The sequence below is a fragment of the Massilia atriviolacea genome (assembly GCF_003953935.1).
GTDB lineage: Bacteria > Pseudomonadota > Gammaproteobacteria > Burkholderiales > Burkholderiaceae_D > Telluria_A > Telluria_A atriviolacea.
Window position 1 is genome coordinate 1 of record NZ_RXLQ01000024.1, and the last position, 55,368, is coordinate 55,368.

55 protein-coding genes and 2 tRNA genes (1 of these 57 only partly in view) are annotated in these 55,368 nt (G+C 65.7%); 36 read left to right on the forward strand and 21 right to left on the reverse strand.

Annotation, left to right across the window (positions count from 1 at the left end):
• The first annotated feature begins 584 nt into the window (after positions 1 to 584).
• From EJB06_RS28605 to EJB06_RS28630, 6 genes are read left to right on the forward strand one after another with little or no spacing between them, the layout of a single operon-like run.
• The gene (locus EJB06_RS28605; protein WP_126077442.1) at positions 585 to 1,565 is read left to right on the forward strand and encodes a hypothetical protein; all 981 of its coding nucleotides are present in this window, start codon (positions 585 to 587) and stop codon (positions 1,563 to 1,565) included.
• 3 nt (positions 1,566 to 1,568) lie between these two features.
• Complete coding sequence (locus tag EJB06_RS28610) at positions 1,569 to 2,894, forward strand: phytanoyl-CoA dioxygenase family protein (RefSeq protein WP_229427339.1); 1,326 nt, start codon at positions 1,569 to 1,571, stop codon at positions 2,892 to 2,894.
• Entirely contained in the window at positions 2,894 to 3,610 is a 717-nt protein-coding gene (locus tag EJB06_RS28615; protein WP_126077443.1) for an FkbM family methyltransferase, read from the forward strand. The genes EJB06_RS28610 and EJB06_RS28615 overlap by 1 nt, the downstream gene beginning before the upstream one ends.
• A complete protein-coding gene (locus EJB06_RS28620; protein WP_126077444.1) occupies positions 3,607 to 4,176 on the forward strand; it encodes a hypothetical protein in 570 nt (189 codons plus the stop codon). The genes EJB06_RS28615 and EJB06_RS28620 overlap by 4 nt, the downstream gene beginning before the upstream one ends.
• A complete protein-coding gene (locus tag EJB06_RS28625; protein WP_126077445.1) occupies positions 4,173 to 4,868 on the forward strand; it encodes a 2OG-Fe(II) oxygenase in 696 nt (231 codons plus the stop codon). The genes EJB06_RS28620 and EJB06_RS28625 overlap by 4 nt, the downstream gene beginning before the upstream one ends.
• Before the next feature lie 14 nt (positions 4,869 to 4,882).
• The gene (locus EJB06_RS28630) at positions 4,883 to 5,857 is read left to right on the forward strand and encodes an aldo/keto reductase (protein ID WP_126077446.1); all 975 of its coding nucleotides are present in this window, start codon (positions 4,883 to 4,885) and stop codon (positions 5,855 to 5,857) included.
• A gap of 101 nt (positions 5,858 to 5,958) precedes the next feature.
• Here EJB06_RS28630 and EJB06_RS28635 read toward each other — a convergent pair whose 3' ends face one another.
• A complete protein-coding gene (locus EJB06_RS28635; RefSeq protein WP_126077447.1) occupies positions 5,959 to 6,570 on the reverse strand; it encodes a lysophospholipid acyltransferase family protein in 612 nt (203 codons plus the stop codon).
• Positions 6,571 to 6,694: 124 nt separating this feature from the next.
• On the opposite strand from EJB06_RS28635, the gene EJB06_RS28640 reads away from it, so the two are divergent.
• The 3 genes from EJB06_RS28640 to EJB06_RS28650 all read left to right on the forward strand — a co-directional run bounded on the left by EJB06_RS28640 (position 6,695) and on the right by EJB06_RS28650 (position 8,981).
• On the forward strand, positions 6,695 to 7,966 hold the full coding sequence (locus EJB06_RS28640) for an MFS transporter (protein WP_126077448.1): 1,272 nt from the start codon (positions 6,695 to 6,697) through the stop codon (positions 7,964 to 7,966).
• Positions 7,963 to 8,454 carry a GNAT family N-acetyltransferase gene (locus EJB06_RS28645; protein WP_126077449.1) on the forward strand — a complete coding sequence of 164 codons (492 nt, stop codon included), beginning with the start codon at positions 7,963 to 7,965 and terminating at the stop codon, positions 8,452 to 8,454. The genes EJB06_RS28640 and EJB06_RS28645 overlap by 4 nt, the downstream gene beginning before the upstream one ends.
• A 161-nt stretch (positions 8,455 to 8,615) precedes the next feature.
• Positions 8,616 to 8,981, forward strand: a complete 366-nt coding sequence (locus EJB06_RS28650; RefSeq protein WP_126077450.1) for an HPF/RaiA family ribosome-associated protein — start codon at positions 8,616 to 8,618, stop codon at positions 8,979 to 8,981.
• Between the two features lie 100 nt (positions 8,982 to 9,081).
• Here EJB06_RS28650 and EJB06_RS28655 read toward each other — a convergent pair whose 3' ends face one another.
• Entirely contained in the window at positions 9,082 to 9,876 is a 795-nt protein-coding gene (locus EJB06_RS28655; RefSeq protein WP_126077451.1) for a helical backbone metal receptor, read from the reverse strand.
• Positions 9,877 to 9,972: 96 nt separating this feature from the next.
• Between EJB06_RS28655 and EJB06_RS28660 the strand changes: the two genes are divergently transcribed.
• Together EJB06_RS28660 and sbcB are read left to right on the forward strand one after the other, a co-directional pair.
• Positions 9,973 to 10,938 carry a GGDEF domain-containing protein gene (locus EJB06_RS28660; protein WP_126077452.1) on the forward strand — a complete coding sequence of 322 codons (966 nt, stop codon included), beginning with the start codon at positions 9,973 to 9,975 and terminating at the stop codon, positions 10,936 to 10,938.
• A 93-nt stretch (positions 10,939 to 11,031) separates the two neighbouring features.
• On the forward strand, positions 11,032 to 12,480 hold the full coding sequence (gene sbcB / locus EJB06_RS28665) for an exodeoxyribonuclease I (protein WP_126077453.1): 1,449 nt from the start codon (positions 11,032 to 11,034) through the stop codon (positions 12,478 to 12,480).
• Positions 12,481 to 12,553: 73 nt separating this feature from the next.
• Here sbcB and pyrF read toward each other — a convergent pair whose 3' ends face one another.
• Positions 12,554 to 13,372, reverse strand: coding sequence for an orotidine-5'-phosphate decarboxylase (pyrF, locus tag EJB06_RS28670; protein WP_126077454.1), 819 nt, complete (start codon positions 13,370 to 13,372; stop codon positions 12,554 to 12,556).
• Positions 13,373 to 13,520: 148 nt separating this feature from the next.
• Here pyrF and EJB06_RS28675 point away from each other — a divergent pair, with 148 nt between their 5' ends.
• From EJB06_RS28675 to EJB06_RS28715, 9 genes are all read left to right on the forward strand, one after another.
• The gene (locus EJB06_RS28675; protein ID WP_126077455.1) at positions 13,521 to 14,132 is read left to right on the forward strand and encodes a LemA family protein; all 612 of its coding nucleotides are present in this window, start codon (positions 13,521 to 13,523) and stop codon (positions 14,130 to 14,132) included.
• 4 nt (positions 14,133 to 14,136) lie between these two features.
• Positions 14,137 to 14,931 carry a TPM domain-containing protein gene (locus EJB06_RS28680; protein ID WP_126077456.1) on the forward strand — a complete coding sequence of 265 codons (795 nt, stop codon included), beginning with the start codon at positions 14,137 to 14,139 and terminating at the stop codon, positions 14,929 to 14,931.
• On the forward strand, positions 14,931 to 15,455 hold the full coding sequence (locus EJB06_RS28685) for a TPM domain-containing protein (RefSeq protein ID WP_126077457.1): 525 nt from the start codon (positions 14,931 to 14,933) through the stop codon (positions 15,453 to 15,455). The genes EJB06_RS28680 and EJB06_RS28685 overlap by 1 nt, the downstream gene beginning before the upstream one ends.
• 76 nt (positions 15,456 to 15,531) lie before the next feature.
• Positions 15,532 to 16,296 (forward strand): SDR family NAD(P)-dependent oxidoreductase, encoded by a 765-nt coding sequence (locus tag EJB06_RS28690; RefSeq protein WP_126077458.1) that lies wholly within the window; start codon positions 15,532 to 15,534, stop codon positions 16,294 to 16,296.
• Positions 16,293 to 16,769 (forward strand): MarR family winged helix-turn-helix transcriptional regulator, encoded by a 477-nt coding sequence (locus EJB06_RS28695; RefSeq protein WP_126077459.1) that lies wholly within the window; start codon positions 16,293 to 16,295, stop codon positions 16,767 to 16,769. Before EJB06_RS28690 ends, EJB06_RS28695 begins: the two co-directional genes overlap by 4 nt.
• 129 nt (positions 16,770 to 16,898) lie before the next feature.
• Positions 16,899 to 17,321: an organic hydroperoxide resistance protein gene (locus EJB06_RS28700; RefSeq protein ID WP_126077460.1), complete on the forward strand. Its 423-nt coding sequence runs from the start codon at positions 16,899 to 16,901 to the stop codon at positions 17,319 to 17,321.
• Between the two features lie 554 nt (positions 17,322 to 17,875).
• Complete coding sequence (locus tag EJB06_RS28705) at positions 17,876 to 18,202, forward strand: hypothetical protein (protein ID WP_126077461.1); 327 nt, start codon at positions 17,876 to 17,878, stop codon at positions 18,200 to 18,202.
• Between the two features lie 85 nt (positions 18,203 to 18,287).
• On the forward strand, positions 18,288 to 18,683 hold the full coding sequence (locus tag EJB06_RS28710; RefSeq protein ID WP_126077462.1) for a VanZ family protein: 396 nt from the start codon (positions 18,288 to 18,290) through the stop codon (positions 18,681 to 18,683).
• 321 nt (positions 18,684 to 19,004) lie between these two features.
• Complete coding sequence (locus tag EJB06_RS28715) at positions 19,005 to 19,655, forward strand: hypothetical protein (RefSeq protein WP_126077463.1); 651 nt, start codon at positions 19,005 to 19,007, stop codon at positions 19,653 to 19,655.
• Positions 19,656 to 19,964: 309 nt separating this feature from the next.
• Here the strand turns inward: EJB06_RS28715 and EJB06_RS28720 are convergent, their stop codons facing one another.
• The 4 genes from EJB06_RS28720 to EJB06_RS28735 form a co-directional block, all read right to left on the reverse strand.
• Positions 19,965 to 22,613, reverse strand: a complete 2,649-nt coding sequence (locus tag EJB06_RS28720) for an NAD(P)-binding protein (RefSeq protein ID WP_126077464.1) — start codon at positions 22,611 to 22,613, stop codon at positions 19,965 to 19,967.
• 95 nt (positions 22,614 to 22,708) lie between these two features.
• Positions 22,709 to 24,496, reverse strand: coding sequence for a glycoside hydrolase family 2 TIM barrel-domain containing protein (locus EJB06_RS28725; RefSeq protein WP_126077465.1), 1,788 nt, complete (start codon positions 24,494 to 24,496; stop codon positions 22,709 to 22,711).
• A 370-nt stretch (positions 24,497 to 24,866) separates the two neighbouring features.
• Positions 24,867 to 26,372, reverse strand: coding sequence for a dipeptidase (locus EJB06_RS28730; protein ID WP_126077466.1), 1,506 nt, complete (start codon positions 26,370 to 26,372; stop codon positions 24,867 to 24,869).
• Between the two features lie 69 nt (positions 26,373 to 26,441).
• A complete protein-coding gene (locus EJB06_RS28735) occupies positions 26,442 to 26,729 on the reverse strand; it encodes a DUF378 domain-containing protein (protein ID WP_126077467.1) in 288 nt (95 codons plus the stop codon).
• A 149-nt stretch (positions 26,730 to 26,878) separates the two neighbouring features.
• Here EJB06_RS28735 and EJB06_RS28740 point away from each other — a divergent pair, with 149 nt between their 5' ends.
• Entirely contained in the window at positions 26,879 to 27,736 is an 858-nt protein-coding gene (locus EJB06_RS28740; RefSeq protein ID WP_126077468.1) for a pirin family protein, read from the forward strand.
• An 18-nt stretch (positions 27,737 to 27,754) separates the two neighbouring features.
• Here EJB06_RS28740 and EJB06_RS28745 read toward each other — a convergent pair whose 3' ends face one another.
• Positions 27,755 to 28,690, reverse strand: a complete 936-nt coding sequence (locus EJB06_RS28745; protein WP_126077469.1) for a LysR family transcriptional regulator — start codon at positions 28,688 to 28,690, stop codon at positions 27,755 to 27,757.
• Positions 28,691 to 28,840: 150 nt separating this feature from the next.
• Between EJB06_RS28745 and EJB06_RS28750 the strand changes: the two genes are divergently transcribed.
• On the forward strand, positions 28,841 to 29,815 hold the full coding sequence (locus EJB06_RS28750; RefSeq protein WP_126077470.1) for a quinone oxidoreductase family protein: 975 nt from the start codon (positions 28,841 to 28,843) through the stop codon (positions 29,813 to 29,815).
• A gap of 106 nt (positions 29,816 to 29,921) precedes the next feature.
• On the opposite strand, the gene EJB06_RS28755 is transcribed toward EJB06_RS28750, so the two are convergent.
• Complete coding sequence (locus EJB06_RS28755; protein ID WP_126077471.1) at positions 29,922 to 30,425, reverse strand: Lrp/AsnC ligand binding domain-containing protein; 504 nt, start codon at positions 30,423 to 30,425, stop codon at positions 29,922 to 29,924.
• Between the two features lie 103 nt (positions 30,426 to 30,528).
• Here EJB06_RS28755 and EJB06_RS28760 point away from each other — a divergent pair, with 103 nt between their 5' ends.
• Together EJB06_RS28760 and EJB06_RS28765 are read left to right on the forward strand one after the other, a co-directional pair.
• Entirely contained in the window at positions 30,529 to 31,818 is a 1,290-nt protein-coding gene (locus EJB06_RS28760; RefSeq protein ID WP_126077472.1) for a D-amino acid dehydrogenase, read from the forward strand.
• A gap of 534 nt (positions 31,819 to 32,352) precedes the next feature.
• Positions 32,353 to 33,015: a CCXG family PEP-CTERM protein gene (locus EJB06_RS28765; protein ID WP_126077473.1), complete on the forward strand. Its 663-nt coding sequence runs from the start codon at positions 32,353 to 32,355 to the stop codon at positions 33,013 to 33,015.
• Positions 33,016 to 33,047: 32 nt separating this feature from the next.
• Here EJB06_RS28765 and EJB06_RS28770 read toward each other — a convergent pair whose 3' ends face one another.
• Positions 33,048 to 35,231 (reverse strand): NHL repeat-containing protein, encoded by a 2,184-nt coding sequence (locus EJB06_RS28770; protein ID WP_229427340.1) that lies wholly within the window; start codon positions 35,229 to 35,231, stop codon positions 33,048 to 33,050.
• A 91-nt stretch (positions 35,232 to 35,322) separates the two neighbouring features.
• Here EJB06_RS28770 and EJB06_RS28775 point away from each other — a divergent pair, with 91 nt between their 5' ends.
• Positions 35,323 to 36,267 carry an SMP-30/gluconolactonase/LRE family protein gene (locus EJB06_RS28775; protein ID WP_198420943.1) on the forward strand — a complete coding sequence of 315 codons (945 nt, stop codon included), beginning with the start codon at positions 35,323 to 35,325 and terminating at the stop codon, positions 36,265 to 36,267.
• A gap of 62 nt (positions 36,268 to 36,329) precedes the next feature.
• Here EJB06_RS28775 and EJB06_RS28780 read toward each other — a convergent pair whose 3' ends face one another.
• From EJB06_RS28780 to EJB06_RS28790, 3 genes are all read right to left on the reverse strand, one after another.
• Positions 36,330 to 36,965 carry a lysozyme family protein gene (locus EJB06_RS28780; RefSeq protein WP_126077475.1) on the reverse strand — a complete coding sequence of 212 codons (636 nt, stop codon included), beginning with the start codon at positions 36,963 to 36,965 and terminating at the stop codon, positions 36,330 to 36,332.
• Positions 36,966 to 36,974: 9 nt separating this feature from the next.
• Entirely contained in the window at positions 36,975 to 37,508 is a 534-nt protein-coding gene (locus tag EJB06_RS32295) for a PAAR domain-containing protein (protein ID WP_198420944.1), read from the reverse strand.
• Positions 37,509 to 37,731: 223 nt separating this feature from the next.
• Positions 37,732 to 38,187, reverse strand: coding sequence for a winged helix-turn-helix transcriptional regulator (locus EJB06_RS28790; RefSeq protein WP_126077476.1), 456 nt, complete (start codon positions 38,185 to 38,187; stop codon positions 37,732 to 37,734).
• A 94-nt stretch (positions 38,188 to 38,281) separates the two neighbouring features.
• Here EJB06_RS28790 and EJB06_RS28795 point away from each other — a divergent pair, with 94 nt between their 5' ends.
• Positions 38,282 to 39,484, forward strand: coding sequence for an MFS transporter (locus tag EJB06_RS28795; RefSeq protein ID WP_126077477.1), 1,203 nt, complete (start codon positions 38,282 to 38,284; stop codon positions 39,482 to 39,484).
• A gap of 146 nt (positions 39,485 to 39,630) precedes the next feature.
• On the opposite strand, the gene EJB06_RS28800 is transcribed toward EJB06_RS28795, so the two are convergent.
• The 5 genes from EJB06_RS28800 to EJB06_RS28825 form a co-directional block, all read right to left on the reverse strand.
• Positions 39,631 to 40,068, reverse strand: coding sequence for a hypothetical protein (locus EJB06_RS28800; RefSeq protein ID WP_126077478.1), 438 nt, complete (start codon positions 40,066 to 40,068; stop codon positions 39,631 to 39,633).
• A 162-nt stretch (positions 40,069 to 40,230) separates the two neighbouring features.
• On the reverse strand, positions 40,231 to 40,995 hold the full coding sequence (locus EJB06_RS28805; protein ID WP_198420945.1) for an OBAP family protein: 765 nt from the start codon (positions 40,993 to 40,995) through the stop codon (positions 40,231 to 40,233).
• Positions 40,996 to 41,139: 144 nt separating this feature from the next.
• Complete coding sequence (locus tag EJB06_RS28810) at positions 41,140 to 41,421, reverse strand: hypothetical protein (protein ID WP_126077479.1); 282 nt, start codon at positions 41,419 to 41,421, stop codon at positions 41,140 to 41,142.
• 111 nt (positions 41,422 to 41,532) lie between these two features.
• Positions 41,533 to 42,612 carry an OmpA family protein gene (locus EJB06_RS28815; RefSeq protein WP_164558062.1) on the reverse strand — a complete coding sequence of 360 codons (1,080 nt, stop codon included), beginning with the start codon at positions 42,610 to 42,612 and terminating at the stop codon, positions 41,533 to 41,535.
• A gap of 135 nt (positions 42,613 to 42,747) precedes the next feature.
• Positions 42,748 to 43,821 (reverse strand): OmpA family protein, encoded by a 1,074-nt coding sequence (locus EJB06_RS28825; protein WP_164558063.1) that lies wholly within the window; start codon positions 43,819 to 43,821, stop codon positions 42,748 to 42,750.
• Between the two features lie 241 nt (positions 43,822 to 44,062).
• Between EJB06_RS28825 and EJB06_RS32090 the strand changes: the two genes are divergently transcribed.
• The 3 genes from EJB06_RS32090 (at position 44,063) to EJB06_RS28840 (ending at position 46,382) form a co-directional block, all read left to right on the forward strand.
• Positions 44,063 to 44,431, forward strand: coding sequence for a hypothetical protein (locus tag EJB06_RS32090; protein ID WP_164558064.1), 369 nt, complete (start codon positions 44,063 to 44,065; stop codon positions 44,429 to 44,431).
• Positions 44,432 to 44,625: 194 nt separating this feature from the next.
• Positions 44,626 to 45,087: a cupin domain-containing protein gene (locus EJB06_RS28835; protein ID WP_126077484.1), complete on the forward strand. Its 462-nt coding sequence runs from the start codon at positions 44,626 to 44,628 to the stop codon at positions 45,085 to 45,087.
• Positions 45,088 to 45,251: 164 nt separating this feature from the next.
• Entirely contained in the window at positions 45,252 to 46,382 is a 1,131-nt protein-coding gene (locus tag EJB06_RS28840) for an acyltransferase family protein (protein WP_126077485.1), read from the forward strand.
• Positions 46,383 to 46,391: 9 nt separating this feature from the next.
• Here EJB06_RS28840 and EJB06_RS28845 read toward each other — a convergent pair whose 3' ends face one another.
• Positions 46,392 to 46,877, reverse strand: coding sequence for a VOC family protein (locus tag EJB06_RS28845; RefSeq protein WP_126077486.1), 486 nt, complete (start codon positions 46,875 to 46,877; stop codon positions 46,392 to 46,394).
• A gap of 259 nt (positions 46,878 to 47,136) precedes the next feature.
• Between EJB06_RS28845 and EJB06_RS28850 the strand changes: the two genes are divergently transcribed.
• Together EJB06_RS28850 and udk are read left to right on the forward strand one after the other, a co-directional pair.
• On the forward strand, positions 47,137 to 48,078 hold the full coding sequence (locus EJB06_RS28850; RefSeq protein WP_126077487.1) for a hypothetical protein: 942 nt from the start codon (positions 47,137 to 47,139) through the stop codon (positions 48,076 to 48,078).
• A 158-nt stretch (positions 48,079 to 48,236) separates the two neighbouring features.
• Positions 48,237 to 48,878 (forward strand): uridine kinase, encoded by a 642-nt coding sequence (gene udk, locus EJB06_RS28855; protein WP_126077488.1) that lies wholly within the window; start codon positions 48,237 to 48,239, stop codon positions 48,876 to 48,878.
• Between the two features lie 397 nt (positions 48,879 to 49,275).
• Here udk and EJB06_RS28860 read toward each other — a convergent pair.
• Together EJB06_RS28860 and acs are read right to left on the reverse strand one after the other, a co-directional pair.
• Positions 49,276 to 49,366, reverse strand: a tRNA-Ser gene (locus EJB06_RS28860).
• 78 nt (positions 49,367 to 49,444) lie between these two features.
• Entirely contained in the window at positions 49,445 to 51,445 is a 2,001-nt protein-coding gene (acs, locus tag EJB06_RS28865; protein ID WP_126077489.1) for an acetate--CoA ligase, read from the reverse strand.
• Between the two features lie 293 nt (positions 51,446 to 51,738).
• Here acs and EJB06_RS28870 point away from each other — a divergent pair, with 293 nt between their 5' ends.
• The 5 genes from EJB06_RS28870 to EJB06_RS28890 form a co-directional block, all read left to right on the forward strand.
• Positions 51,739 to 52,353, forward strand: coding sequence for a TIGR00645 family protein (locus EJB06_RS28870; RefSeq protein ID WP_126077490.1), 615 nt, complete (start codon positions 51,739 to 51,741; stop codon positions 52,351 to 52,353).
• A gap of 16 nt (positions 52,354 to 52,369) precedes the next feature.
• Positions 52,370 to 53,911, forward strand: a complete 1,542-nt coding sequence (locus tag EJB06_RS28875; RefSeq protein ID WP_126077491.1) for a fumarate hydratase — start codon at positions 52,370 to 52,372, stop codon at positions 53,909 to 53,911.
• A 5-nt stretch (positions 53,912 to 53,916) separates the two neighbouring features.
• Positions 53,917 to 54,771 carry a glutamate racemase gene (murI, locus tag EJB06_RS28880; protein WP_229427341.1) on the forward strand — a complete coding sequence of 285 codons (855 nt, stop codon included), beginning with the start codon at positions 53,917 to 53,919 and terminating at the stop codon, positions 54,769 to 54,771.
• A gap of 101 nt (positions 54,772 to 54,872) precedes the next feature.
• Positions 54,873 to 54,948, forward strand: a tRNA-His gene (locus EJB06_RS28885).
• A 379-nt stretch (positions 54,949 to 55,327) separates the two neighbouring features.
• Positions 55,328 to 55,368, forward strand: the 5' end (the start) of a protein-coding gene (locus EJB06_RS28890) for a tellurite resistance TerB family protein (protein ID WP_126077493.1). The gene runs 370 nt beyond the window's last position; only the first 41 of its 411 coding nucleotides appear in the window; the start codon lies at positions 55,328 to 55,330; its stop codon lies off the right edge, out of view.

Here is a 55,368-nt window from a genome sequence, read left to right on the forward strand (position 1 = left end):
GTCGTGAGTGGCAGTCATGGCGCATCTTAGCCAGCAAGCCTGCCCCGCCTTTGCGCTGGCTCAAAGGTGTGCAAGGGGCCGACGCCACCCCAGGCCCGCGCTTGCCAGGCCGGCCGCCCTGCAATACAGCGTCTCAACACAGCGTCTTAACGCAGCGTCTTGTTTCCTGCGAAAAAAACCGCAAGGCCGCAGTGTGGCTTTTCCGCAGCAGGCAGACGATGGACATTGCGCGCGCACATTCCGCGTACAACAATGTACTGCTACACCTCAATACGCACCCGGTTTCCAGGGAAACGCGCGCTTTCCGGCTGAGCTGCCGGAAGGCGCGCTTCCGGTCTGGCCGTTGTAAACGTCGTCAATTCAACAGTGGAGAGAAATGCGCGCAAGCTTCCACAGATTGCGTGCGCCAGGGCTGACTCGTTCAAAGAATTCGCATGCCAATAACTGAGGAGATGAATATGAAAAATATGAATCAATCTTTGAGTAACGGCAGTTTCCAGGACGATGCCGCGTCCAGGACCGGAAGCCATATGCTTTCCCGGGCTCCCCTTTCCGAGCAGCGAATCAGCCGACGTGCGAATGCCTTGTTTACCGCCCTCTCCACCGATTTCCTGCTGCGCGAACAATTCGTGACCGATCCGGCCCAGATCATGGCCGAATATCTGTACGGCCAGTACCTGCCCGACGACACCGCCGATCTGGTGAACCAGCTGGTGTTTGCGGTCATGTCGAATGCGCGCCTGTACGACTGGATGAGCAACTACGCGCGCCGCCTCGACGGCGCACTGCCGACCAGCCACGCCTTCGTCATCGACTTCGCGCGCGCCGTCGCCGCATCGGGCGACGAGCTTACCGTGCTGGCGCTGATCCGTGGCGGTGCCGCCGGCGGCGGCCAGGGCCCCGGCCCGATCGACTTCCTGCTGCCGATGGTCATCGTCATCGGCGGCCGCGCCGCTGCCGGCACCGAGATGAGTCCCGGCGGCGGCACCGAGATGAGTCCGGGCGCCCTGCGCCCCGGGACCGAGATGAGTCCGGGCGGCGGGACCGAAATGAGCCCCGGCAGCCTGGTCTTCGGCGCTCCCGGCTATTCCGCCTCCTTGCGCGCCGGTACCGAAATGAGTCCCGGCGGCGGTACTGAAATGAGCCCGGGCAGGCTGCGCGCCGGCACCGAAATGAGCCCCGGCGGCGGCACCGAAATGAGCCCCGGCCGGATCCGCGCCGGCACCGAAATGAGCCCCGGCCGGATCCGCGCCGGCACCGAAATGAGCCCCGGCGGCGGTACTGAAATGAGCCCCGGCCGGATCCGCGCCGGCACCGACATGAGCCCCGGTTTCGGCACCGAAATGAGCGGCACGCACATGAGCCCGGGACTGGTCTCCTCGGGCACCGAGATGAGCCCCGGCTATGGCACCGAGCAGAGCGGCACGCACATGAGTCCCGGCAGGTTCGGCGGCATCGGCCAGTTGCCCGGCCACCTGCGCATCTCGATCGATGCGCTGGCGCGCTACGCGAACCAGCTGCGCGTCCAGGGAGCCCTGCAGTCCAGCGGTTTCGAGCATCGGTAGGCGATGCTCACCCTGCGCGAGGATCATGCGCGCGGCGGCATCGCGGACGCAGTGGCAGTTGAGGCGTTCGCGGCGTCGCCGCGCCGCGACACCGGGCCCGACCTGACGCGGCGGCAGCATGCCGTGCAGCTGGCCCGCCTGGGACGCGTGCAAGAAAGCACGCAGCTATGCCGTGCCGAATGCGATTCCAGCGCGGACGGCAGGCAATGGCTGAACACGCTTATCGTCGAGGCGATGGAAGCGCACGACCTGACCCTGGCCGGCACCCTGGCGCGCATCCTCGCCATCCTGGAGCGCGCCAGCGACCGCTATCCGGGCGGCGCGCAGCCGCCTGCCGCCGCGCCGCCGCCGACGACGGTGTCGCTGGCCAAGCTGCAACACGACATCGGCCAGTTCCGCCATCTGCGCGCGCTGGGCGTGCTCGATGCACGCTTCGACCAGCTCATCGCGCGCTACGCCGACGCGCACCGGCGCCTTGCCGAGGGCGGGGCCGATGCCAGGACGCCACTGACGCCGGAACTCGACGCGCAGCTGGGCCGCACCTGCGGGCGCATCGTGCACCTGGCCGACGCGCCACGGCTGCCGGTGGCGCTCTCGCGCGGCTGGGACCGGGCGCGCGCCGAGCGCCTGTACCTGGAACAGCGCCCGGGCGTGGTGGTGATCGACGATTTCCTGTCGCCCCAGGCACTGGACAGCCTGCAACGCTTCTGCACCGAGTCGACCGTCTGGTTCGGCAACCGCTACGCCCACGGCCGCCTGGGCGCCTTGTTCTTCTCCGGTTTCAATTGCCCGCTGCTGCTGCAACTGGCCGAAGAGATCCGCGATGCCTTTCCGGCCCTGATCGGCGCGCGCCATCCGCTGCGCCAGCTATGGGGTTTCAAGAACACCGGCGCGCTGCCGCCGGACAGCACCCTGCACGCCGACTTCGCCGCCGTCAACGTGAATTTCTGGATCACGCCCGAGGCGGCCAACCTGGATCAGGATTCGGGCGGCATGCTGATCTACGACGTCGACGCGCCCGCCTCGTGGGACTTTGCCACCTATAACGAGCGCATCGACCTGATCCGCGAATACCTGGAACGGCGGCAGGCCAGGGTGATCCGCATTCCCTACCGCCAGAACCGCGCCATCATCTTCGATTCCGACCTGTTCCATGCGACCGAAGCGGTGCGTTTCAAGCCCGACTACCTGAGCCACCGGATCAACGTCACCATGCTCTACGGCGAGCGCCAGTTCGACCAGCACCACCGGCCGGCGCCGGCCGCCGAACCCCTCATCGCCAGCGCCGCCAGCTGGCGTTCCGCAGCGCTGTCCCGACGGAGGCCTTGATGAATGCGATTGCACAGACGCGCCGGTCCGGCTACTCCTACCAGGGCCAGGATGCCTTCGTGCTGGAGGTGCTGGGCGGCATGCGCGGCGGTTTCTTCCTCGATTCCGGCGCCTCCGACGGCTTTAACGGCAGCAACTCGCTGCTGCTGGAAACCGGGTACGGCTGGAACGGCATCTGCATCGAACCGAACCAGGCCATGTTCCGCGCCCTGGCCGCGCGCCGCCGCTGCCTGTGCCTGCAATGCTGCCTGTACGACCGCGAGGGCAGTGTTCCCTTCCTCGAATCGGCGGGCGTGTTCGGCGGCATCGTGCAGGAATACGATCCCGGCCAGTTGGCCTACACCGAGCAGATGCTGGCGCGCGAGGGAGCGCCGGGCGCGGTGCTGAAACCCACCCACACCCTGCGCGCGGTGCTGCGCCAGGCCGGCGCGCCGCCCGTGATCGACTACTGGAGCCTGGATACGGAAGGGTCGGAACTGGCGCTGCTCAAGAGTTTTCCATTCGACGAATACCGCTTCCGCGTGCTGACGGTCGAGCACAACGACACCCCGGCGCGCGCGGCCATCCATGACTATCTCGTCACGCGCGGCTACACCATGGTGCGCGCCATGGGCATCGACGACGGCTATGTGTGCAACAGCGAACTGGGCGCGCCGGGCTGGCGCAGCGCGGCCTGGCGCGGCCCGGCCTGGCGCGGCCCCGGAGGCGGGCGATGAGCGCCTCGCTTGCCCATCGGGGCTTCGTGATCGTCGACCGCTTCATCGACCGCCGCCTGGCGCGCATCCTGTACGACATGCTGCTCCTGCGCCAATGGCGCGGCGAGTCCAAGCGCGACGACCAGGTGCCCGCCGCCCACAGCTACTGGGGCGACAGCACGCTCGACGCCGTGCTGCTGGGACTGCAGCCCGACGTCGAGCGCGCGGCCGGCTGCCTGCTGCTGCCCACCTACGCCTACGCCAGGCTGTATCTGCAAGGACAAGCCCTGGCGCGCCACCGCGACCGCGATGCCTGCGAAATCGCGGTCACCATCCACCTCGGCCACAGCGGCGCGGCGCCCTCGCCGATCTGCTTCGCTCCCGACGTGGCCGTTTTCCAGCAGGAGGGCGACGCCGTGGTGTACCTGGGCGACCGCCTGGAGCACTGGCGCGCGCCATGCGAGGGCATCAACTTCGGCCAGGTCTTCCTGAACTATGTGCGGGCCGACGGCGCCCGCCGCGAGCACCTGTTCGACGGCCGCCGCGATGCCTTTCCGCCGGCACTGGCCGGGCTGGCGGCGCCATGAGCCGCGTCGTGCTGCACGAACCCGGCCTGATGGTGGCCGATGCGGTGCTGCCGCCGGAACTGTTCAAGGCACTCGGGCGCGACGTGGCGCACAGCGAGTTTCGCAGCGTCCACGCGCAGAAATGGGACAAGTCCTGGCGCCTGTGGGACGGCAATCCCTTGCGCGGCGAATCGGTCTACTTCGACCCCAGCGGGCTGTTCCGCGGCAACGGCGCGGCCTACCCCACCGGCGGCGTGGTGGACGTGCTGATCGAGCAGCTGCGGGCATGGGCCGGCGTCCATCCGGACCTGGTGGGGCGGGAAGGGAGCGACTGGGTCGCGCTGTACCTGGCGCCCTGGATTTACCCGGTCGGCAGCGCCCTGTCGCTGCACCGCGATGGCGAACAGTACAGCGGCGCCTTCACCTACTTCGTCCATTCCCGCTGGCGCACCCACTGGGGCGGCGAGTTGCTGGTCTCGCAGCAGCAGGCGCTGGAGATCGCACCGGCCGCCCATGAAGGCGACGCCCCCTGGATGTCCGGCGACGGCAACGCCGATGCCGATCCGGGCGGCATCGCCACCTGCATCACGCCGCTGCCGAACCGCCTGGTGCTGCTCGGTCCGGACCGTCCGCACCGGGTGGCGCGGGTCGACCAGAACGCCGGCCTGCACGTGCGCGCCAGCATGGCCGGCTTCTTTCTGCGCGCGCCCTGAGCTGCCGAGGCTACATGGAATACCGACGACTGGGCCAAGCCGGCCTGCGGGTCAGCGTGCTAGCCTACGGGACCTGGGTCAGCTTCTCCGAGCAGGGCGAGCTGTCCACGGCAATGGACATCCTGGAGGTCGCGCGCCAGGCCGGCGTGAACCTGTTCGACACGGCCGACTGCTACGGCCATGGCCAGGCCGAAATACTGCTCGGGCGCGCCCTGCGCGAACTCGGCTGGGACCGCGCCACCTACGTGCTGTCGACCAAACTGTTTTCCGGCCTGCGCGACTGCGTCAATATGTGCCAGACCCTGAACCGCAAATACCTGCTGCAAGCCATCGACGAATCGCTGGAGCGCCTGCGCACGCCCTTCGTCGACCTGCTGTACTGCCACCGCCCCGATCCGGGCACGCCGGTCGAGGAAACGGTGTGGGCCATGTCGGACATCGTTGCCGCAGGCAAGGCGCACTATTGGGGAACCTCCGGCTGGTCCGTGGAGCAGATCCGCCAGGCGTGGGAATGCGCCGAGCGCTACCGCTTGCGAAAACCCAGCATGGAGCAGGTGGAATACAACCTCTTCAAGCGCGCCAGCCTGGACGGCGCGTACGCGGCCCGGCTGGCCGAGATGGGCGTGGGCATCGCCACCTGGAGTCCGCTGGCGGCGGGCCTGCTCAGTGGCAAATACCAGCATGCCATCCCGCGCGGCAGCCGCGCCGCCCTGCCCGGCTACGACTGGCTCAGGACATCGCTGGTGGACGCCGCGCGCAATGGCCGGGTGCGCGAACTGGCGGCGATCGCCCATGCGCTGGGCGCCACCCCGGCCCAACTGGCGATTGCCTGGTGCACCCGGAACCGGGCGCTGTCGTCGGTGATTCTGGGCGCGAGCAACCCCGCCCAGCTACGCGAAAACCTGCGCGCCGTCGCGCTCGCGCCGCTGCTCACGGCCGAGCTGATGCAGCGCATCGAGCACATCTTCCCTTATGGGAACGACAGCTAAGTCAGTGCGCATCCATTCCTGCCATGTCCAGCTTGCATCAGCGGCGCCTTGCAAGGCATCCGCTTCTGTTCGCTGCAAATCAATCATTCCTGCACACCGGCTTAGCGGCGCTTGACCGAGGCGGCGTCGAACTGGTCGCTGTTCTTGCCGGTGACACCGCTGTAGAACTGCTGGATCTCGACCATGTCGTGCGTGATGTCGCCCGTGGTGTGGAACATGCGCCCGATGCCGCCGGTCTTGCGCTTGAAGTCGAGGTAGGCCAGCGCGATCGGCACGTTGGCGCCGTGCGCAATGTGATAAAACCCGGTCTTCCAGTGCGTCACCTTGCCGCGCGTGCCTTCGGGCGCGACGATCACCGCCAGCCGCTCGCGCTTGGCGAACGCATCGATGGTGTTCTGCACGGTGTTGTTGGAGGCGCTGCGGTCGATCGCGATCCCGCCCAGCCAGCGCGAGAGCCAGCCGATCGGCCACTTGAACAGGCTCGCCTTGGCCATCCAGTAGACCCGCAGGCGCAGGGCGAAACACACCATCAGGGTGATCGGAAAATCCCAGTTGCTGGTATGGGGCGCGGCAATGAGCACGTATTTGGAATAGCCGGCGATCTGCTCCGGCGTCAATCCTTCGGTACGCCAGCCCATCAAACGCAGGGTCAGGAGCGAAAAACCTCTCATCAGGGTGTTGACGACAGGGGTATCAAATATGGTCTTCTGCATAAAACGGTAACGGCAAGGAGCGGGCGCAGCCAGCAGGGTCCGGAAACATCGGGCACAATAGCATGTTGGTGATTCCAGAAAGAATCATTTTACCCTACCTGCTTAGCCGGGCCAGAAAGTTCCTATGTCTTTGATGTCGCCGTCCAACGGTTTCAACGTTTTGCGCAACCGAAATTTCTCGTTTTACCTGGCGGCGCGTGTCCTGGGCACCCTGGCGGTACAGATGCAGAGCGTGGCGATCGGCTGGCAGGTGTACCAGATGACGGGCAGCCTGTTCGACCTGGGGCTGATCGGCCTGGCCCAGTTCGCGCCCTTCCTGGTGCTGATCCTGCTGGCAGGCCATACCGCCGACCGCTACAACCGGCGCCTGATCATCATCGTGTGCCTGCTTACGCAGCTGTTGTGCGGCTCCCTGCTGCTGGCGTTCACCTTGAGCGCGATGGCGGTGGTCTGGCCGGTGTTCGCGATCCTGGTGCTGTTCGGCAGCGCGCGCGCCTTCATGATGCCGGCCACCCAGGCGGTCTTGCGCAATATGGTGCCGAACGAGAGTTTCAGCCAGGCGGTCGCGCTCAGCTCGTCGGCCTTTCACGTGGCCGTGATCGTCGGCCCGGTGCTCGGCGGCCTGCTGTACATTGCCGGGCCATCGACCGTGTATCTGGCGGCCGCCGCGCTGCTGGTGCTGTCGGTGATCCTGATGACGCTGACCACCAGCGCGCCGCAGGCGGTCAACAAGGAGCCGGCCACCTGGCACACGGTGCTGGAAGGCTTGCGCTTCGTGTGGTCGCGTCCGATCATGCTGGGAGCCATTTCGCTCGATCTGTTCGCGGTGCTGTTCGGCGGCGCCACGGCGCTGTTGCCGGCCTACGCGCACGATGTGCTGCAGGTCGATTCGGCCGGCCTCGGCCTGCTGCGCACCGCGCCCGGCGTCGGCGCCGCGCTGTGCTCGGTGCTGCTGGCGTTTTATCCGATCCGCCGCCGCGTGGGCGCGTGGATGTTCGGCGGCGTGGCGGTGTTCGGCCTGGCCACGCTGGTGCTGGGCTGGAGCGCCAGTTTTCCGGTCGCGCTGGCGGCCCTGTTCCTGCTCGGCGCGGGCGATATGGTGAGCGTGTATGTGCGCCATCTGCTGGTGCAGTTCGAAACGCCGGACGAGATCCGCGGCCGCGTGAGCGCGGTCAATGCCGTCTTCATCGGGGCCTCCAACGAACTCGGCGAATTCGAATCGGGCCTGACCGCCGGCTGGTTCGGGCTGACCCGCGCCATCCTGTTCGGCGGCGCCGCCACGCTGGCGGTCACGGCGATCTGGATCTTCAAGTTCCCGGTCCTGTCGCGCATGGACCGCTTTCCCCATCACGAAAAAGAAGAAGATGCCGCGCGCGAGGGCAAGTCCGCCGCATGAGCCTGGCCGACCATCTGCGCGCCTTCGGGGCGCGCGCGCCCCTGCCGGACGACGCGCCCTTCCTGGCGCGCCTGTACGCGTCCACCCGCCCGGACCTGCTCGGCAGCGGGCGCGCCGATCCGGCCCTGGCGGCCGCGATCGTCGCGATGCAGCAGCGCCTGCAGGTGGCCGATTACCGCGAGCGCTTTCCCGCTGCGCTCTACCTGATCCTGCAGGACGGCGGCGCGCCGGTGGCGCGCATCGTGGTCGAGCACGGGCCGCTGGCCGTGCGCCTGGTCGATATCGCCCTGCTGCCGCCAGCGCGCGGGCGCGGCATCGGCAGCGCCGTGCTGCGCGCGCTGCAGCAGTGGGCGGCTGCGCATCGCCTGCCGCTGACCTTGTCGGTGCATCGCAGCAACCCGCAGGCGCGCCGCCTGTACCTGGGCCTGGGCTTTCGCATCGAGCGCGCCGACCAGCACGCCGACGCCCTGCTGTGGCAGCCCGCATGAGGCGGTTTCGTTTGCCCTGAGCAATATCAACGAAAGGTGTAAGATAAGCCGTGTGCTTAACGAATTGCCAACCCTGGCGTGGCGCAGCAATGCCCGCAAGCCGAATACACAGCATGACAAGGGTTGAGCGAGTACCTTTATGAACAGCCGGGAGTGAGCTTATGCAAATCAACATCAATACCGATAAAACGATCGAACGTCATCAAGGTCTGGACGATCATGTGCAATCCGTGGTCTCGGCCGCCGTGTCGCGTTTTAGCGAACACATCACCCGTGTTGAAGTCCACCTCAGCGACGAAAACAGCCAGAAATCGGCCGACGGCGGCAATCGCTGCCTGCTCGAAGCGCGCGTGACCGGCTACCAGCCGATCGCCGTCAGCGACCACGCGGTCACCCTGCACCAGGCCATCAGCGGCGCGGCCGACAAACTCAAGCGCGCGATCGACAGCGCCCTGGGCCGCCTGCACGACAAGCAGCTGCACGCCACGCCGAAACTGGTGACCGAGCCGGACGAAGTCAACGAGTAATCGCCCGGCTTTCGCCAGCCGACAGGCCAGCGCCTGCCCCGCGGCAGGCTGGCCCGAGGCGGCGCAAGGCACCACTGGCATGGCACATCCGCTGCCCAGCTCACCCCATCGGCGCCGACTGCGCCAGCGCGCCCAGGTAGCGCAAACCGGCCAGCGAACGGCTGCCGTACCACGACATCATTTCCCCATCGACCAGACAGACCGGCTTGCCGATCCGCTTTTCCAGCGCATCGGCGTGCACTTGCGTGAAACGGTAGGGCTCGGTGGACAGCAGCACGCCGTCGATGCGCGCCAGCAGTTCGTCGGACCACGCAAAGCGCGGGTAGCGCGCCGGGTCGTCCAGTTGCGGCACGCGCCAGCCGATTTCGGCCATCATGCGGGCGATGTAGGTATCGGCCGAAATGCTCATCCACGGATCTTGCCAGATGCAGTACAGGACCGTCGCCGGCCGTCCCTTGGGCATGGCCTGCAAGGCCGCGTACTGCGCTTCGAAGGCGGCGCACCAGGTTTCAGCCTGTTCCTCCGCACAAAAAATTCCGCCCATCAGGCGCGCCAGCGCCAGGTTGTCGCGCGGCGCCACCGGATGGGTGACCACGATGTGCGGCACGTATTGCGCCAGCGCGTCCACGGTCGGCTTTTCGTTCTCGTCGATATTGACGACCAGATGGGTCGGCGCGAGCTTGCGGATCTTTTCCAGGTTGACATCCTTGGTGCCGCCGATCTTGGCGATCGATGCAACCTGGCCGGCCGGATGGATGCAAAAGCCGGTGCGCCCGACCAGTTGCCCGGCCAGGCCCAGGTCGCACAGCAATTCGGTAATCGAGGGCACCAGCGACACGATGCGTGCCGCCGGGTCCGGCTGAAACTGGGTGCCGAGGGCGTCGGTAAAAGGCATGGAATGAAGGATCGGATTCGAATGACGCTATTGGAACACTGATATGATGCGAACGCCAATGGTAATGGCGGCGCACACCTGACCGGAGAGATTATTTTGGAACAGATCGGCACTTTCGCAGCATCCGCTTACACCATCCGCGACCTGCATTTGTTCCGCGACATCGACGACGAGCAGATCGCGCAGGCGCTGGCCGAGTGCGCCGTGGTGCGGCTCGACACCGGCGCCACGGTCGAAGACAGCAACCGCGCGCGCCTGTACATCGTGCTGCGCGGCGCGCTGGCGGTCGAGGCCGACACCCGCAACGGCATGGCCGACGGCACCGTCAGCAAGATCTTGCCAGGCGAAAGCGTGGGCGAGCAATCGGTGCTGGACGAGGCGGCCAACCTGGCCTCGATCAGCGCGCTGGAAGAATCGGAGCTGCTCGTCATCGAAGGCGAACTGGTGTGGAAGCTGATCGACCAGTCGAACGGCCTCGCGCGCAACCTGCTGCGCCTGCTCTCCTTCCGCATCCGGGCCGCCAATGCGCTGTTGCGGCGGCGCCAGAAGCTCGGCGAATTCTACCGCCAGCTGTCGATGAACGATGGCCTGACAGGGCTGTACAACCGCGCCTGGATGAACGACATGCTGCCCAAGCTGATCGCCACCGCGCAGCGCGCCGGCACGCCGCTGGCGCTGGTGATGCTCGACCTCGACCACTTCAAGCGCTTCAACGACACCCACGGCCACCTGGCCGGCGACGACGCCCTGCGCGCGGCGGCCGACGTCATTTCGACGGCGCTGCGGCCATCCGATTTTGCGCTGCGCTACGGCGGCGAGGAATTGATGGTGATCCTGCCGGAAACCCCGGAACCGCTGGCGCTGATGGTGGCCGACCGCCTGTGCGCGCGCATGCGCGAAGCGCCGATTTTCCGCGACATGCGCATTCCCCTGCCGCACATCACGGCGTCGTTCGGGGTCGCCCTGCTGGCGCCGGGCATGGACGACAGCGCCCTGATCGCGGCGGCCGACGCCGCCTTGTACCGCGCCAAGGATGGCGGGCGCAACCGCGTCTCGCGCTGAAACCGCCCCCCGGGCCGCGACAATCTGTGTACCATATGGGTCCGTCCCGGCGTGCCTGCGCCCGCCGGGCTGCAACCTATTGATCGACGTTCCATGACCACCCACACTTTTCTCTGGCACGACTACGAAACCTTCGGCGCCCAGCCGCGCCGCGACCGTCCGGCGCAGTTCGCCGCGATCCGCACCGATGCCGACCTGAACGAAATCGGCGAGCCGATCATGCTGTACTGCCAGCCGGCGCCGGATTTCCTGCCCGACCCGCAATCCTGCCTGATCACCGGCATCACGCCGCAGCAATGCCTGGAGATGGGCGTGCCGGAACACCAGTTCGCGGCCACCATCGAAGCGGCCTTCAGCCAGGCCGGCACCATCGGCGTGGGCTACAACACGATCCGCTTCGACGATGAGATCACCCGTTTCCTGTTCTGGCGCAACCTGATCGATCCCTACGCGCGCGAGTGGCAGCACAATTGCGGGCGCTGGGACTTGCTCGACGTGGTGCGCATGACCTACGCGCTGCGGCCGGAAGGCATCGAGTGGCCGATGCGCGAGGACGGCAAGCCGAGTTTCAGGCTGGAAGACCTGGCCAAGGCCAACGGCCTGCTGCACGAGGCCGCGCACGATGCGCTGTCGGACGTGCGCGCCACCATCGCGCTGGCGCGCCTGGTCCGCGACAGGCAGCCCAAGCTGTTCGACTTTTGCCTGGCCCTGCACAAGAAGGACAAGGTCGCCTCGGAAATGGGCATGCACCTGGCGGCGGCGCAGCGCCAGCCCTTCCTGCACGTCTCGGGCATGTTCCCGACCGAGCGCGGCTGCATCGGCGTGGTGTGGCCGCTGGCGACCCATCCGACCAACAAGAATGAAGTGCTGGTGTGGGATTGCAGCCATGACCCCGCGCAACTGTTCGGGCTCGATGCCGACACCATCCGGCTGCGCATGTTCGCCCGCTCGGCCGATCTGCCGGAAGGCGTGACGCGCTTGCCGATCAAGAGCATTCACCTGAACAAGTCGCCCATGCTGGTGGGGAACCTGAAGACCCTGAGCCCCGCCATGGCCGGCAAATGGGGCATCGATGTCGCGCAGGCACGCGCGTTCGCCGCTGCTGCGGCGGCGGGGCCGGACATGGGGGCCGTGTGGGCCCAGGTGTACCAGCGGCCGGCGGCGCAGGAACTGGTGGATGTGGACGAGGATCTGTATGGCGGCTTCATCGGCAATGGCGACCGCCGCAAGCTCGAATCCCTGCGCGCCGACACGCCGGAAAAGCTGGCCAAAGCCCGGCCCTCGTTCGAGGATCAGCGCCTGGTGGAACTGGTGTTCCGCTACCGCGCGCGCAACTTCCCGGAGTCGCTGAACGAAGCGGAAGCGCAGCAGTGGGAAGAACACCGCGCCGCCAGGCTGTTCGACGGGCAAGGCGGGGCCAGGACCATCGAGCAGTTGTTCGCGCAGATCGATGCCTTGTCGGAAGATGCCGACGAACGCGCCGAACAGATCCTGGGCACCTTGTACGACTATGCCGAGGCGATTGCGCCGAGCCGCTACTGATCGCCGCGCCGTTCGCGCGGATGCGGGAACGGCGGCTCAGGCATCAGCGGGCATCGGCGGGCATCAGCGGACATCAGCGATACAGATTGATCGCGTCGCGCGTTTCCAGCGCGACCCGGCGCGCCGCCGCGGCGAAGTCTTCGCCGCCCTGCGGCGCCGCATACAGGATCGCGCGCGAGGAATTGATCATCATGCCGGCGCCGCTCGCCGTGCGGCCCGACGTGACGGTCGCTTCCACATCCCCGCCCTGGGCGCCGACACCGGGCACCAGCAGCGGCATCTCGCCCACGATTGCCCGCACCTGCGCCAGCTCTTCCGGAAAGGTCGCCCCCACCACCAGCGCGCACTGGCCGTTGCTGTTCCACTTTTCGGCCACCAGGCGCGCCACATGCTGGTAAAGCGGCTTGCCGTCGGCCATCAGGAACTGCAGATCGGAGCCGCCCGGATTCGACGTACGGCACAGCACGATGGCGCCGCGGTCGGTCCATTCCATGTACGGCTCGACCGAATCGAAACCCATGTAGGGATTGACCGTCACCGCATCGGCGCCATAGCGGTCGAAGGCTTCGCGCGCGTACTGGCGCGCGGTGGCGCCGATGTCGCCGCGCTTGGCGTCGAGAATCAGGGGAATGTGCGGATAGTGCTGGCGCGCATAGGCGCAGATGCGTTCGAGCTGCCCCTCGGCGCCGAGCGCGGCGAAGTAAGCGATCTGCGGCTTGAAGGAACAGGCCAGGTCCGCCGTGGCGTCGATGATTTCCTTGCAAAACAGGAAGATCGCGTCAGGCTCGGTCGCCAGTTGCGCCGGAAAACGGGCCAGGTCGGGGTCCAGGCCCACGCACAGCAGGGAGTTGTTGGTGGTCCAGGCGGCGGACAGCTTGTTGATAAAGTTCACAGGACAGCCTCGTAGTCGATTACAAACCCGTCATTGTAACCTTCCCGTCCCCCGGCCCGCCCAGCGCCACGCACGGTTGAAAAGCCATCTTGTTGGCATTTAGGGTATATTTTTGACCATTCGACAACTTGCTACGGACGGAAATACCATGACAAACACTGCATTCGCACGCTGCGCACGGGTGCTGCTGACCCTGGCGCTGACAGGGTCGCTCCTGTCCGGCTGCGGCTACAACGAGTTCCAGACCAAGGATGAGGCCACCAAGGCCGCCTGGGGCGAAGTCGTCAACCAGTACCAGCGCCGCGCCGACCTGATTCCGAACCTGGTCAACACCGTCAAGGGCTACGCCAGCCACGAGAAAGACACGCTGGAATCGGTCACGCGCGCGCGCGCCGCCGCCACCAGCATCCAGGTCACGCCCGAGGTGCTGAGCAATCCCGACGCATTCAAGAAATTCCAGCAAGCCCAGGGCGAGCTGTCGGGCGCCCTGTCGCGCCTGATGGTCGTTGCCGAAAAATATCCGGACCTGAAAGCCGACGCCAGCTTCCGCGACCTGCAGTCGCAGCTGGAAGGCACCGAGAACCGCATCACGGTGGCGCGCCAGCGTTACATCGTCACGGTGCAGGATTACAACGTTCAGGTGCGCAAGTTCCCGACCAACCTGACGGCGATGATGTTCGGCTATGAAACCAAGCCCTCGTTCACTGTCGAGAACGAAAAAGCGATTTCGACCGCCCCGGCCGTCAACTTCGGCAAGTAAGCAGATGAAGCTTCTGCGTTACCTGTGGCTGCTGGCGCTGGCCTTCGGCATGGGCCTGGGTGCGGGCGCGCATGCCCAGCTGGCGCCGGTCCCGGCCCTGAGCAGCCATGTCACCGACCAGGCCGGCATGCTGAGCGAAGAACAGCGCGCCAAGCTCGAAGCGGTGCTGACCGAGTACGAAAGCAAGACCGGCAGCCAGATCGCGGTGTTGCTGGTCAAGAGCACGGCGCCCGAGCAGATCGAGCAGTACAGCATCCGCGTGAGCGACGCCTGGAAGCTGGGCCGCAAGGGCGTCGACGATGGCGTGCTGCTGGTGGTGGCGCCCGACAACCCGCCGGCCCTGCGCCGCTTGCGCATCGAAGCCGGGCGCGGCGTGCAGGGCGTGCTGACCGATGCGCAATCGAAGCGCATCCTGCAGGATGTGATCGCACCGCATTTCCAGCAGAAACAGTTCTACGACGGCCTGGTGGCCGGCGTGGGGGCGATCGCCACCTTGCTCAACGCGGAACAGTTCCCCGCCCCGCCGCCGCAGCAGCAACGCCAGGCGCAGGAATCGGGCGGCGGCATGCTGGTGCCCTTGCTCCTGCTCGGCGCCTTCGTGCTGGCCTCGCTGTTCCGGCCGCGCCGTGCGCGCCTGGGCAGCGGCGGCTGGAGCAGCGGCGCGACCGGTTTCATCATCGGCAGTGCGCTTGGCAGCCTCGGCCGTGGAGGCGGCGGTGGCGGTGGCGGTTTTTCCGGCGGCGGGTTTTCCGGCGGCGGCGGCAGTTTTGACGGCGGCGGCGCCTCGGGAGATTGGTAATGAGTCAGTCCGCCACACACAGCGGTTCGCGCTGGGCGCGCATCTGGCGCCACTGGCGCAGCACGGCGGCGCAAGGCCGGCGCGCGTTTCCGCCGCAGACCCTGGACGCGATCGGCAAGGCCATCACGGCCGGCGAGCAACAGCACCGCAGCGAGCTGCGCCTCATCGTCGAGAACGGCATGCCCTTCGACGCCCTGTGGGCCGGCATGGGCATGCGCGAACGCGCGATTGCCCTGTTTGCGGAATATGGCATCTGGGATACGGAAGACAATTGCGGCGTGCTGGTGTACGTGAACCTGGCCGAGCACAAAGTCGAAATCGTGACCGACCGCAACGTCGGGCGCAAGATCGACAATATCGTCTGGAAACGCGTGTGCGCCACGATGACCGAGGGTTTTGCGCGCGGCGAATTCCACGCAGCCACCCTCGCTGCATTGGATCAAGTCAACACCTTGCTTGCCCAGCACTTCCCCGCCAACGGCGCGCGCGCCAATGAGTTGCCGGACCGCCCCATCGTGTTGTGACGCTGCGCAAAAAACCCGACGCCGGGCGCGCTGTGTGGTTAAAATTCGCTATTCCGTACCACATTGAAAGCACTACATGAGACTTGAGCAAAAAGTAGCGATCGTCACCGGCGCCACGCAAGGCATCGGCCTGGCCTGCGCCCAGCGCCTGGTGAAGGAAGGCGCGCGCGTGATGCTGGTCGATATCAGGGCCGACGGCGCCGCCGCGGCCGCGGCGCTCGGCGAGAACGCGCGCTTCTTCGCTGCCGACGTCAGCCAGAAGGCCGATGTCGACGCCATGATCGCCGCCACCGTGGCCGCCTTCGGCCGCATCGATGTGCTGGTCAACAACGCGGGCGTGACGCACGCCGCCGATTTCCTCGACCTCAGCGAAGACGATTTCGACCGCGTGATGCGCATCAACCTCAAATCCATGTTCCTGTGCGGCCAGGCCGCGGCGCGCCACATGGTGAGCCAGCAGCAAGGCTGCATCATCAATATGTCGAGCGTCAATTCAGAAGTGGCGATCGCCAACCAGGTGCCGTACGTGGTCTCCAAGGGCGGCATCAACCAGCTGACCAAGGTGATGGCGCTGAACCTGGCCGCCCATGGCATCCGCGTCAACGGCATCGGCCCCGGCACGATCCTGACCGAGCTGGCCAAGAAAGCCGTGCTGGGCAGCCCGGAAGCGCGCAACACGATCCTCTCGCGCACCCCGCTGGGGCGCTGCGGCGAGCCGGACGAGATCGCCTCCGTGGTGGTGTTCCTGGCCAGCGACGACGCCTCGTATATGACCGGCCAGACCATGTATGTCGACGGTGGCCGCCTTGCCCTCAACTACACGGTCCCGGTGAAGGAATGAGCCAAACCAAACAGACGCTGCCGGCAGGAATCAACATGCTGGCGCTGGAAAACCAGTTTTGCTTCGCGCTGTATTCGGCCTCGCACGCGATGACCAAGACCTACAAGCCGATGCTCGACCGGCTCGGCCTGACCTATCCGCAATACCTGGTGATGCTGGTGCTGTGGGAGCAGGACGCGATCCTGGTCAAGGATATCGGGGCGCGCCTGTTTCTCGATTCGGGCACGCTCACGCCGCTGCTCAAGCGCCTGGAAGCGAACGGCCTGCTCTCGCGCAACCGCGATCCGCATGACGAGCGCCAGGTGCGCATCGTCCTGACCGCGCAGGGCAAGGCGCTGCGCGTGCAGGCCGAGGCGATTCCGGAACAGGTGCTGTGCGCCAGCGGGCAGGAGCTGGCGGCGCTGGGACGCATGCGCAACGAACTGTCGGGCGTGCGCGACGACCTGTTCAAGGCGATGGAAGACCACGACTGAGCGGACGGCGGGGTCCTTCCCCGCCTCGCTAAAAAGATTTTGCATAAAACGATTGCGCACAATTGAATTGTTCGCTATAGTTCTTCCATCGGCACAGCGATGCCGCCCCAACCCAAGCAAGGAGTGATCATGCAAGTTCTCTACACAGCACACGCAACAGCAACCGGTGGTCGTGATGGCCGCGCCGTATCCGATGACAGCGTCCTCGACGTCAAACTGTCGACCCCGAAATCGCTGGGCGGCGCGGGCGGCGACGGCACCAATCCCGAGCAGCTGTTTGCGGCAGGCTACGCGGCCTGCTTCCTGTCGGCATTGAAACTGGTCAGCGGCGCCCTCAAGACCCCGGTTCCGGCCGACACCAGCATCGACGCTTCGGTCGGCGTGGGTCCGAACGACAAGGGCGGCTTCGGCCTGACCGTCAAGCTGGTCGTGAAAACCCCCGGCATGGACCTGGCAACGGCCCAGGCGGCAGTCAACAAGGCGCATGAAGTCTGCCCGTATTCGAACGCAACCCGCGGCAACATCGAAGTGGACCTGAGCGTCACGGCGTAAGCCGCGCAAGACAGATATAAGGCGAGTGCATGTCTGGTATCCAAAATGGCAATTAGAAATATAAGTGCCCGAGCCGCATAATTACACCTGTCTCCACTATCTTCCTCCAAAAAAATAGTTTAAGCCCGCTTTCACCAGCGGGCTTTTTTTTTGCCTGGACGGAAAATCTGTCACGCTTGGCGGCAGTCGCCCGATGCAGCCGCCCCTTGTTTTTCGCCGTTACAGCAAATTGTTGCGCTGTGTCATAGCTGCGTCACATTGCCTGCCTATACTTGCTTCATCTGCTGTACACGTAACCGATATGCGTGACTGGCAGCCAGGTGTGCCGACCCGGAGGGCGGCACACCACTCCGAATTGACGATCTCTTGGCCCGATCTTGGGTTTAGCCCGCTCCCACAAGCGGGCTTTTTTTTGGCGCAACACTTTTCCCTGTTTCTTTGACTAGGGTTGGCAAAAAGATGATGCGAGGGCTTGAAGCTGCCAGCCATTCAACTATCATGAAGTTCCTCGAGCTTTTTTCTTAACCATTGGCCAGCCAAGCGGAGCGATAAGAATGAGTGAATATGTCCTTGATGCACTATCCGACCCACTTTATCAACAGGCACACGCCAGCCGCCGCCAGCGCCAGACCCCGGACGACACGCTCGTCCTCACCGAACTCAATCCCGGCACGGTTGTCGACCATCTCGACAACGAGAATGCCCCGATCGAACTGATCACCTTCGGCACGGTACGGGAAACCTGCCCGAACTGCATCCATAGCCGCCTCAAACTGATCCTGCGCCAGCGCGCCGTCCGCGTCGCCCATCTTTTCTGCGCCGAATGCCACAGCTGTTTCGACGCGCGCTACCCCAACGGCGCGCCCGCACTGACCATCTGAGCTCCTCATCCCCAAGCAACATGCCGGCCGTGCATGCGCGGCTGCCGGCATGGTAAGGTGGCGGTTTTCCCTCACGCCGCCTGTCATGTCTTCCCTGTTTTCCCTGCTGGTCCTCGATGAACGCCTGCGCAAATTGCGCTACGGCACCGCGCTCGCGATCTATGCCGCCATTCTCGTGATGGGTTCCCTGCCCGGCGCGCGCGCCGAGATCGGCACTGTGGCGTCCGGCATCGTGCTGCATTCGCTGGCCTACGGCATCATTACCTTCCTCTTGTTCACCGGCAGCCTGGGCACTGCGCGCGAACGCGCGGTCAAATCGGTGCTGACCGTGATGGCGATGGGTGCGCTGGATGAATTGGTGCAGAGTTGTTTACCGTACCGCACAGGCGCGATCGGCGACTGGATGATCGACTGCAACGCCGCACTCGTCACCGCCGGCCTGCTCTGGGCCTTCCTGCCGCAAGCGCGGCGCGCACGCTAGGACTGCCGCGCCGGGCCCGCTGGCGGCAAGCTCGCCCGATGCCGCGTGGACACATCGATCGTGCTGGCGCGGACTGGCAAGGCGCGACAGCATCGTCTTGCCCCTTGAAAGCAGCGGGCCGGTGCGCTAAATCACGGCTGATTGCCCCCTCTTGCGCCTTCACTTCCCTCCACGAAAATTCAAGGCGATCCGGGCATTGTTTGACGTGTATCAAAGGGCACATGAATGCCTGGGAACGTGGCCCGCCACGCGCGCTCTTACCAGAGTGGCACGCGGGATTGTCACGCACACACGGAAAACACCCAAGCAAAGGAGTTGATCATGAAGCGTATCGAACACAGCGTGCTCCTGGCGGGCTTGCTGGCCCTGGCAGCCTGCAGCTCCACCGGCATGAATGGCAGCGGCACGAGCGGCAGCGGCACGAGCGGCAGCAGTGGCGGCACATCGGCGGGCACCTCATCGACCGCAGGCGGCGCGAGTACCAGCGGGGGAAGCGGGAGCATGGCGGGAACCGGCACGGGCAGCGGCACGGCGAGCGGGACCGGCGGCACGGACACAGGCAGCTCCACGGCCACCGGCAGCGGCATGGACGGCACCGGGAGCGCCGGCAGCAGCGCCATGGACGGCTCCCTGGCCGGTGCGGGTAGCGCCTCAGCGGCCGGCGCCACACAGCCGGGCGGCGCCATGGCAGGTGGCGCAGGCGCAACGGGGAGCGCGCCCAACAGCACGGTGAGCAAGATCGAAGTGGTGCCGCGCCAGGGTAGCGGAACGGCGGGCAGCGGCGGCGCCGTCGGCAGCACCGGCACTGCAGGCAGCACGGGGACCAGCGGCAGCACCATGAGCGGCGACCGCGTCTACCGCATCACGCTCAAGATGGACGATGGCGCCACCCAGGTCGTCACGCAGGAAACCGCGCCATCCTTTGTGACGGGCGACCGCGTGCGCATGTCGGGCGGCGCCATCCAGCGTTAGCGCCCCGGGCTGGCACACTGGCGCTGGCCCCCTGATCCACACGCGCCCGGGCAGGCACGATCGCCGGGCGCCAGTTCGGCTGGCGCCCAAGACACGGATCGCATCGCCGATGCCCGCGTGCGCCGGCGCCGATTCCGATTCCGATTCCGACTCCGATTCCGACTCCGATTCCGATTCCGACTCCGACTCCGACTCCGACTCCGACTCCGATTCGGCACGGCCTTGAAATCGCCTTGCCCTGCATCTCAGTCAATCAGCCATGCCAGCCCGGCGCGCAGGCTGACAGCCATTTTTCACCCAGCCCCGGCCTCACTCCGCCCCGACATTCCTGGCAGCCTGCGCACGCTGGCGCAGCACCGCTTCCGCCGCTTTTTTGCCGGCGATGAAGGCATGGTCGGAATTGTAGTATTCCCATTCGCTGTAGCGCCCGGCCAGTAGGATGTCGTAGCGCGCCAGCCACGCTTTCACCAGCGCCACGTTGGCCGCGCGCGCGTGGTCGTACACGACGTAGGCATACGGCATGTCGACCAGCTGGGCGGTGATGATGCGGTCGTCGGGCCGCAGCATGGTGACCTTGATGCAGTCCTCGATGCAGCGCTCGATCAGCGCCTGGCCGTCGAGCGGCAGCGGCTTCCAGGGGGAATACGATATCTCGCAGGTCAGTCCGAATCCACCGGGCGGATTGCAGTGCGGACTGGCATTTCCCTGCACGAAGATGCGGTGGAAAATCGTGTCTTCCGGATAGTAGACCCAATGCTTGTCGGTGATGTTTTCGCGCGCGACGCCAAGGTTGACGCAGCGTACCGACAAGTGGCGCAAGCCCTCGGCCGCCGCCTGCACCTCGGCCGGCGCCTCGCTACCGATCAGCTTGATCAGCTCGGGCAAGGGCATGGTGCTGACCAGGTGATCGTAACGGTAGCGGCTGCCGTCCGCCATGACCAGCACGTGTTCGCGCGGCAGCAGCTGCGCCGCTTCGGCGTTCATCTCGATCTTGCCCTTGATATGCGGCAGGAAGCCGGACATCAGCGCCTGGAAGCCGCCCGAGAGCGGATAGCCGAAACGGGCGTTCGGCCCCATCGGCCTGGCGACCGGTTCCAGCGCGCCTTCGATGATTTCGTGCAGGTCGGGCAGCGGCACCCTGCCCCCGAGCCAGGACGTTTCCATCTCGCTCAGCGGTACCGTCCACAGCTTCTTGTTGTACGGGATGGCGAAGTGCTCGGCGATGCCGCGCCCCCATACCTTGTAGATGAATTCTTCGAAATTCTGGCTCTCGCGCTTGCGCGGCGCGATCCCGGCCTTGCCGTGCGCGACCTCGAGCGTGCCATCGGCGCAGCAGTCCTCGAGCGGCTTGACCGCGCACGGCGCCGCCGCAGGGCCGGGCGCCGCCCCGTCGATGCTGCCGAAGCGCGCTTCCACCGCGCCGATGATGCATTCGGCGATCACCTTGGGCGGCAAGCCGTACAGGGCGCCCTGGAAAGGGTAGCGCGTGTACACCTGCTTGCTGTAGACCCAGGCTTCGCGGTTCTGCCAGTGCAGGTTGGGCCCGAGCAGCATCTCGTACAGCGACAGCACGTAGGGATCGTTCGAGAACATGATGTGGCCGGCATGGTCGAAGGTGAAGCCCTGGTCGTGGATCGAGCGGCACCAGCCGCCGACGCTGCTGTTCTTGTCGAGCAGCAGCGCGCCCTCGCCCAGGTGGTAGGCGGCCGACAGCCCGGTGGGACCGGCGCCGATGATGACGGTCTGTACGTTCTGCGCGCCGCTCTGCGAACGCAGCGGATTGACCGTGGCGCCCGCGCCCGCGGCGCCGCTGGCGGCGCCGGCGAGCGCATTGCCCGCGCCGCTGAAGCGGCCCTTGCCGCGTCCCGGCGCCGTCCCGGCCAGCAGGCGCCGCATCGCGTCCACCGTGACGTCCCACGAGGTGCCGGCCACGATGTCGCGCATGGTGGCGCACATGGCGGCGCGCCGTTCGGGCGACATCGCCAGCGCCGCCTCGCAGGCCGCCACGAAGCCGGCCGCATCGCGCGCGATCGCCACCGCGTGGCCGTAGGGCCGGGCGACGTCGGCGATGCCGGTGCTGACGATGGGCAGCTCGGCGGCCATGTATTCGAGCACCTTGGTCGGGCTGATGAAGCGCGTCGCCTCGTTCAGGGCGAACGGCAGCAGGCACACATCCCATCCGGCCAGCAGGCCTGGCAGCGCCTCGTAAGGCTGTTGCCCGAGGTAGTGGATATTCGGGCGCTGCGGCAGGCTGGCCGGATCGATTTTCATGACCGGTCCCACCAGCACCAGCTGCCAGTCGGGATGCGCATCGGCCAGGGTGCCGATCAGGGGCGCGTCGAAGCGCTCGTCGATCACGCCGTAAAAGCCCAGGCGCGGCGTGCCGATGGCGTCCTGGAGCGGGTGGCCGCTGGCGCGTTGCCGGGCGCGCGCGAAATGATGCACGTCGACGCTGCTGGGAAAGCAGTGGAGGTCGGGATGGCGCTCGCGCTTGAGCTGGTACAGGCTGGGGCCGCCCGCGAACACCAGGTCGGCCAGGTTCAGCAGGGCCGTTTCGCGCTGCAGGAGCTGGCGCGGCGGATTCTTGAAGGCCGCCAGTTCATCCATGCAATCGTACACGACCAGGCCCGCGTGCAGTTCCTGCAGCAGCGGCAGCGCCATCGGCGTGTAGAACCAGGCGATCGGCCGCTCGCCGGGCGGCACCAGGCCGGCCAGCAGCGGTTGCAGCAGGCGGATCTGGTCGTCGTGAAAGCCCGGCGCATGCACCGGCGTGTGCGGCCGGCACACGGTCACGTTGGGAACGGGAGTCGATTGCTCCATGAAGCTGTCGCCATCATCGTGAACGGGCTCCTCCACAAAGAGGATGCGGAAATGGTGTGCCAGCCGCGATAGCAACTGCTGCGGCCGCTGGTACACAAAATCCCAGCGCAGGTGGCAAAAAACGATGATGGTAGACATGCGATCTCCTTTCGCCCGTCGCGGGCGTATGTTGGCAAAGTAAGGTGTCCGGCGCGCCCGCGCTGCCGTGCCGCGCGGGCGAGGATGGCGGATGGTCAGGCGATTCCCGGGCTGCACTCCTCCTTCGCGTGGTCGTTGCGCGTGGCCGCGCTGATCAGCTCCAGCGGCACCTTGGGCGTGCGGTCGGCGCACAGCAGGCCGTTCGCTTCCTGGAAGGTGTCGCTGAACTGGGTGTAGCAAAAGCCGCTGAACATGGTGGTGGTGTTGACCACCTCCAGCAGGCGCCGGTACAGGTCGAGGAAACTGTCTTCGGTGTGGGCGCGCGAATAGCCCCAGGTGCGCACGGCGCCGGCATGCTTGTCGAAGGCGACGCCGCCGAACTCGGTCAGCACGATCGGCTGGCCGCGATGCGGAAAACCGTCCAGGGTGAGGATGCGTCCGCCCGGACGGCGCTGGTCGAACAGGGTGCGCGTCGGTTCGCTGGTGGTGTAGCGCGCCGCCAGCCTGTCCGGATTGCAGTCGTAATCGTGGATGCCGAGGATGTCGGTGGCCGAGGCTTCCCAGCCATCGTTGCCGATCACCGGGCGCGTGGCGTCGAGCGTGCGGGTCAGGTGGTACAGGGCTTCGACCGCGTTGCGGTGGGCTTGCGTCAGGGTCAGGTTGGGCACGCCCCAGGATTCGTTGAAGGCGACCCAGACGATGATGCACGGATGGCTGTAGTCGCGCTCGATCGCCTCGGTCCATTCGCGCACCAGGCGCGTGATGGCCTTGGGACTGAAACGGTAGGCCGAGGGCATTTCTTCCCACACCAGCAGGCCGAGCCGGTCGGCCCAGTACAGGTAGCGCGGATCCTCGATCTTCTGGTGCTTGCGCACGCCGTTGAAGCCCATGGCCTTGGCCAGCTCGACATCGCGCCTGAGCGCCGCGTCGGACGGCGCCGTCATCAGGGTCTCGGGCCAGTAGCCCTGGTCGAGCACCAGCCGCAGCGCGTAGGCGCGTCCGTTCAGCATGAAGCGGTCGCGGTTGATCGCCACCGAGCGCAGCGCCGTGTAGGAACGCACCACGTCGAGCACCTGGCCGCGATGGTGCAGGGTCACTTCGGCATTGAGCAGGGTCGGCCGCTCGGGGCTCCACAGCAGTTCGTTGCGCGAGTCGTCGATGCCGGGGTCGGACAGGGCGATCTTGCGGTTGGCCTCGTGCCCCAGCAGCTTGTAGTGGTCGTCGGCCAGCAGGTTCTCGCCATGCCAGATCCTGACCTCGACGAACAGTTCTTCCGTGATGTCGCCGGTGGCGAAGATTTCGCAGCCGATCTCGTAGGTCTCGAAGATCGGCGTCCAGCGCAGGCTCTGGATGTAGGTCGAGGCCACCTGTTCGATCCACACCGTCTGCCAGATGCCGGTGGTGCGCGGATACCAGATCGAATGCGCGTCGAGCAGCCAGTCCTGCTTGCCGCGCGGCTTGGCCAGGTCGTGCGGATCGTCCTCGACGTACACCGTCACCACCTGCGTGCCGTCCTGCGCCAGCACGCCGCTGATGTCGGCCGAAAACGGCGTGTGCCCGCCCTCGTGTTCGGCCACCAGGTGCTCGTTGAGCCAGACCCGCGCGCGGTAGTCGACCGCGCCGAAATGGAGGATCGTGCGCCCCGCATGCGGCGCCAGCTCGAAGCTGCGTTCGTACCAGCAGACCGAATGAAAGCCTGTGTCGCCCAGGCCGCTGGCGCGCGCTTCCGGCGCGAACGGCACCTCGATCCGGTGCGTCCACTCGGTCGCGCCGTCGGGCATGCGGCAGCGGCGCTCGTCGTCGAACATGAATTTCCAGGGGCCGTTCAGGCTGATCCATCGCTCGCGGACGAGCTGGGGCCGCGGGTACGCGAATTGACTCATCGATGCTCCTCGTGGGCCGCATGCGCACGCTGCAAGCGGGCGGCGCACGCGGACAGACTCGATGCCGCGCACGACAGCCGTTGCGCACACCGGGAAGGGATGCTAGCACGCCAAATTTGCGCATTTTCACGCTTGGCCGAGGAACAATTTCTAGGGGAATATGGCTTGTAACCGGCTGTCTTTGAGGGGAGCGAAGGCGCCGCCGTTGGCCAGGGGAGGAAGCGCGGGCGCCGGCCTGGGAGCGGCGCTGCCGGTTACATAAAGTAGGCTGTCGCCTACATCACGGATCGGTGTTTTTACGGGTACGATCGAAGCGGACACGTGAAGCGCGCAGGCGGCCGGTGCGGCCCGCCGCGCGCCATGCGCCCTGCTATTTTGCGAGCTCGACCATGACGGCCGTGTACATCTGCAGGTTCAGCATCAGTTGCTTGACGGTGATGAATTCATGCTCGGAATGGCCCGAGTACACCGTGCCCGGCATGGCCGGCCCGAAGCTGACCGCGTTCGGAAACAGGCGCGAATTGGTGCCGCCGCCGATCGACACCGGCCGCGGATTCCTGATCCCCGTGTAGTACGAGAATACCGACAGCAGGGTCGGCACCTGGGGCGCGCTTTTCTGCAGCCACGGTTCGCCGATCTCCACCTTCACATCGGCCAGCGCGACGCGCTGCGCCTGCCACCGGTCCAGGGCCGCGTGCACCTCGCGCGTCAATTGTTCGGTCGTCTTGCCTTGCGGGCGGCGCAGGTTGACATGCAGCGAGATGCCGCCCTCGCCCTGCTTGATGACGGTCGGCGCCACCGTCATCGGCCCCATGAATTTGTCGCGGTAGGCGATGGCGCCGAACTTGTCGCCATACAGGCCGGTCCCGATCAGGTCGTTGAGCAGATGGACCATGGCGCCGGCCGTGGTGTTCGGCCAGGCCTGCACGGCGAGGGCGTCGGCCAGCATGGCGATCGCGTTGACGCCGTCTTCCGGCTTGGACGAGTGCGCCGCCAGCCCCTGCGCCTTGACCAGCAGCTGCGCGCCCTGGCGCGTGAAGGTATAGCGCATGCCGCCCTGGGCGCTGGCGCGCTGGCGGATGCGCGCTTCCAGTTCCGGCGTGGCGTTGTCGATGGTCGCGTTGGCGTCTTCGGGAATCTGGCTGCCGAAAAAGCCGCCGCCGAACGCCGACAGCGAGGCCGTATCGGCCGCCGCCGGCGGCTGCGGCGGCACCGTCACGCCGATGCTGCCGTAGCCCTTCTCGGCGGTAACCACCGGATACTCGGCGTCGAGCGTGATGTTCACCTGCGGCGCCTGGTGCGTCTTGAGGAACGCGGTCAGCGGTCCCCAGTCCGATTCCTCGGCCATGTACACATACAGCTCCAGCCGTTTCGACAGCGCCAGCTTGCGGTCCTTGATCGCCTTCATCGCGTACATGGCGGTCGCGATCGGTCCCTTGTCGTCCTCGGTGCCGCGCCCGATCAGGCGCCCGGCCTCGCTGGTCTTGTCCAGCTCGAACGGTGACTTTTTCCACTTGGACGGATCGACCGGCTGGATGTCGCCGTGCGTGACGATGCCGACCCGCTCGCTGCCGCTGCCCAGGCCGATCACCATCACGTAGCCATGGTCGGTGTAGTCGAGTCCCAGCCGTTCGGCCTCGGCCTTGAGGTATTGCTTGAAGCCGAGATGCTGCGGGTTGCGCTCGAACGGGACCGCCTTGTCGGCGACCGTGTTGAAGCTGACCATCTTGCCCAGCGTGTCGATCAGCTCGCTGCGATACGTCGCCGCCGCATGGGCGGCCGCGCGCCGCGCCTCCTCCCCCGGTGGCGCAGGCGCGGCACTGGCGGCGCTGCCCAGGCAGCATAGCAGGCTGGCGATGACGAACGAATGGCGCATGGTGACACTCCCGGACCTTGTGTTGATGAACGCCAAAGTCTATCACCGCCAGCGGCGCGGCGCAGCCGCCTAGCGGCTGCGCGCGGCCATCTTGCTCAGCAAGTAAATACCGTACAGCGATGCGATGCCGACCACCGCGTACACCAGGCGCGACCAGCCGCTGCGCTCGCCGAACAGCGCGGCCACCAGGTCGAACTCGACGGTCCCGACCAGGCCCCAGTTGATGCCGCCGACAATCATCAGCACCATCGCGGCCCAGTCCAGGACCGAAAAGTGCGTCGCGTGCAGGCTGGCGCCGGCGGTGCGCCGTTCCGGAATGTGGCGCCGTTCGTTTGCGGGTGCGTTCATTGTTGCCATTATTGCCTCCTTGTGGTCTCCACCAGAGCGGTGGCGTCCCTCTAGGACAGCACGGCGGGGCAGAAAGTTTTCGCGATCGTGCAGGCCGACGCCCGCGCCGCGCTTCGGGTAAGGTAGGGGACGACTTTATCCCACCGAGGAATCCGCCCATGAGCGACAAGAGCATCAAGCGCCTGCATCCCGCGCAGCGCGACGACATCGGCGACCTGCTGACCCAGCGCCCGCTGCCGGGGCCGTACGCCGAACAGATCGATCCCTTCCTGTTCCTCAACCACCACGGCCCGCAGCACTACCCGCCGGGCAACCGCGGCCTGCCGTTCGGGCCGCATCCGCACCGCGGCTTCGACACCGTGACCTTCATCGTCGACGGCACCCTGATGCACAAGGATAGCGCCGGGCACGAGAGCGTGATCGGCGCCGGCGGCGTGCAATGGATGACGGCCGGCAGCGGCATCGTGCACGCGGAAGTCTCGCCGCCCGCCTTTCGCGAGCAGGGCGGCCCGCTGGAAATCCTGCAGCTGTGGATCAACCTGCCAGGACGCCTGAAGATGACGGCGCCGGCCTACACCGGCGTGCAGCGGGAAGACATTCCGGCCATCGCGCTCGACGCCGGCAAGGTCGCGCTGAACCTGATCGCCGGCGAATGGGACGGCAAGCAGGGGCCGGTGCGCTCGTTGACCGGGGTCTTCATGAGCACCGTGGCCATGCGCGCCGGCGGCCGCCTGCAGGTGCCGGACTTGCGCGCGCGCAATGTGTTCCTGTACGTGGTGCGCGGCACCGTGGAGATCAATGGCGACCGCGCCGATGCCTTCCACCTGGCCGAGCTGAGCGACGAAGGCGTGTCGCTGGGCATCACAGCCGAGACCGATGCCTTGCTGATCTTCGGCCACGCCACGCCGCTCAACGAGCCGGTAGTGGCGCACGGACCGTTCGTGATGAACACGCGCGAAGAAATCCGGGCCGCCATGGCCGACTTCGAAGCCGGGCGCTTCCAGGGCCTGCCTTAGGACAGCCTCAGGACGGCGTCACGGCGCCAGGGGGCCGGGGCGATGCTCGGCCGCCATCCTGTCGCTTTCGAAAATCGCGACCATCCAGTCGACGAACACGCGTACGCGCGCGCTCAGGTGCCGGTTGGGCGCGTACACGACCGAGACCGGGACCGGCTCGCCCTGCCAGTCTTGCAGCAGCGGTACCAGCATGCCCGAGGCGATGTGCGGCGCGGCGATGAATTCCGGCGTGTGCAGCACGCCCAGGCCGGCCAGTCCGGCGGCCAGCATGGCATTCGAATCGTTGACGCCGACAAAGTGGTCGCAATGCAGCTTGACGCGCTGCTCGCCACGGCGCATCTCGACCGCCATCTGGCGGCCCGAGCCGGCGTAAAAGTAGCGCACCATCTTGTGCCCGCGCGCCAGGTCGGCAGGCTCGGCGGGCGTGCCGTGGCGTGCCAGATAGGCCGGCGCGGCGCAGGTCGTGAAGCGGAACTGGCCGATGCGGCGCGCGATCAGCGAGGGATCGCCGATCGCGCCGGTGCGCACCACGCAATCGACCCGTTCGCTCACCAGGTCGACCGGGCGGTCGCTCACGCCTATGTCGATCTGCAAGTCCGGATAGCGCGCCTGGAAATCGGCCAGGGCCGGAATGACCAGCATGGTGGCCATGGTCGCGCCCATGTCGACCCGCAGGCGCCCGCGCGGGCTGGCCTGGGCGTTCGCCAGCGCCGACGCCGCTTCCTGCCACTCGTCCAGCACGCGCGCCATGCGTTCGTAGTAGGCGCTGCCGTCGCTGGTGGTCGAGACGCGCCGCGTGGTGCGGTTGAGCAGCTTGACGCGCAGATGCGCCTCCAGCCCCTGCACCAGCTTGGTTACCGTATTGCGCGGCAGGTTCAAGGCCGCCGCCGCTTTCACAAAACTGCCGGTTTCCACCACCCCGACAAAGGCCCGCACCGCCGCATACTGGTCCATCGTTTCTCCAGGGCCGCTTCATTATCATCAAATCAGGAACACTGCTGCACTTTACATCATCTTTATCCCGAATGTCGTGATACCTATACTTTGCTCATCGGCTTTCGAACGCGGGCAAGGTGCTCCGCTGAAGGCTGCGGGAGACTCACCATGACACAGCATCGCGTACGCATCCATTCCACCGGCGCTCCTGAGGTATTGCGCTATGAAGCGGCCCCGGCCGCGCTGGGCACGCCGCCCGCCGGCCAGGTGCGCCTGCGCCAGGACGCCGCCGGCCTGAACTTCGTCGATACCTTGTTTCGCGATGGCAGCTTCAGTGTCGCCCTGCCCTTCGACATGGGCGTGGAAGGGGCCGGCGTCGTCGAGGAAGTCGGCGCCGGCGTCACCAATGTCAGGGCCGGCGACCGGGTCGCCTACTTCTTTTCCTTCGGCGCCTACGCCAGCGAACGCATGATCGATGCCGGCGCCCTCATCAAGCTACCGGACGACATCGATACAGAACTGGCCGCCGCCATCGTCACCAAGGGCCTGACCGCCTGGATGCTGGCCCGCCGCGTGCATGAATTGCGGCCCGGACAGGTCGTCCTGGTGCACGGCGCTGCCGGCGGGGTCGGCTCCCTGCTGGCGCGCTGGGCCGTCGACCTGGGCGCCACCGTGATCGCCACGGTCGGCTCGCCGGGCAAGGCGGCGCTGGTGCGCGCCCAAGGCATCGACCATGTGCTCGACGCCAACGCTCCCGACCTGGCCGCGCAAGTGCGGGCGATCGCCGGCGGCGGCGTCGACGTGGTGTACGAATTCATCGGCAAGGCGACGTTCGGGCAATCGATCCTGGCGCTGCGCGACGGCGGCCTGCTGGTCCACGTCGGCAATGCCTCCGGCAATCCCGCGCCCGGTTTCCTGCCGGCCCTGGAAGCGCGCCAGATCCGCTACCTCAAGCCGGCGACGGCGCAATACGTCAACGACCGCGCCAGCCTCGACCTGGCCAGCGGCGAGCTGTTCGCCGCCTACCGCAAGGGCGCGCTGGGCACGGTCGCCCCGGTGCGCTACCGCCTCGCCGACGTGGCCCAGGCCCATGCCGACCTGGCCGCGCGGCGCATCGGCGGGCCAGCCATCCTGGTGCCCTGAGCCGCGCCGGGCGCCGCCACGATGCTGGCGACTATATATAGAGAGAGGAAGAGAGAGCGCAGCGGCCACGCGCCGCGAGGCCCGGCCTGCGCCGCAAGCGTGCATCTCAGCCAGCCTGGAGCAGCGCGTCGGTCGACAGCACCAGCGTCTCCTTGATCTCCTCCATCACCACATAGCTCTTCGACTGGGCCGCGCCCGGCAACTGCAGCAGCATGTCGCCGAGCAGCTTGCGGTACTCCGCCATTTCGTGGATGCGCGCCTTGATCAGGTAATCGAAGTCGCCCGACACCAGATGGCATTCCTGCACCTCGGGAATGCGCAGCACCTCGCGCCGGAACTGTTCGAAGGCCGATGCCGACTTCTGGTTCAGGGTAATTTCCACGAACACCAGCAACTTCGCGCCCAGCGCGGCCGGATCGACGCGCGCGTAATAGCCGCTGATGACGCCGTCGCGCTCCATGCGCTTGACCCGCTCGATGCAGGGCGTGACCGACAAGCCGACCCGCTCGCCCAGGTCCTTCATCGAGATGCGCCCCTCCTGTTGCAGGATGCGCAGGATGTGGCGGTCGAGCTTATCGAGGCTGCGGGTCGATTCTTTAACGATGCGCATGAAATTCCACTAAATAAGTGCAGTTATACGTGAACAAAGACTGGTTGAAACCCAATAATATAGCGGAAATTCTTGCATCCACAACTAATCTTCCGGAGAGACCATGCGTGTCGTGATTTTGGGTAGCGGCGTTATCGGCGTCACCACGGCTTACTACCTGGCCAAGGCAGGCCACGAAGTCACCGTGCTCGACCGCCAGCCCGGTCCCGCGCTGGAAACGAGCTTCGCCAACGCCGGCCAGATCTCGCCCGGCTACGCCTCGCCCTGGGCCGCGCCCGGGATTCCGCTGAAAGCCGTGAAATGGATGCTGCAGCGCCACTCCCCGCTCTCCATCACGCCCGACGGCACCACCTTCCAGCTCAAATGGATGTGGGACATGCTGCGCAACTGCACCGCCGACCGTTACGCGGTCAACAAGGAACGCATGGTGCGCCTGGCCGAGTACAGCCGCGACTGCTTCAAGACCCTGCGCGAAGAAGCCGGCATCAGCTACGAAAGCCGGCAGCGCGGCACCATGCAGCTGTTCCGTACCGAACAGCAGTTCGCCAGTGCCGAGAAAGACATCAAGGTGCTGCAGGAGTCCGGCGTGCCCTACGAACTGCTCACGCGCGACCAGCTCGGCCAGGCCGAACCGGCGCTGGCGCTGGTCAAGGACAAGCTGGTCGGCGCGCTGCGCCTGCCCAACGACGAGACCGGCGACTGCCAGCTGTTCACCACCCGCCTGGCCGCGATGGCCGAAGCGCTGGGTGTGCGTTTTCGCTACAACGTCGCCATCGACCGCCTGGCGGTGAGCGGCAACGCGATCGGCGGCGTGCATTGCGGCGACGAGCTGGTGCAGGGCGACGCCTACGTGGTCGCACTCGGTGCGCACTCGACCGCGCTGCTCAAGTCGATCGTCGACATTCCCGTGTACCCGATGAAAGGCTACTCGATCACCGTGCCGATCACCGACGCCAGCAAGGCGCCGGTCTCGACCATCCTGGACGAAAGCTACAAGATTGCCGTGACCCGGTTCGACGACCGGATCCGCGTGGGCGGCATGGCCGAGCTTGCGGGCTTCGACCACCGCCTGAACCCGCGCCGCCGCGCCACGCTCGAGATGGTGGTCAACGACCTGTTCCCGGGAGCCGGCGACAGCGCGCGCGCCACCTTCTGGACCGGGCTGCGTCCGATGACGCCGGACGGCACGCCGATCGTCGGCCGCAGCCCGCTCGGCAACCTGTTCCTCAACACCGGTCACGGCACCCTGGGCTGGACCATGTCCTGCGGCTCGGCGCAGATGCTGGCCGACCTGATGTCGGCCAGGCGTCCGGCGATCCGCTTCGACGACCTCTCGGCCGGGCGCTACCACGGCCGCGGCAGCGACACCCGCCTCGACCTCGCCAACGCCTGACCCAAAGTCCTACCCCCGCCCCACAACCGCCTAACACCGGGGTCAGAGCTTTAATCTGCAATAAAAATATTGCAGATTAAAGCTCTGACCCCGGTGTAGGACGATTCGCCCTACTTGCTTCACAACGCTAGCTCGGTCGTGACATTAAGTCCTCATCGACTGCGGCAACGACCTACGCCAAAACGCCTCCCCCTGCTTCACGCATGCCCTACCACCAGGGTCAGAGCTTTAATTAGCAATGTTTTTGTTGCTAATTAAAGCTCTGACCCCGGTGGTAGGGATTTTGAGGGGAGGGGTAGGAATCTGGCGTTGTAAAAGGTAAACAGGATTGCCGAAGAAAGTTGGTGGCGGCGAATTCATGTTACTCTTTGGATACTGTTCGTGCATCCGACACACTTCCGATGCACCGTGATTCAGCGCCAGCACCCAGACTGACCGTCCATCGCACGCCTTGGACGCTCGTGCGGAGCGAAAACTTCTTTCATCCCGACCGCGCCGCCGTTGCGCGTGCACGGTCCTTGTCCAGGAAATACTATGAAAAAGAATCTCCCATGGGTCTTGGCGGCCGCTGCATTGGCCGTCGGCGGCAGCGTCTGCGCCAGCACGATCACCATCGAATCGGCTTCCGCCAAGCCGTCCGGCCTGCTGTCCGACGCCGGCGCCTATCAGAGCGCCGTCAACGCGGCGCTGCAGGGCCCCACCTACACCAAAACCACCGTCGATTCGTACAACAACATCACCCATGCCAGCCTGTTCGGCGGGAGCAGCAATTTTGCGCTGAAGTCGACCATCAATTTCGGCGTGACCCAAGCCACCGCCGGCCTCTGGCAGTTCCGCGCCGGCGTCGATTTCGGCTACGGCGGCGCGCTGTTCCTCAACGATGTGGCGCTCGATGTCAACAGCCACGATATGTGGTGGGCCGGCCAGTACAACAATGCGTCCCAGTATTTCAACGCGGCAGTCAACCTGGGCGCGGGCAACCACACCCTCACCATCTTCGGCTTCGAAGGCTGCTGCGATGGCGGCCAGCAGGCGCAGTTCATGGCGCCCGGCGCTAGCTTCACCAGCTTCAGCAATACGGATAAGCTGATCAGCGCCGTCCCGGAACCGGAAACCTACGCCATGTTCCTGACCGGCATGGCGATGATGGCTTTCCTCGCGCGCCGCCGCCAGCGCCAGGCCGGCATCGCCGCCTGACGCCCTGCGCTGCCACCCGCCCCTGCCGTCCCTCACTCCACCGTGATCGGCAGGTCGCGTCCATTGAGCGCTTCGTTGCCGGCATAGTCGGCGGCGAAGATGCGGATCACGTAGTCCCCCGGCGCCAGCGCGGCCGGGTCCCAGCCTCCGACCCTGGCCACGCCGTCGCGCACGGTGTTGGTCACCACGTACAGGAAGCGCGTCGTGGCGCTGCCGTACACGGTGATGCCGCTGTTGTCGGCATACGCCAGCTTGACGCTTTCCGGGTCCGGCGGCAGCTTGTTGAATTCGATATTGACCTGCGGCTGGGCGAAGCCGGCCACCGGCGTGCCGTCCGCCTGCAGCACCTGGTAGCCCACCTTGTACAAACCGAGCTTGCGCCGCGCGGCATTGCCGTCGGCCTGGTCGTAGGCGTCGACCACGATCCCGAGCGGCCCCGCGCCGCGCGCCACCGTCACGCGCTTGCCGGGCTTGCGCGCCAGCGCCGTGCCGGCCGCGTCGAGCAGCTGGATCTTGTCGATGCGCGGCGCCACCTGGTCGCTGAAACCGGTGAACGGCAGCACCATCGGATTGGCTTCCACCCCGCCCGGCTGGTATACCAGGTGCACGTGGTACATGCGGTTGACCGTGCCCAGCGCTTCACCCACCTGGAAACGGGTGCCGCGCTTGACCCGCATGCGCGCCGCCTTGCCCTTGTCGTTGGTGAGCATGGTGAAGCGCGCCGGGTCGAGCGGCGCGTCCTTGACACTGCGCCCGACCCGCATGTGGATGTAGGCCATGCTGTCGATGCTCATGCCTTCGCCGACCTCGCCGAAGGCCCAGTTGGGCACCGGGCTGCTGACCTTTTCGTCGGCCACCGCCAGCACCGGCACGCCCATGTCGGCCTGCACGTCGAGGCCGCTGTGGAAGTGGTGCCGGCTTTCGCCGTTGTAGCTGCCGCGCACTTCGCCGATGGTGCCGACCACTTCGTGGCGCTGGTCCTGCGGCTTGAACGGCCACGGAAAGCTCGCCCCTGCCGGCGGCGCGGATGCCGGCAGCGCCGCCGGCGCGACCAGCGGCGCGGCCCTGGGTGCCAGCACCGCGCTCATCCCGTCGCCGCGCAGCGATACCCGGTGCACGGTGCGCTTGACGGCGTCGCTGACGTACAGCCCGCCCGCGCGGTCGAGCGCGATCGCACTCGGCCGGCTGAAGCGCACCGCCTTCTCGTCGCCGATCTCGATGTCGACGCCGATCCCGGTCAGGCCCTGCAAGCGCCCGTCGGGACTGATCTGCAGGATGCGCCCGCGCCAGATGTCGCCCACATACAGGAAGCCGTCGTGCGTGAGCGCCAGCGCGACCGGGCGCCGCAGCAGCGGTTTTTCGGCGTCTTCCGGCGCCATCGCCAGGGTGGCGACCTGCCCGTCCGGGCCCAGCTTGCGCACCGCGCCGTTGCCGGTGTCGGCCACGTACAGCGTGCCTTTGGCGTCGAGCGCGACCGAGGTGGGGGTGTCGAACTGCGCGCCGGCGGCCGGGCCGTCGGCATAGCCGGGCGCGCCGCCGGCGATCGTGCGCACGCTGCCGTCAAGCGCGATGGCGCGGATGCGGTCGTTGTAGGTGTCGGCCACGTAGACCACGCCGGCCTGGTCGACCGCCACCCCGACCGGCCCGTTGAACATGGCCTCGCTGGCCTTGCCGTCGAGGTAGCCGGCCACGCCGCCGCCGGCAACCGTGCTGACCACGCCTTGCGGCGTGACTTTGCGGATGGCGTTGTTGCCGGTATCGGCGACGTACAGGTTGCCGGCGCCATCGATGGCCATGCCGGACGGCGTGTGGAAGGCGGCCGCCGCGCCGCTGCCGTCGGCATAGCCTTCCTTGCCGCCAGCGAGGGTGGTGACCTGGCCCTCGGGCGTGATCTTGCGGATGCGGTTGTTGTCGCCGGCATCGGCCACATACACATTGCCGTCGCGGTCGCTCACCAGGCCGAAGGGATCGGAAAAGCGCGCCTGCGCGGCCGTGCCGTCGGCAAAGCCGGCGCTGCCGTTGCCGGCCACGGTGCCGATGCTTACCGGCCATCCCAGCACGGTCGGCTGCGGCTTGATGCCGACCATGGCCGCCACCTTGGCGACCACCGGCTGCGCGCCGCGCTGCAGCGCGTACCAGGCCGCGCCCGCGCCGATGGCGCCGATGGCTGCCGCGATCAGCAGCGGCTTCGTGTATGTACTCTTCAAACTTGTCACCTGGCTCAGCGTTATCAAAACACGAAGCTTACCTCATCATCAAGTACACTGGGCGCAGGCCGGACGACCGGCATTTTTCGATCGGAATTTCATGATGAGTTCGACCCGGCTGGCCTGTGCGCTGGCCTTCGCCGCCTGCCACGCGGGCGCCGCCCAAGCCGCCGGCGCGCCCCCGGCCACCCTGGAACGCCTGCACGTGGCCAGCGCCCTGACGGCGCCGCAGTCGTTTACCTCCGGCGTGGAAGGACCTGCGGTCGATGCCGCAGGTAATGTGTACGCGGTCAATTTCGCGCGCCAGCAAACCATCGGCAAGGTCAGGCCCAGCGGCGAGGCCGAGGTGTTCGCGACCCTGCCCGGCACCAGCGTGGCCAACGGCATCCGCTTCGGGCCGGACGGGGCGATGTACGTGGCCGATTATGTCGGGCACACGATTTACCGCATCGATCCGGCCAGCGGCGCCATCGCGGTCCATGCGCAGGAAGGCGCGATGAGCCAGCCGAACGACCTGGCCATCACGGCGTCCGGGGTCATCTATGCCAGCGATCCGGACTGGAAGAAGGGCACGGGACGCGTGTGGCGCATCGAGCGCGACGGCAAGGTCACGCTCGCGGCCGACGAGCTCGGCACCGCCAACGGCATCGAGGTCAGCCCGGACGGGCGCACCCTGTACGTGAACGAAAGCGTGCAGCGCATGGTCTGGGCCTTCACGATCGCGCCCGATGGCAGCCTGGGCGGCAAGCGCCGCATCGCCAGCTTTGCCGATCACGGGCTCGACGGGATGCGCGTCGATGTCGACGGCAATCTGTACGTCACCCGCATCGGCAAGGGCACGGTGGTCAAGCTGTCGCCCCAGGGACGCACCCTGGCCGAAATCGCCCTGCCCGGCAAGAAGCCGAGCAATATCAGCTTCGGCGGACCGGATGGGCGCACTGCCTATGTCACCGAGGTCGAGAACGGCCAACTGCTGCAGTTCCGGGTGGCGCGCCCGGGGCTGGAGTGGCAGCGCCAGGCGGGCGCCGCCAGGGCGGCGCAGTAAGGGCGCGCCGCCTTCTCCTCCTGCCTTCTCCTCCTGCCTTCTCCTCCTGCTTTCTCCTCGTTTTATCGGCGCGCTGGCGCACAAGCCGCCGCGGCGGGCGGATGGATGGTGCCGCCGCACTCGCCGTACTTGTGCAGAAAACTCTGGTAGGCCGCGTCCGGCGCCGCAAAGCGGCCCTGGCTGGCCGGCGTCTTCGGCAGGCCCGGCCAGGATGCGGCAGCGGCCTGCAGCGTGGCGTCGATATCGCCGGCCTGGATGTTGCCCAGCACCCCCAATTGGCGCAGCACCTCGACGGCGATCAGTTCCTGCGTTTCGGCGCCAAAGTCGCTCAGGTCCATGCGCGCGCCCACCTCTTGCCATACCTCGCGCGTGATGCGGTACAAGCCGGCCGCGGTGCAGCGGCCGTTGTGCCCCGCGCCGGGATGGGTGGAGAAATCGGTGAAGCGCCACGGGTCGTTGCGCCGGCCGCGAATCGCGCCGTCGAGAAAATCGACCCCGCCCCCCAGGCAGTGGCACATCGCGCGCAGGAAGGCGCGGATATTCGGCTGCTTGAGGTAGACCCGGTTTTCTTCGAGCCGGGAAGCCTTTTCCAGGCGGATGCGGACCGTCTTGGCGTCGGCCTCGTCGGCCGGCGTGGTGCTCAGGCGCGCCCGGTGGTGCAGGACGGCGCCGGACGGCGATATAAGGGTGGCGCTCATTGCCGCTTCCTAGACGAACAGTTCGACCGATTCGGGCATCGCCGTGGTCGACAGCAAATGGGTGTAGCCGTTGCGGTCGGAGGTGCCGAATTCGAGTTGCCCGCTGGCGCGCACCACCGCGTATTCCTTGTGCACCAGCGGGTCGCCGGTTTCTTCGTCGAGCAGCACGAAGCGCTCGTTGAAGCTCGGACCGTTGGCGGCGGCGCGCGCGGCGTGCGAGGCTATGCTGTCGGAGTTGGACAGGGCGCGCCCGGTATCCTTGAGCACCTGGCTGCGCATGATCTGCACCGTCAGCAGCTTGGGCGGCGGCACGCAGCGGCAGGTGCACAGGTCGTTTTCGAGTGCGACGTGCTTGCCGTCGGACATTTCAGGAATGCGCGGGCCGACGCACAGGATGCGGCCGGTCGCCTTGCATGCGGGACAGGCCACCAGGTCGCCCTCGAGTGCGATGGGCACGCCATTGATGCAGCCGCTGCCGCTGGCCGACACGACGCGCCCGCCGGCGCTGGTGCGCGCGCCCAGGGTGATGGTGTAGCGCCTCATTGCGCCAGGCTCCGGGCGGCCGAGGGGCGCAAGGTTGCGGCGGGAACGACGGGATGGGAGATTGATTTCATGGCTCTTCCTTTGCGACGGCATAAACAAGCTGGCGTTAGCGGCACCGGGGCGCCTGACATATGCCAAGCTTACGTTTCGACGCTTCCGGACGCTTGACATCGCTCAATCAACCCCTTCCAAGCTAGCAATCCGAACAGGGTGACAGCGCCTCTCAAGCCTTGTCCGCGAGCTTGACGACGACCGTATCGGCAGGTCCCAGCAGGCGGCCGTCGGCGGCGCGCGGCAGCAGCGGCGCCAGCGGCTGCCCATCCTGGCGGTCGCGCAGCTGCGAGTGCGCCTCGCCCGCGCCGAACAACTGCTGCTCGCCCCACTGGCGCAGCGCGACGATCAGCGGAAACAGGCTGTCGCCCTTGGCGGTGAGCACATATTCCTGGTACGCCGTGCCGTCCGCCGCAGGCTGCACGGCCAGCACGCCCTGCTCGACCAGCAGGCGCAGGCGGTCGGCCAGGATGTTGCGCGCCACCCCGAGGCGGCGCTGGAAATCGCCGAAGCGGCGCGCCCCGTCGAAGGCGTCGCGCACCACCAGCAGGCACCAGCGCTCGCCGATCGCGTCGAGCGCGCGCGCCACCGGGCAGGCGTCGGCCTGCATGCTTTTACGTTTGGCCATCGTTCGCTTCCATTGTCAGTTAACTGGTTGCATTTTAAAACCAGAATCACTACACTTCAACCAGTTTCAATTTGCAACCAGTTTAGGATGAACCATGATGGAATCAATCTCGGGCGCCGCGCCGGCGCCGCGCGTACCGCCCCGCCTGGTCGCGCTGTTTGCCTGCGGCAGCGGCTTGAGCGTGGCGAATGTGTACTACGCCCAGCCGCTGCTCGGCTCGCTGGCGGCCGACTTCGCGATCAGCCCGGCGGCCATCGGCGGCGTGATCACCGCTACCCAGGCCGGCAGCGTCGTGGCCTTGCTGATGCTGGTGCCGCTCGGCGACCGCCTCGACCGGCGCCGCCTGATGCTGGTCCAGGCCCTGCTGCTGGCGCTGGCGCTGGCCTGCGTGGCGATGGCGCGCCACACGCCGCTGCTGCTGGCCGGCATGCTGGCGGTCGGCCTGCTGGGCACCGCCATGACGCAGGGATTGATCGCCAGCGCCGCCAGCGCCGCCGATGCCTCCGAGCGCGGGCGCGTGGTCGGCGCGGCGCAGGGCGGGGTCGTCATCGGCCTGCTGCTGGCGCGCGTGCTGGCGGGGCTGGTGGCGGACGTGGCCGGCTGGCGCTGGGTCTACCTGCTGTCGGCGGCGGCCATGCTGGCGCTGGCGGCCTTGCTGTGGACGGCGCTGCCGGCGCAGGCGCGCAGCGGCCCGCGCCTGTCCTATGGCGCCCTGCTGCGCTCGATGCTGGACTTGCTGCTGCACGAACGGATGCTGCAGATCCGGGGCCTCATCGCGCTGCTGATGTTTGCGGCGTTTAGCATTTTCTGGAGTGCGCTGGTGTTGCCCTTGAGCGCGGCGCCGTTTGCGTTCTCGCACACCGCCATCGGCGCCTTCGGCCTGGTCGGCGTGGCCGGCGCGCTGGCGGCCGGCAAGGCGGGCAGCTGGGCCGACCGGGGCCTGGGCCAGCGCGCCACCGGGATGGCGCTGGCTTTGCTGGTGCTGGCCTGGCTGCCGCTCGGCTTGCTGCATCGCTCGCTGTGGCTGCTCGGGCTGGGCATCCTGCTGCTCGATATCGGTGCGCAGGCGATCCAGGTGCTCAACCAGAGCATGATTTTCCGCAGCCGCCCGGACGCGCACAGCCGCCTGGTGGGCTGCTACATGCTGTTCTACGCGGTCGGCAGCGGCGCCGGTGCGCTGGGCGCGACCGCCATGCATGCCGCCGCCGGCTGGACCGGCGTATGCGTGCTCGGCGCTGGCGTGAGCGCGCTGGCGGCCCTGTTCTGGGCGCTCAGCTTGCGCTGGACGCCGGCGTGACGGCGCTGCCGTGGCGCCCTGCCGGCACGCGCAGGTATCGGCACGTCGGGCAATCGGCGCATGGGCATCGCAGCGAACTTGGGCACCCGCCTGCGCGGGTGCGACGGCGCCGGGCGGGGTGCCCAAACGCCGGGATGTCAGCGGCCTTATTGGCCGCTAGGGCGCGTGGTGCCCGCTGTGCCCCGGGTGCCGCCGTCCGTGCTGTTGGCGCCGGCGGCGCCGTCGCTGCCGGTCATCGACGTGGTGCCGCTTGCACCGGCCGTGCCTGTCCCGGTGGCGCCCACAGCGCCATCGCCGGCGCCGCTCGATGTGGTGCCCGCCGCGCCGCTGGTGCCGGTGGCGCCGGTGCCGCTCGTGACACCCGGCGTCGCCGCGGCGCCGCCGTCATTGCCGGCCGTCGTCGAGGTCGCCGTGCCGCCGGTGGCGCCGGTCGTGCTGTTGCCGGCACCGCTGCCGGGTACGGCGGCCGTCGGCGCGGCGCCGCTGTCGGCGCCCGGTCCGGCGCCATCGTTCTTGCACGCCGCCAGCGAGCATGCCGCCAGCAAGATACACGCCAAATTCTTTACGAGAGGAAGTTTGTTCATGTCGCAACTCCTTTGCCTGGTCCGGGGGATGAGGGCTGCGGCGACCATGACGGTGCGCGCAGCCAGTGAGTCGTATCCTCGCGTCATGCCCTGCGCGCGTCCATCGGCCTACTTGCCCATCGGATGTAGGAACAGTCCGGCGCCCAGCGGACTGCGGCCCGTCTATTTGTCCGTCACGCCGGGAATGTCGCGCGTGGGGCGGCCGAACTTGCCCTTGAGGGCGTCCGTGCCCGCTTGCGGCCTGGCCAGCCTGGCCAGGTCGGCGCGCTCCTTGCGCGTTGCGGCGGTATCGCGCTTCATGCGGCGGTCGCGCTCCTCGACCAGGCCGGGCTGGGCCTCGCCGTCGCGGTTGAAGGACCAGGCCAGCATCGGTGGACCCAGCGGCAGCTTGTCGTTGGGCTGGCCCATGTGGCCGGTATTCCAGACATGCCAGGTTTTGCCGTAGCTGTTCATCTTGGACTTCATCAAGGCTTTTTCAGCGACCTTGGGGATGCCGGGGGCCATCAGCTGGCCGCTGAGGATTTCGCCGTTGTGGGGATGCCAGAACGCCTTTTCTTCGGCGGGCAAGGTCTCGAACAAGGCCTCGGAAATGATGTACTCGACACCGTGCATATTGGCTTTGCGGGTGTTGCTGTCGAACAGGACGCACTGGGCGAAATCTTCGTTCATCTGGTGGCAGTAATGATGCGCCTCCATCTGGTGCTCGGGATGGTCCTTCATCGGGTGGAAGCCGACCAGGTAAATGTCGAAGCCGGCCACCGGGCTGTTGCTTTGCAAGAGTTTGGCGCCCGCTTCGAGGGCGCGCGTCTGGGGCGCCTTGTCGGCGCCCGGCGGGCTTTGCGGCGGCGCGACTTTTTCTTGCGCCCAGGATGGGGAAAGGGACAGCAGCAGCGCCGCCATCGCCATGGAAACAGGCATGCGTGTCATGAAACGGCTCCCGGAAAGGTGGGGCGGCGTGGACGATTCCCCGCCGCCGGTTCACCGATACGGTAGCGCAGCGGCGCGCTTTGCGCCACGCGTTACGGGAGCGACACAGTCGCTGCGGTCAAGCCAGGCCGGCCGCCGGCTTGCCTAGCAGATGAGCATGCCCGCAGTGACGCGGTCCGATGGCAGCAGCGCAAACCCGAGCTCCTGTTTCGGGCAGATCTGGCGGCCATCCCGTTCGATGTGCACGTCGACCAGGTAAAACGTCGCCGAGGCCGCCGGGTTGTGATAGCGGAAGTACCTGGGCGCGTCCGTATCGGGCACGACGCGGATATCGTAGCCGGCTTCGAGCTGGCGCAACAGCTCGCCCAGCGTAGCGCCCTCCAGCGCCAGGCCGGGATGGGTGACGATCTCCCTCATGTCGGGCATCGTTGTTTCCGGGAAATCTGCAGAGAAAAATGTCGGCATGATTATGGTTTGTCAGTGTGACGGTGTCGACCGCGAGGCGCTGCTGCGCGCGTGCGCCTCGCATCGTGCCGATTAGCCCCTGGCCACCTTGACCAGCTCCACGCGGCGGTTCTTGGCGCGCCCTTCGTCGCTGCCGTTGTCGGTCAGCGGCTTGTCGGCGCCATGGCCGGCGGCGCTCAGGCGCGTGCCGTCGATGCCGTCGCTGACCAGGGCCTGCACTACCGCCTGCGCGCGTTCGCGCGACAAGGTCTTGTTGCGCGCCGGGTTGCCCACGTTGTCGGTGTGGCCTTCGACCGACAGGTGCAGCGCGCTTTCTTTCTTCATCAAGGTGGCGATTTCGTCGACCGCCGGTTTGCCGTCCGGACGGATGGCGGCCTTGTCGGTGTCGAAGTTGATGTACAGCGCGATATGGCCCTTGCTGTCGAGCTCGGATTTGATGGCGCCCGCGCTCACGATATTCACCGACGAGGCCGACTGCTTTTCTTCGATGGCGATCAGGCGCACGACACTGTCGTTGACCATGACCACCATCCATTTGCGGCCGGTGGGGGTCGGCAGGAAATACACCTCGTAGCTGCTGGAGTTGCCGTAGTAATTCAGTTTCTTGTCCAGCTTGTAGCTGTCGCCGCCATTGGCCGCCACGAACTGATCGTCGTTCGGCGTGCCGGTATTGACCTTCACGCCGCCCATGTCCTGCACCGCCTTGCTGTAATCGCGCTGGGCCTGGAACTGCGAAATCTTGGCCTGCGACAGGTCGAAGGTGATCTGGCGGAAGCGCCCTTCGACGGCATGCACGGTGTTGCCGACGATGACATGCAACTGGTCGAAATCGGACTCTTTCGTGCTCTGGAAAGCCTCGCCGACGCTGGTAGGATAATTGATGAACGGGAACGCCGGCAGCGGCTTGCTGATCACGGCGATCTTGTCGAGCTCGGCGGCGACGCTGGCGCTGGCGCCGCTGGCCGCTGGCGCTGGCGTGGCCGCCACGGGGGCCGGTGCCTGGGCTGCCTGCGGCGCGGCGGGTGGCGCGGCGACCGGTGCGCTGGTCACCGGTGCGTCCACCGGCGCGGCCGGCGCTTTCGGCTTGCATCCGCCCAGGGCGAAGGCAAGCGAGATCGACAGGTAGAGGGCGGCGTTGAGTGGTTTGGTCATGGCAGTGTGTCGGAATAAAAAAGGAATCGGCCTGGCGGTGCAGGAAAGTTATTATGATTACATAAAGACAAGGCAATGATACAGGGCGACGACTCGCCCGCAAGCGGTCATCGCGGCGCCGTTTTACCGGCTTGCTCAGCTTTTCGCCACCTTGACCAGCTCGACGCGGCGGTTCTTGGCGCGCCCTTCTTCGCTGCCGTTGTCCATCAGCGGCTTGTCCGGGCCGTGCCCGGCGGCAGTCAGCCGGGCGCCATCGATGCCGTCGCTCACCAGCGCTTGCACCACCGCCTGCGCGCGTTCGCGCGACAAGGCGATGTTGCGCGCCTTGTCGCCGACATTGTCGGTATGGCCCTCGACCGACAGGTGCAGCGCGGTTTCTTTCTTCATCAGCGCGGCGATTTCGTCGACCGCCGGCTTGCCGTCCGGGCGGATGGCGGCCTTGTCGGTGTCGAAGTTGATGTACAGGGCGACGTGGCCCTTGCTGTCGAGTTCAGACTTCATCGCGGCCGCGCTGATCAACTTGACCACCGATGCGGTCTGTTTTTCTTCGATCGAGGTCACGCGCACCGTGTCCTGGCTGACCATGATCAGCATCCATTTGCGGCCGGTCGGCGTCGGGAAGAAGTAAGTGTCATAGCTGTAGTTCTCACCCGGATAGTCCAGCTTGTTGCGCATGGCATCGTTGAATGAGCCGCTGACCTTCTGGAATGCCTCGTCCTTCGGCACACTGGCGTTGACCTTGACGCCGCCCATGTCGGTGGCCGCCCTGGCATAGTCGCGCTGGGCCTGGAAGCGCGAAATGCCGGCATCGGCCAGTTCGAACGCGATGCGCCGGAATTGCCCTTCGACCGGCAGGACTTTGTTGCCGACGATCAGGTGCAACTGGTCGAAGTCGGACGCCTTGGTTTTCTGCTTCTCCTTGCCGACGCTTTCCGGATAGTCGACGAAGGGGAACGGCGGCATCGGCTTGGCGATGACGGCGATCTTGTCGAGGTCGACATCGGCGGCATCGCCGGCGACGGCAGGCGGCGCCGCTGCCGGCGCCGGGGCCGGGGCCGGCGCGGCGGGAGGCGCAGCCGCCGGGGCGGGAGCGCTGGCCGGCGCAGGCGGCGCAGGCGGCGCTTCCGCCGTTTCTTTCGGCTTGCATCCAACGATGGCAAAGGCGAGCGAGAGCGACAGGCAAAGAAGGGCGTGGCGTTGTGTGGTCATGGCGGACAGTCGGACAAAAGGGTTCGGCCTGGCGGTGCAGGGGCAAGTGGAACAATTCCATAAAAGCAAGGCGATGATACACCGGCGCGTAGCGCCCGCAAGCGGTAATCGTGGCGCCGTTTTACCGATGTGCGTTATCGTTGCGACAAGCCCACGTCGGGCCGGCGCGGAGCCTGGTCGATGGTATGATGTCGCCCCGAACGCGCGGCCCCCGGCCCGCCCCCACCCTCACACGACAAACATGGATCCGTACAAAGTTCTCGAAGAAGCCCGTCCGATGCTCGACACGGTGCTGACCCAGGCCGGCCTGCAGGCGCCGGGCGAGCCGCTCGACCTGGAGGCCCTGCGCATGCCCTTCAGCCAGTGGCTGCAAGCGCAGACGGTCGGGCGCGAGGACCTGGGCTTTTTCGTCGGCCTGGTGGGCGCCTTCATTTCGCAGTATCTGGTCGATACGGCCAATGCGTCGGTGCAGGTCGACGGCGAGCGCATCAGTGTGCGCGTGCCGCTGACGGGCGAGCGCGAGCGGCGCTTCGATCCGTATGCGGCCGCCTCGGCGCTGATCGTGCAGAAAGGCAGCGTGGCCGACTTCCTGGCCAGCGTCTGCGCGTAGAAGAGACAGCAGTCGATGCAATCGGCCGACAGCAGAATTGCGGCCTCTAAAAAGACATCAATTTCCGCCATCACCCCGTCGAGCGGCCGCTCTCATGCGGCCCGTCGTACAATCGAACCTCGCGCAAGGGCCACCGCATGCACACGCAAGGAGGATCCGCCGCGTCGCTTCTGACCCCAATGAAAGGAATACGCATGCCTGCGCTCACTCCTGATGGCTTCATGAAAGAAGAAAACACCGCCGAGGGCTCGGCCGACCCCAACCTGACGCTCTGGATTTCGGAGGCCGGCGGACTGACGCAGTTCGGCGCCTTCGTGGAAGTGCTGCAACCGGGCACGCGCTCGTCCATCAAGCACTGGCACAGCGCCGAGGATGAAATGGTGTACGTCCTGGAAGGCCAGGTGACCCTGGTCGAAGGCGCTGCCGAAACCATCCTCAATCCCGGCGACGCGGCCACCTTCCGCGCCGGTGTCGCGCTCGGCCACTGTTTGTGGAATCGCAGCGCGTCGCCAACGCGCTGCCTGGTGGTCGGCACCCGCGCGCCGGTCGACACGATCACCTATCCCGAGCATGACCGTGTCTTGCATCGCGACCGCTCGCTGCCGGACGATATCTGGACCGACGCCGCCGGCAAGCCGGCAGACAGTCCCTATTGAGCTGCTGTTCGTCGAGCGCCACGTAACATCCGGTAACTCATCCATGCGCCACATCCCGACCGCATCGGCTATGATGGCAAATTGTTATCGGCAGCCATCAGGCATGGCTGGCTGATATCGACCGCTGCGCTGCTTGCGCGGTCGTGCTATTGGAAGAGGTTTGGATGGCTGTCGTTGTAGAAAAAGTACCCGGGGCCAAGGCAAGCGCCCCGGCCCAGTTTGGACTGATCAATCTGTTGAAAGTGATCGCGGCGCAGTTGATTGTGCTGCACCACCTGGCCTTCTATGGCCCCATGGCCGACTACGCGCGGCCCTTGATGCCCGATGTGATCGACTGGCTCGATTCCTTCGCGCGCATCGCGGTCCAGGTCTTTCTTGTGATCGGCGGCTTTCTCGTCGCCAAATCCCTGTTCGCACAAGGCCAGCCAGGCGCGATCAATCCGCTGGCGACCGTGTGGCGGCGCTATGCCAAGCTGGTGCCGCCGTTCATGGTGGCGATCCTGTGCGCGGTCGCCGCCTCCGCCCTGGCGACGCGATGGATGACGCATGACTCGATTTCCGCCCCACCCGATCTGCTGCAACTGGCGGCGCATGCGCTGTTGCTGCAGGGCGTGCTCGGTTACGACTCCCTGTCGGCAGGAGCGTGGTACGTGGCCATCGATTTCCAGTTGTATGCGGTGGCGGCCCTGCTGGTCTGGCTGTGCGGACGTTTTTCCGGCGCGCGCTGGCGGCGCTGGCTGATGCCGGCCGTGATCGTGACCGGCATCAGCCTGTCGCTGCTGTACTTCAACCGCGATCCCGCCTGGGATGAGTGGGCGCCCTACTTCTTCGGCAGCTATGGCCTCGGCATCATGGCCTGGCTGGCCAGCGATCCGAAACGGCGGCCGCGCGCAGTCGCGCTGCTGGTGGCGATGATCGTCTTGCCGACCCTGCTCGCGCTGGCGCTCGACTTCCGCCTGCGCATTGCGGTGGCGCTGGCGGTGGCCTGTGTCCTGTTCCTGTTCGGCCGTGTGCGCACCGGCCCGGCTTCCTACCGGGGCATGTCCGCCGTCAATCGCCTGGCGCAAATCTCGTATTCCGTCTTCCTGATCCACTTCCCGGTGTGCCTGGTGGTCAATGCCGCGTTCGCCCGCTTCATTCCGCCCGAGCCGCTGTACCAGGCGCTGGGGATGCTGACGGCGTGGGCGGCCAGCCTGGCGGCCGGCGCGCTGTTTTACCGCTGCGTGGAGCTTCCCCTGGGCCGCGTGCTGCAATCGCTCAGCGAGGCCCGCGCGGCGCGCATGGCATTCGTTTAACCAAGCCGATCAATCCCGGCCGAGCACCGCCCGGTCGATTGCGGCGATGTCGATCTTTTTCATCGTCATCATCGCATCGAAGGCACGCTTGGCGACCACAGGATCGGGGCCGAACACTGCCGCAGTGAGGGCGCGCGGCGATATCTGCCACGACAATCCCCAGCGGTCCTTGCACCAGCCGCATTCGCTCTCCTGTCCACCATTGCTGACGATGGCGTTCCACAACCGGTCGGTTTCGGCCTGGTCTTCGGTCGCGATCTGGAAAGAGAACGCTTCGCTGTGCTTGAAAATCGGGCCGCCGTTCAGGCCGAGGCAGGGAATCCCGAGGACAGTGAACTCAACCGTGAGGACATCGCCCTGTTTGCCATCCGGATAGTCTCCAGGCGCCCGGTGGATAGCCTGGACCGCGCTGTCGGGAAAAGTTTGTGCGTAGAAGTTCGCCGCGTCGACGGCGTCGCCATCGTACCAAAGGCAGATCGTGTTCTTGCTGGTCATTGCGTGCCTCCTGAAGAGTTGAACGCCGGCGTACATTGCCGTGAAAAAACCAAAGCCACATGCGGAACCTCGGTCCATCGGGGGAGCCTAATGCCCTTGGAGGGATTCGTCAAATGCCACGCATTCTCGCGCTGCCCGGCGTGCTTGAATCGGGATGAGGATGAGCGGCATTAAGACGCAGGCCGGTACGTCGGGTTAGCATTCACACCCGCAGGCGAGCGGGAACGACACTCGCCATCACCCCCTTGGAGGATTCAGCATGAATGATTCAATAGACGAGGCGGGGGACTCGGCCGGCGCTGGCCTGCCTACCGGTGCGCCGGTTGACAATCTGCTCGGAAGTGCCGATGATCGGACGATGGAAGCGCGCGTCACCAGGCTGGAAGTCCATGCCGAACATACGGCCACGGCCCTCGATACCATGCAAAAACGCATGGACGATGGGTTCAGGGAATCGCGCGCAGCCGGCGATGCCCTGCAAAAGCGCATGGACGATGGGTTCAGGGAATCGCGCGCATCCGTCGATGCCCTGCAAAAACGCATGGACGATGGATTCAGGGAGTCGCGCGCATCCGTCGACGATCTGCAAAAACGCATGGACGATGGATTCAGGGAGTCGCGCGCAGCCGTCGATGCCCTGCAAATACGCATGGACGATGGATTCAGGGAGTCGCGCGCTTGCGTCGATGTCCTGCAAATACGCATGGACGATGGATTCAAAGAGTCGCGCGCTTCCGTCGATGCCCTGCAAATACGCACTGACGATGGCTTCAAGAACGCGCAAATACGCACGGACAATGGCTTCAAGAGCGCGCATATACGCATGGACGATGGCTTCAAGAGCGCGCATATACGCATGGACGATGGATTCAAGGACGCGCAAAAGCGCATGGACGACGGATTCAAAGTCGCGCAAAAGCGCGCGGACGATGGATTCAAAGACGCGCAAAAGCGGACGGACGATGGATTCAAAGACGCGCAAAAGCGCACGGACGATGGATTCAAAGACTCACGATCTTCGCTGGATTCCCTTCAAAAACGTACTGACGATGCGCTCCGGGAGTTGCGTTCAGAAATGGCATCAGGCTTCAGGGAAGTACGCAGTGAAGCAAGTACCAACTTCCGCATACTGATTAGCATTCAGATAACCACCTTGATCGCACTGGTAACGCTGTTAGCCAAGTCGGCGAACATGTTCTGACTGAGGCCGGGCTTTATCATGACGCGACAGGACGCCGCGAAAATTCGGCAATCCCTCGGCAGCGAACGCAGCGACATGACGACCGCGTGGCCCGGTCGCGCCACACCTCAAGCAGCCGGTCCCCTGTCGGTTCGCGCGCGCTTCCGGTATCATTCGGCATGAATAAGATTTCTTTCCACCCATTTGTAATCGGTGTCGCTGGCGGAAGCGGCAGTGGCAAGTCAACCGTGTCCCAGCAAGTGCTGGCTTCCTTTGGCGCCGATATGGTCTCGGTCGTGATGCAGGACGATTATTATTGCGATCAGACCCATCTCACCCCCGAAGTCCGCCGCCAGCAGAATTACGATCATCCGCAGGCGTTCGATTGGCCCTTGCTGGTACAGCACGTCCAGGCCTTGCGCAACGGCGAGGCGATCGCGATGCCGGAGTACGACTTCACGATCGATAACCGCTCCGACAGGACCATTCCGGTCAAGCCAGCCCCGGTCATCGTGATCGAGGGCCTGTTCGCCTTGTATGACGCAGACTTGCGCGACATGATGTCGCTCAAGATCTTTGTCGACACCGCGTCGGATATCCGCTTTATCCGCCGCATGCAGAGGGATATTACGGAACGCGGCCGCTCGGTGCAGAGCGTCGTCGGCCAGTATCTGGACACTGTGCGCCCGATGCATAAGCAATTCATCGAGCCGACCAAGCGCCACGCCGATGTCATTATTCCGCACGGCGCTAATGGACCCGCAGTCGATATGATTACCACCAAGGTGGCGAGCGTGATCGGGCAGTTGAAGCGGCTTTGATGCCGGGGGCGCGCGTTTTTGTTGTTCTTGGCCGTTCTTGTTGTTGGCAACGCTATCGGTGTGGGACTCCACAGTCTTGCCGCACGCGGGGGGATTTTTCGTCCAATGATCTCGGTTTAGTTGCGCCCCACCCCTCCCTCCGATTCGACGCTTTACGATGGAAACGGCCGGCCGCTGGGATCGATTGGTGTTTAGGGGAATTTTTCTTGCGCTTCGCGCAGCGCCTCCGGCGCGCCACCGCGTAGCGGTGGCAGTTGGACGATTCGGAGAGGGCCGGGCGAGTACGCCCAGCCCTTCGAATCCCCCGCGCACGCCCCGCAGGGGGCGTGCTTCTCTCCGCCAAAGACACAAAAGCAAAAAGCCACCCGAGGGTGGCTTTTATTTGCTTTTGTGTCTTTGGCGGAGAGAGGGGGATTCGAACCCCCGATAGGCTATGAACCTATACACGCTTTCCAGGCGTGCGACTTCAACCACTCATCCATCTCTCCTGCTTTACTTCTCCGCCTTCGCGAAGCCGCAGATTATAGCAAAGATTCTGGAAAGTATGAAGAAATTTGCACTCGCCCTTACGAGGCTTCTTTCAGCTGCTCCAGAATCGCCGGATTTTCCAGCGTGGAGACGTCCTGCGTAATCGTCTCGCCCTTGGCCAAGACCCTCAGCAAACGCCGCATGATCTTGCCCGAACGCGTCTTCGGCAGGTTGTCGCCAAAGCGGATTTCTTTCGGCTTGGCGATCGGGCCAATCTCTTTGGCGACCCAGTTGCGCAACTCCAGCGCCAGCTTCTTGGCCTCTTCCCCAGTCGGACGCGCCTGCTTGAGCACGACGAACGCGCAGATCGATTCGCCCGTCGTATCGTCCGGCTTGCCCACCACCGCCGCTTCAGCCACCATCGGATTGGCTACCAGCGCCGATTCGATTTCCATGGTGCCCATGCGGTGCCCCGATACATTGAGCACGTCGTCGATGCGCCCGGTGATCGTGAAGTAGCCGGTCTCCTTGTTGCGGATCGCACCATCGCCCGCCAGGTACATCTTGCCACCCAGCTCATCCGGGAAGTAGCTGGTCTTGAAGCGCTCCGGATTGCCCCAGATGGTGCGGATCATCGACGGCCACGGCCGCTTGACCACCAGGATGCCGCCCTGCCCGTTCGGCACGTCCGCACCGGCCTCGTCGACAATCGCGGTCATGATGCCCGGCAGCGGCAGGGTGCAGGAACCCGGCACCATCGGCGTCGCACCCGGCAACGGGGTGATCATGTGGCCGCCCGTCTCGGTCTGCCAGAAGGTATCGACCACCGGGCAACGCTCGCCGCCCACGTTCTTGTAGTACCACATCCAGGCTTCCGGATTGATCGGCTCGCCCACCGAACCGAGCAGGCGCAGGCTGCTCAGATCGTACTTGGACGGATGCACGGCCGGGTCGACATCGGCCGCCTTGATCAGCGAGCGGATCGCGGTCGGCGCCGTGTAGAAGATGCTGACCTTGTGCTTGGCGATGTTGTCCCAGAAGCGCCCGGCGTTCGGATAGGTCGGAATCCCTTCGAACACGACCTGGGTCGCACCCACCGCCAGCGGGCCGTAGGCGATGTAGCTGTGACCGGTGACCCAGCCGATATCGGCGGTGCACCAGAATACGTCCTGCGGCTTGATGTCGAAGCTCCACTTCATGGTCAGCGCGGCCCACAGCAGGTAGCCGCCGCTGGAGTGCTGCACGCCTTTCGGCGTGCCGGTCGAACCGGAGGTGTACAGGATGAACAGGGGATGCTCCGCGCCCACCCATTCCGGCTCGCACTCGGCCGCCTGGCCGGCCACCAGCTCGTGCAGCCACAGGTCGCGCCCTTCGGTGAAGGCGATGTTGCCGCCGGTGCGCTTGTAGACGATGACGTTCCGGATGCTGGCGCAGCCGCCCAGCGCCAGCGCTTCGTCGACGATGCTTTTCAGCGGCAGGTGCTTGCCGCCGCGCAGTTGTTCGTCGGCCGTGATGACCGCCACCGCGCCGGCGTCGATGATGCGCTCCTGCAGCGATTTGGCGGAAAAGCCGCCGAACACGACCGAGTGGGTGGCGCCGATGCGCGCGCAGGCCTGCATGGCGGCCACGCCTTCGATCGACATCGACATGTAGATAATGACGCGGTCGCCCTTCTTGATGCCGCGCGCCTTGAGGCCGTTGGCGAACTTGCAGACGCGCTCGTACAGCTCCCGGTAGGTGGCGCGCGTGACAGTGCCGTCGTCGGCTTCGAAGATGATCGCGGTCTTGTCCGCGTTGCCGTTCTTGAGGTTGCGGTCGAGGCAGTTGTACGACACGTTCAGCTCGCCGTCGCCGAACCACTTGTAGAACGGCGCGTCGCTCTCGTCCAGGGTCGAGGTAAACGGCTTGTGCCAGTCGAGATTCTCGCGCGCCAGGCGGGACCAGAAGCCTTCGTAGTCGCTGGCCGCTTCGGCGCACAGCGCGTTATACGCATCCATGCCGGAAATGGCGGCATCGGCCACGAAGCCGGCTGGCGGCGCAAATACGCGGCTTTCTTGCAAGCCTTGATTTTCCTGCTGGGGGGAATCTGATGCTGCCATGCTGAGTCTCCAATAGTGGTGTTGTTTTGCTAAAACCATAGTCCCGCTCGCTTACTGCGCCCTTACATTGCCAATCAGCGAATAAGGTCAACAAGGCATTAAAGCATGGATAGCGACAACAAGCGGTATGGTCACTTGCATTTACGACAAGATCAATCCCCCATCAAGGCGATCTGCCTGTGGTTTGCGCCAGATCAATGCGTTGCCGGACCGAGCCGGCTATCTGCAGCTGGCCCAAGCGCTGGTAAAATGACGCAGCGAAAATTTTTGCCTTACTCTGGAGCCAAGCATTCATGTCTGAACCGATTCTGCCGAACGACGGTCGCAAGCTGACCCCCTTGAACAACCTGATTTTCATGAGCCGCTGGCTGCAGTTGCCGCTGTACCTGGGGCTGATCCTGGCGCAATGCGTCTATGTCTTCCATTTCTGGGTCGAACTGAAAGACCTGATCGGCGCCGTCCTCGGCAACCAAACGTCGCTCGAACATATCCTGACCGCCGTCACCGTGGAAGGCATGAAGCCGGCCACCAAGCTGAACGAAGCGACCATCATGCTGGTGGTGCTGGGCCTGATCGACGTGGTGATGATTTCCAACCTGCTGATCATGGTCATCGTGGGCGGCTACGAAACCTTTGTCTCGCGCATGCACCTGGAAGGCCATCCGGATCAGCCGGAGTGGCTCTCGCACGTCAACGCCTCGGTGCTCAAGACCAAGCTGGCCATGGCGATCATCGGCATCTCGTCGATCCACCTGCTCAAGACCTTCATCAATGCCAATGCGTATCCCGAAAAAGTGCTGATCGCGCAGACCGTGATCCACATCGTGTTCCTGCTCTCGGCCCTGGCCATCGCCTACACCGACCGCATCATGATGGGCACCCAGAACATGACCAAGACCCCCCACTAAGCCAACGAGAATAGCCATGACTATCATCAAGCAGGAAGACCTGATCGAATCGGTTGCCGCCGCCCTCCAGTACATCAGCTACTACCACCCTGCGGACTACATCGCCCACCTGGCGCGCGCCTACGAGTCGGAAAAGAGCGACGCCGCCAAGGACGCGATCGCCCAGATCCTGACCAATTCGCGCATGTGCGCCGAAGGCAAGCGCCCGATCTGCCAGGATACCGGCATCGTCAATGTGTTCCTCAAGATCGGCATGGGCGTGCGCTTCGAAGGCTTTTCGGGCACCGTGACCGATGCCGTCAACGAAGGCGTGCGCCGCGCCTATAACTTCGACGACAACAAGCTGCGCGCCTCGATCGTGGCCGATCCTCAGTTCGAACGCAAGAACACCAAGGACAATACCCCGGCCGTGGTCCACATGGAACTGGTCGAAGGCAACACCGTCGACGTCAAGGTCGCGGCCAAGGGCGGCGGTTCGGAAAACAAGTCCAAGTTCGTCATGCTCAACCCGTCCGATTCGCTGGTGGACTGGGTCATGAAGACCGTGCCGACCATGGGCGCGGGCTGGTGTCCGCCGGGCATGCTCGGGATCGGCATCGGCGGCACTGCCGAAAAAGCCATGCTGATGGCCAAGGAAGTGCTGATGGACGACATCGACATGTACGAACTCAAATTGCGCGGCCCGCAGAACAAGACCGAGGAACTGCGCATCGAGCTGTGCGACAAAATCAATGCGCTGGGCATCGGCGCGCAGGGCCTGGGCGGCCTGACCACGGTCCTCGACGTCAAGATCATGATGCATCCGACCCACGCCGCTTCCAAGCCGGTGGCGATGATCCCGAACTGCGCCGCCACCCGCCACGCGCACTTCGTGCTGGACGGTTCGGGCGCGAGCTACATCGAGCCGCCGGCGCTGTCGACCTGGCCCGACGTGCACTGGACCCCGGACACCGAGAAATCGCGCCGCGTCGACCTCGATACCCTGACCCGCGAAGAAGTCGCTTCGTGGACCCCGGGCCAGACCTTGCTCTTGAACGGCAAGATGCTGACCGGGCGCGACGCCGCCCACAAGCGCATCCAGGACATGCTGGCCAAGGGCGAGCAATTGCCGGTCGACTTCAGGAACCGCGTGATCTACTACGTCGGCCCGGTCGATCCGGTGCGCGACGAAGCGGTCGGCCCGGCCGGTCCGACGACCGCCACCCGCATGGACAAGTTCACCGACATGATGCTCGAAAAAACCGGCCTGATCGCCATGATCGGCAAGGCCGAGCGCGGTCCGGCGGCGATCGAATCGATCCAGAAGCACAAGTCGGCCTACCTGATGGCGGTCGGCGGCGCGGCTTACCTGGTGTCGAAAGCGATCAAGAGCGCCAAGGTGCTCGGTTTCCACGACATGGGCATGGAAGCGATCTATGAGTTCGACGTCGTCGACATGCCGGTGACGGTGGCGGTCGACGCCAACGGCACGTCGGTGCACAACACCGGTCCAAAGGAATGGGCGGCGAAGATCGAGTCCTTGTCCAGCGTCGGCAAGATCCCTGTCAGCGTGGCCTGAGCCGAGTGACAAACGCGAGCGTTCCCCTGGCGGCTGCCGCGCCGATCGGCGTGTTCGATTCCGGCGTGGGCGGCTTGTCGGTCCTGCGCCATATCCGCGCGCAGCTGCCGCATGAGCATTTGCTGTACTTCGCCGATTCCGGTTTTGCGCCGTATGGCGACAAGCCGGAAAGCGTGGTCGCCGAACGCTCGCTGGCGGTGGCGGGTTTTCTGATCGCCAACGGCGCCAAGGCGCTGGTGGTGGCCTGCAACACGGCGACGGTGGCCGCCATCAAGGTGCTGCGCGCGCACTATCCCGACATGCCCATCGTCGGGGTGGAGCCGGGCCTCAAGCCGGCGGCGGCGGCCACGCGCAACGGCAAGGTGGGCGTGCTGGCGACCAGCGTGACCATCGCCGGCGCCAAGTTCCTGCTGCTGCGCGACCAGATCAGTGCGGCGACCGGGGCGCAGTTCCTGCTGCAGGGGTGCCCGGGCCTGGTGGACCGGATCGAACTGGGCGACCTCGGTTCGCCCGCGATCGGTGCGCTGCTGGAGCGCTATGCGGTGCCGCTGCTGGACCAGGGCGCCGATACGCTGGTGCTCGGCTGCACGCACTACCCGTTCGTGCTGGCGAGCCTGGGCGAGGTGATTGCCAGGACCACCGCGCGCGAGATCGTGCTGATCGACACAGGCGATGCGGTGGCGCGCCAACTGGGGCGCCTGCTGGCGGCGGCCGGCTTGCTGCATGCGGGCGATGGCGCCGCCGGCACGCCCGCGACACCCGCCGTGCAAGGCTTTACCAGCGCCAGCGCAGCGGCCTTGTCGGGAGCGTTCGCCAACTTGCTGGGCATCGATGCGCCGGTGCGCGAAGTGGTGATTTGAAAATATTTCGCTTTCGGTGCATTTTGATTTGCCAGTTCGCTCAGATGTTTGTATAATCTTTTTCTGTTCAGGAAGCATCTGAACAAAATGCAGATTCGATGGTGGCTGTAGCTCAGTTGGTAGAGTCCAGGATTGTGATTCCTGTTGTCGTGGGTTCGAGCCCCATCAGCCACCCCATCGTTTCAGCATGTCGACTAAGCCGCCTTGAGCGGCTTTTTTGTTTTTTGGCCATTCATAGCGCGATGCATTGCCATCGTCAAGACCAGCTCACGAATCGAGCCCGCCTGCCAAACTGCCGCCAACCATCGGGGACACCGGCTTTCGCCCATTTCTGCGGCAACGTCAGGACCGTCCTTTGCGCACACCGCGTCGCAAGCTGCACAACGCTGGTCGACTAACGCGTCGAACGACAACATTTTCCGGCAACTAAGCTTCAAACACATCGAAAAAATCGATTTATCAATTAGTATTAATCGAGTTTTTCTTTATATCGCGCGCCCTTATACTTTTTTGGTGGACATTGACCACACACCTTTACAACAACTGGAGCAGCACAATGCGTCGTTACGAAACAGATAGCCCTCAAGCAGCAGGCCG

Coding starts and splice junctions, on each gene's coding strand:
- EJB06_RS28625 (WP_126077445.1), top strand. CDS start 4,173: ATGAGCCGCGTCGTGCTGCACGAACCCGGCCTGATGGTGGCCGATGCG.
- sbcB (WP_126077453.1), top strand. CDS start 11,032: ATGACCACCCACACTTTTCTCTGGCACGACTACGAAACCTTCGGCGCC.
- EJB06_RS28710 (WP_126077462.1), top strand. CDS start 18,288: ATGTCTTCCCTGTTTTCCCTGCTGGTCCTCGATGAACGCCTGCGCAAA.
- EJB06_RS28680 (WP_126077456.1), top strand. CDS start 14,137: ATGAAGCTTCTGCGTTACCTGTGGCTGCTGGCGCTGGCCTTCGGCATG.
- EJB06_RS28780 (WP_126077475.1), bottom strand. CDS start 36,965: ATGAGCGCCACCCTTATATCGCCGTCCGGCGCCGTCCTGCACCACCGG.
- EJB06_RS28725 (WP_126077465.1), bottom strand. CDS start 24,496: ATGAGTCAATTCGCGTACCCGCGGCCCCAGCTCGTCCGCGAGCGATGG.
- EJB06_RS28760 (WP_126077472.1), top strand. CDS start 30,529: ATGCGTGTCGTGATTTTGGGTAGCGGCGTTATCGGCGTCACCACGGCT.
- EJB06_RS28805 (WP_198420945.1), bottom strand. CDS start 40,995: ATGACACGCATGCCTGTTTCCATGGCGATGGCGGCGCTGCTGCTGTCC.
- EJB06_RS28845 (WP_126077486.1), bottom strand. CDS start 46,877: ATGACCAGCAAGAACACGATCTGCCTTTGGTACGATGGCGACGCCGTC.
- EJB06_RS28615 (WP_126077443.1), top strand. CDS start 2,894: ATGAATGCGATTGCACAGACGCGCCGGTCCGGCTACTCCTACCAGGGC.
- EJB06_RS28775 (WP_198420943.1), top strand. CDS start 35,323: ATGATGAGTTCGACCCGGCTGGCCTGTGCGCTGGCCTTCGCCGCCTGC.
- EJB06_RS32295 (WP_198420944.1), bottom strand. CDS start 37,508: ATGAGGCGCTACACCATCACCCTGGGCGCGCGCACCAGCGCCGGCGGG.
- EJB06_RS28875 (WP_126077491.1), top strand. CDS start 52,370: ATGACTATCATCAAGCAGGAAGACCTGATCGAATCGGTTGCCGCCGCC.
- EJB06_RS28810 (WP_126077479.1), bottom strand. CDS start 41,421: ATGCCCGACATGAGGGAGATCGTCACCCATCCCGGCCTGGCGCTGGAG.
- EJB06_RS28705 (WP_126077461.1), top strand. CDS start 17,876: ATGAGTGAATATGTCCTTGATGCACTATCCGACCCACTTTATCAACAG.
- udk (WP_126077488.1), top strand. CDS start 48,237: ATGAATAAGATTTCTTTCCACCCATTTGTAATCGGTGTCGCTGGCGGA.
- EJB06_RS28720 (WP_126077464.1), bottom strand. CDS start 22,613: ATGTCTACCATCATCGTTTTTTGCCACCTGCGCTGGGATTTTGTGTAC.
- EJB06_RS28790 (WP_126077476.1), bottom strand. CDS start 38,187: ATGGCCAAACGTAAAAGCATGCAGGCCGACGCCTGCCCGGTGGCGCGC.
- EJB06_RS28635 (WP_126077447.1), bottom strand. CDS start 6,570: ATGCAGAAGACCATATTTGATACCCCTGTCGTCAACACCCTGATGAGA.
- EJB06_RS28630 (WP_126077446.1), top strand. CDS start 4,883: ATGGAATACCGACGACTGGGCCAAGCCGGCCTGCGGGTCAGCGTGCTA.
- EJB06_RS28795 (WP_126077477.1), top strand. CDS start 38,282: ATGATGGAATCAATCTCGGGCGCCGCGCCGGCGCCGCGCGTACCGCCC.
- EJB06_RS28695 (WP_126077459.1), top strand. CDS start 16,293: ATGAGCCAAACCAAACAGACGCTGCCGGCAGGAATCAACATGCTGGCG.
- EJB06_RS32090 (WP_164558064.1), top strand. CDS start 44,063: ATGGATCCGTACAAAGTTCTCGAAGAAGCCCGTCCGATGCTCGACACG.
- EJB06_RS28730 (WP_126077466.1), bottom strand. CDS start 26,372: ATGCGCCATTCGTTCGTCATCGCCAGCCTGCTATGCTGCCTGGGCAGC.
- EJB06_RS28735 (WP_126077467.1), bottom strand. CDS start 26,729: ATGGCAACAATGAACGCACCCGCAAACGAACGGCGCCACATTCCGGAA.
- EJB06_RS28645 (WP_126077449.1), top strand. CDS start 7,963: ATGAGCCTGGCCGACCATCTGCGCGCCTTCGGGGCGCGCGCGCCCCTG.
- EJB06_RS28800 (WP_126077478.1), bottom strand. CDS start 40,068: ATGAACAAACTTCCTCTCGTAAAGAATTTGGCGTGTATCTTGCTGGCG.
- EJB06_RS28715 (WP_126077463.1), top strand. CDS start 19,005: ATGAAGCGTATCGAACACAGCGTGCTCCTGGCGGGCTTGCTGGCCCTG.
- EJB06_RS28655 (WP_126077451.1), bottom strand. CDS start 9,876: ATGCCTTTTACCGACGCCCTCGGCACCCAGTTTCAGCCGGACCCGGCG.
- acs (WP_126077489.1), bottom strand. CDS start 51,445: ATGGCAGCATCAGATTCCCCCCAGCAGGAAAATCAAGGCTTGCAAGAA.
- EJB06_RS28620 (WP_126077444.1), top strand. CDS start 3,607: ATGAGCGCCTCGCTTGCCCATCGGGGCTTCGTGATCGTCGACCGCTTC.
- EJB06_RS28690 (WP_126077458.1), top strand. CDS start 15,532: ATGAGACTTGAGCAAAAAGTAGCGATCGTCACCGGCGCCACGCAAGGC.
- EJB06_RS28685 (WP_126077457.1), top strand. CDS start 14,931: ATGAGTCAGTCCGCCACACACAGCGGTTCGCGCTGGGCGCGCATCTGG.
- EJB06_RS28815 (WP_164558062.1), bottom strand. CDS start 42,612: ATGACCAAACCACTCAACGCCGCCCTCTACCTGTCGATCTCGCTTGCC.
- EJB06_RS28650 (WP_126077450.1), top strand. CDS start 8,616: ATGCAAATCAACATCAATACCGATAAAACGATCGAACGTCATCAAGGT.
- EJB06_RS28740 (WP_126077468.1), top strand. CDS start 26,879: ATGAGCGACAAGAGCATCAAGCGCCTGCATCCCGCGCAGCGCGACGAC.
- EJB06_RS28835 (WP_126077484.1), top strand. CDS start 44,626: ATGCCTGCGCTCACTCCTGATGGCTTCATGAAAGAAGAAAACACCGCC.
- EJB06_RS28675 (WP_126077455.1), top strand. CDS start 13,521: ATGACAAACACTGCATTCGCACGCTGCGCACGGGTGCTGCTGACCCTG.
- EJB06_RS28825 (WP_164558063.1), bottom strand. CDS start 43,821: ATGACCACACAACGCCACGCCCTTCTTTGCCTGTCGCTCTCGCTCGCC.
- EJB06_RS28840 (WP_126077485.1), top strand. CDS start 45,252: ATGGCTGTCGTTGTAGAAAAAGTACCCGGGGCCAAGGCAAGCGCCCCG.
- EJB06_RS28700 (WP_126077460.1), top strand. CDS start 16,899: ATGCAAGTTCTCTACACAGCACACGCAACAGCAACCGGTGGTCGTGAT.
- EJB06_RS28870 (WP_126077490.1), top strand. CDS start 51,739: ATGTCTGAACCGATTCTGCCGAACGACGGTCGCAAGCTGACCCCCTTG.
- EJB06_RS28755 (WP_126077471.1), bottom strand. CDS start 30,425: ATGCGCATCGTTAAAGAATCGACCCGCAGCCTCGATAAGCTCGACCGC.
- EJB06_RS28640 (WP_126077448.1), top strand. CDS start 6,695: ATGTCTTTGATGTCGCCGTCCAACGGTTTCAACGTTTTGCGCAACCGA.
- EJB06_RS28850 (WP_126077487.1), top strand. CDS start 47,137: ATGAATGATTCAATAGACGAGGCGGGGGACTCGGCCGGCGCTGGCCTG.
- EJB06_RS28745 (WP_126077469.1), bottom strand. CDS start 28,690: ATGGACCAGTATGCGGCGGTGCGGGCCTTTGTCGGGGTGGTGGAAACC.
- EJB06_RS28610 (WP_229427339.1), top strand. CDS start 1,569: ATGCTCACCCTGCGCGAGGATCATGCGCGCGGCGGCATCGCGGACGCA.
- EJB06_RS28750 (WP_126077470.1), top strand. CDS start 28,841: ATGACACAGCATCGCGTACGCATCCATTCCACCGGCGCTCCTGAGGTA.
- EJB06_RS28765 (WP_126077473.1), top strand. CDS start 32,353: ATGAAAAAGAATCTCCCATGGGTCTTGGCGGCCGCTGCATTGGCCGTC.